This window comes from Holophaga foetida DSM 6591, from assembly GCF_000242615.2.
GTDB lineage: Bacteria > Acidobacteriota > Holophagae > Holophagales > Holophagaceae > Holophaga > Holophaga foetida.
This window is the reverse complement of sequence record NZ_KI912268.1, coordinates 1,542,100-1,584,450: the sequence shown is the minus strand read 5'-3', so window position 1 is coordinate 1,584,450 and position 42,351 is coordinate 1,542,100. Positions and strand designations below refer to the sequence as shown.

Here is a 42,351-nt window from a genome sequence, read left to right as displayed (position 1 = left end):
GGCACTTTGGCCTCTACGCCTCGGCCCAGGGTGGAGGTCTGCTGGAACAGGCCAGGGCCCTGCTGCCTGCTCCGAAACCCAGAGCCGAGGCGTGTCCAGCCGAAGGCACGGGGCAACGCTGCCCTCATTGTGGTGGTCTGATCCTCTGGCGACCGCTGATGAGTGAAGCCTCCAGGGCACCCCCGGCGGTGATGCCATGACTGTCAGCCTCTCAGCTATCCATCACCTGCACCACGACCTCCACCACGGCGGGACGGCGAAGCCCTGCTATGACGCCAACTCGGTCCAAGCCCCTGCCGGGACTGTCGGGCTCAGCAGTCAGCAATCCCTGGGCGACAGGGGACCTGGCGTCCCCAAAAGTGGATCAGCAGGCGCGATTTCCCCATAGCCCTCGCCCAACTCCCCCGCCGCTCCGGGCTTGTTCAACACCGCATTTCATCGGTGGGGGCTCCGTCTACCTGAGGCAGCCTCGCCCACGCCCCACCGACGAAATGCTCACTGCTTGAAGGGCTTGGTGATGAAGTCATAGGCCCCCCGCTTGAGGGCTTGGATGGCGGCCTCGGTGGTGGCGAAGCCGGTCATGAGGATACAGAAGGTTCGCGGGTCCAGGGTCTGGACAGCGTGCATCAGATCCAGACCGGACTGGCCGCCGGGCATGTTCAAGTCCGTGAAGATGATCGCGAAGTGCTCTTCCTTCACCTTCTCGATGGCTGCCTCGGCGCTCTCGGCCCCCTCGGCCAGATAGCCCAGGGAATCCAGGGCCTCCACCAGCAAAAGGCGGAAGTCAGATTCGTCATCCACGATGAGGACGCGATAGGGCTCCACGGAGGTCTCCAGGACTCCATCCTATCGGACAATCCCCTGCGGGACGCAAGTATGGATTGGATTTGCAGGGCGGCTATTCCAGTAAGGCCTGCATGGCCCGGGAAAACGCGGCCTGAATGTGCTCTGCTGCTATCCCTTTCGGGGGAGAGTGGGCCAGCCTGCGGCCCAACATGCCGGTGATCTCAGTCGCGAGCCAAGCGGAGGCCAGGGCTTCCTCCGGGCAGCGCTGGGCGGTGGGGACCATCGCCTGGGCGAGCGCATAGGCTCCCTTGTGCTCATTCACCATCGCCTCATGCCCCAGGAGATGGGCAAGCTCCGTATCCATGGCATGCATGAGATCCGGGCGTTTGGCGTGCGCAATGAGCAGATCTTCCAGAAGATCTGTAAGCACTCTGGAGGGCGGGAAACACTTCTGCGCCAGACGCTCCATGGCCCTTGCCACGAGACGATGGACTTCGCCCTGGTGCTCGGCAAGGAGGGCGGAGAAGACATCATCCCTTGAAGAGAAATACTGGTAGAGCGATCCGATCGATACCCCGGCTCGTCGGGCGATGGCGTTGGTGGAGGCCGCCAGGTATCCATCTTTTTCAAGGATGCAGGCCGCCGCCTCAAGAATTGCGCTGACGGTCTCCCTGGCTCGGATCTGGGTGGCCCGTTTCCTGGAACCACCCCTGGGAGGAATGTGAGCGTGCCTCTCGGGGTTCTCGACTTCCCCGGGCAGTGGTGGCCGCGCGATGGCCCTGGCTTTCAATTCTTTGGTGCGAGTTCTGGGCACGGTGATGCGAGTCCACAAGGTGAGCGATCACTCGTATTATAACTGGAGCTTTATGGAGAACCCATGGAAAAGCCTTCCCAGCTCTCAGTCCACCACCCCAGCGTCATTCCTGCATGGCTGGTTCCCTTTCTTTCACTGCCCTTCAGGAGGTTGTGGGACAGCCCCCAGCGCATCGTCCTGCCCCTGGTGCGGCCCGGGGACCGCATTCTCGAAGTGGGGCCGGGCTCCGGCTTCTTTACCGTTCCCATGGCCAGGGCCCTTGGCGCAGATGGCCGGGTCTTCTGTGTTGAGCTCCAGGAAGCGGTTCAGCGACGCCTTCGGCGCACTTTGGAGCGACGGGGGCTGCTGGACATCGTGGAGGTGAGGGCGTGCGGCGAGGCCGACCTCAAGGTGAAGGATCTGGAAGGGGCCATGGACTTGGTGGTGGCCATCCATGTCCTCCACGAGATGCCGACACCTGACCGTGCCATTGCCCAGATGGCTTCAGTCCTGCGCCCCGGCGGGAGGCTGTTGGTGCGGGAACCGAAGGGGCACTGCCCCGCCTCCCTTTTCAGGAGCGAGGTGGACTGGGCGATCCAGTCCGGCCTCAGCCTTGTCCCCCATCCTGAGGGAAATAGGACGGGGGCCTGCGTGGCGTTGTTCGAAAAGCGTTAGGGCTACTGGACCGCCTCCGCTTCGACCTGAAGCTCCCCGTTGCGGACCGCCAGTTTGGCCATCGCTCCAGGCTCCAGCTTGCCGGTGAGGATCAGGCGGGAGAGCGGGTTGACCACCACCTGCTGGATGAGGCGCTTGAGGGGCCGGGCGCCGAGTTGGGCGTCAAAGCCCTCCCTGGCCAGCCATTCCAGGGACTCCGGGGGAGCCTCCAGGCCGATACGCTTCTCGGCGAGGATTTCTTCGACCCGCCGGAGCTGGATCTGGGCTACGGCCACCATGTCCTCCTGGGCCAGGGCCCGGAAGGTGACAACTTCGTCGATGCGGTTCAGGAACTCAGGCCGGAAGTGCTTTCGGAGAGATGCCTGGATCTCCTTCTGGGCCTTGTCCACCTCGCCCCCCGCCTCGAAGATGGCACTGGAGCCCACATTGCTGGTCATGAGCACCACGGTGTTGCGGAAGTTCACGGTGCGTCCCTTGCCATCCGTCAGGCGGCCATCCTCCAGCACCTGGAGAAAGATGTCGAAGATCCGGGGGTGGGCCTTTTCCATCTCGTCCAGGAGGATCACGGCGTAGGGGCGGCGGCGCACGGCCTCGGTCAGGCGACCCCCCTCTTCGTAGCCGATGTAGCCCGGGGCTGCACCGATGAGCCGGGTGGCGTCGGCCTCGTGGGTGAATTCACTCATGTCGATGCGGACCATGGCGTTTTCGTCGTCGAAGAGGAACTCCGCCAGGGCCCGGGCCACCTCGGTCTTTCCCACGCCCGTGGGGCCCAGGAAGAGGAAGGAGCCGATGGGACGCTTGGTGTCCGAGAGCCCCGCCCGGTTGCGGCGCAGGGCATCGCTGATGGCCCGGAGGGCGGGCTCCTGTCCCACGACCCGCTGGTGCAGGCGCTCCTCCATGTGGAGGAGCTTCTGGATCTCGCCCTCCACCAGCTTGGAGACAGGGATGCCGGTCCACTTCGAGACCACGGCGGCGATGTCCTCCTCGCCCACCTCCAGGCGCAGCATGGCGCCGTCGACGTTCCCGGCCCCCGCGATCTGCTTCTCCAGGGCCGGGATCTCGCCATATTCCAGGCGGGAGGCCCGCTCGTATTCGCCCCGAGTCTTGGCCTGTTCCAGTTCGATGCGGAGGTCGTCCAGGTGCTTCTGGACGCCCCGGGTTTCTTCGATGCGCTTCTTCTCGTTCTCCCACTGGGCACGAAGGGCAGCCAGCTCCTCGTTCAGCTCTGCCAGATCTTTCTCCAGCTCCTGGAGTCTGGCCCTGGAAACGGTATCCTTCTCCTTGGCCAGGGCGTGGCGCTCGAGCTGAAGCTGCATCTCTCGGCGTTCCCGGACATCGATCTCCAGGGGGCGGCTGTCGATCTGCATCCGGACGCTGGAGGCAGCCTCATCCATGAGGTCCACGGCCTTGTCCGGCAGGAAGCGGTCGGCGATGTAGCGACGGCTGAGCTGGACGGCCTCCACCAGGGCGGCATCCCGGATCCGCACGCCGTGGTGCAGTTCGTAGCGCTCCTTCAGGCCCCGCAGGATGCTGATGCTGTCCTCGATGGAGGGCTCGTCCACGAAGACCGGCTGGAATCGCCGTTCCAGGGCGGCGTCCTTCTCGATGTGCTTCTTGTATTCGTTCAGGGTCGTGGCGCCGATGCAGCGCAGTTCGCCCCGGGCCAGGGCAGGCTTGAGCAGGTTGGCGGCGTCCATGGAGCCTTCGGCGCTGCCCGCTCCCACCAGGAGGTGCAGTTCGTCGATGAAGAGGACGATGCGGCCCTCGGAGGCCTCGATCTCCTGGATGACGCCCTTCAATCGTTCCTCGAACTGGCCCCGATACTGGGTGCCCGCCACCAGGAGACCCATGTCTAGGCCCATGAGGCGAATGCCCTTGAGGCTTTCGGGAACATCCTTCTTGACGATGCGCTGGGCCAGGCCCTCCACGATGGCGCTCTTGCCGACGCCGGGTTCGCCGATGAGGACGGGATTGTTCTTGGTGCGCCGGGAGAGCACCTGGAGAACCCGGCGGATCTCTTCGTCCCGGCCAATGACGGGGTCCAGCTTGCCCTGTTCAGCCAGGGCGGTGAAGTCCTTGGCGTATTTCTCCAGGGAGGCGAACTTGTCCTCGGCCCGCTCGTCCTCGACCCGGGCCCCCTTTCGGGATTCCCGGATGGCGGTCTCCAGCTTCTTCCGCTCCAGGTCGAAGCGCTCCAGGAGTTTCCGGATATCCGTGTGGGCATTGGCGAAGGCCAGGAGCATGGCGTCCGTGGCTACGAAGCGGTCCCCCAGGCCCCGGGCGGTGTCGCTGGCCAGTTCCAGGAAGTTGCGCAGGGCAGGGCCGACCTGGGGCTCGGAACCGCCGATGGCCTTGGGCAGGCGATCCACCAGATCCTCCGCAGCATCCAGGAGTCCCTGCTGGGATTCCGCTGCCAGCCCGGCCCGCTCCAGGACAGGGCGCAGCCCGGCCTCCGGACCCATCAGGGCGAGGAACAGGTGCTGGGGCAGCAGTTCTGCGTGGGGCCCTGCAATGGCCTTGCTTCGGGCCGCAACCAGGGCTTCGTTGGCCTTCTGTGTCAGGGAGAGCATGGACATGGCTCGCCTCCTGATTTCAGGATAGGGTGGACATGATGCTTGTCAACTAAGATTTTTTGACTGTATCCATCACTATGTTTGTATGTAATTGTTTTTTCATCCTTCCATCCTGCCTATCCTGTTAAAAAGCAGGGAACAGGGTAGGCAGGATGGGCAGGATAAAAGCAGGTGATTGGTTGCAATATATATAGATTTTATTCTAATATCCATCCCCGTCGGCGGCGGCCTTGATCTTGCCGCGATGGATCCGGAAGAGGTTTGCGAAGTAGCAGAGCACGATGACAAAGCCGATGAACCACCAGCCCAGGCCTGAACTCAGGCCGTGGGAGCTCGCGGAGCTGTTGAGGGCCGTCATGTCATAGGCTGGATCCAAGGTGGAGCGCAGCATGACTGGCCAGACGCAGGCAGCGCTGGTGGCCAGGATCCCGATGATGAACGCCCCGGAGCCAAGGAAGGCCAACAGGAAACGCTCCTTGCGGATGCCTGTGAACACCAGGGCCAATCCCGCCAGATAGACGATGAAGAAGAGCCAGGCCAGGGGGGCGTGGGGGAAGGCGCTGAAGATGCGGGGATTGACGGTCCGGGTGGCCACTGTGGAAAGCAGCCAAAGCAGGATCACCAGAGGCCAGAGGAGCCGGGCGGCCCCTTTGACCCGTTCGTGGACCGGGCCCTCGGTCTTCCAGGCCAGGAAGAGGGCGCCGTGGGCGGCGATGGTCACCAGGGCGAAGACCCCGATGAGGACCGTGAACCAGTCCAGGATGCCCACCGGGTTGGATACGCCGAAGCTGGTGAAGAGGGGGATGTTGAAATACCCCGTGCCATCCACGGGCACTCCCCTCAGCACATTGCCCAGGGCCGCCCCCAGGAGAATGGGCATCAGGATGCTGGCGAAGGCGAAGACGCCATCCCAGAACCCACGCCATAATCCGTCCTGGATGTGGCTGCGGAATTCGATGGAGATGCCGCGCAGGATCAGGGTCCATACCACCATGAACATGGCCAGGTAGAAGCCGGAGAAGCCGGAGGCCAGGACCTTGGGGAAGGCCAGGAACATGGCCCCACCCCCCGCCAGGAGCCACACCTCGTTGCCGTCCCAGAGGGGGCCGATGGCTCCCAGAACCTCCCGGCGTTCGGTATCGCTCTTCGCGACGAAGAGGTGCAGGATGCCTGCGCCGAAGTCAAAGCCGTCCATCACGACGTAGATTGCGACCATTACGGATACAAGCCAGAACCAGAGCATTTCCATGATTGCCTCCCTACTTGGCCGCAGTGTGATGGGGGCCCTGGAAGACCTCCCGCATCACCAGGAAAACGAAAAGAAGCCCCAGGACCACGTAGAGCCCGGCGAATCCCAAGGACGTGAACACGGCCTGCCCCGGGTGGACCAGATGGCTCGGTCCCTGGCTGGTGCGGAAGAGTCCATAGATGAGCCAGGGCTGACGTCCCATCTCTGCCACCATCCACCCCGCCGTGTTGGCGATGAAGGGGAAGGGGAAGGCCAGCATGAGGAGCCAGAGGACGGGCTTGGCTCCATCCAATTTCTTTTTCCAGAGGAGCAGGGCAGAGATCAGCATGAGGGCGATGAAGAGGGTGCCCAGGCCCGCCATGATGTGGAAGCTGTAGTAGAGCAGTTCGATGCTGGTGGGCCACTGATCCTCGGGGAACTCATTGAGGCCCTTGACGTTGCTGCTGAAGGTGCCGTAGGCGATGAAACTGAGGACCCCCGGCATCTGGATGGGGTTCTCCAGCTTCCGCTTTGCCACCTCCGGCTGGCCTATGAAGCTGAGCTCCGCGAAGGTGCCGCTATGGAAGCGTCCTTCCATGGCCGCCAGCGTCACTGGCTGATACTTGGCCACCACCTTGCCCTGCATGTCCCCGGTGGGGAAGGCCACGAGGATACTGGCCAGGAGGGCTGTGATGACACCAACCTTCAGGTTCAGGCGGGCGTGCTCGCTGTGGGTCTTTCTGAGGGTCCAGAAGGCCCCCACCGCCGCCACCACGAATGCGCCGGTTACCACTGCGCCCATCATGTTGTGCATGTACTGGACGATGGCCCATGGATTCAGGACGAAGCGCCAGAAAGAGGCCAGTTGGAGGGTGCCGTCTGGTCCCACGGTGTAGCCCACGGGGTGTTGCATGAAGGCGTTGGTGGCGATGATGAAATAGCCCGAGAGCCAGCTCCCGATGAAGAGGGCCCAGGCGGCGGCGTAGTGCGCCCCGGCGCTGATCTTCTTCTCGCCCCAGACCAGGAGGGCCAGGAAGGAGCTCTCCAGGAAGAAGGCGAACATGCCCTCCATGGCCAGGGTCTGGCCGATGACGCCTCCCGAATGGCGACTGAACTGGGCCCAGTTGGTGCCGAACTGGAACTCCATGGGGATTCCCGTCACGACGCCCACCGCGAAGCTGATGCCGAAGACCCGGATCCAGAAGCGCGCAAGTTCCTGGTATCGCTCGTTGTGTGTCCGCCTCGCGAGAGTCTTGAGCACGACGATGAGCAGGGCCAAGCCCATGGTGAGCTGGGGGAATAGGTAGTGGAAGGCCGCCGTAAATCCGAACTGGAGGCGATGCCAGAACAAGAGGTCACCCATGGAGCACTCCTTGTGAGGGGGGGCAGGAATCGATATGCATATGTCGAGTTGGATGCCGGATCCAGAAGATCGTCCCTGAATTTAAGTCGTTCTGGAAGCTCACGCCGAGCTTCCTAACGCTCAGGGGGGTGAAGGACGAAATACTTCAGTCCGAGGTGGGTGCGACCGATCTATTCCCCGAGTATCAAAAGGACAGTGTGAAGGCGACTTTTCCACCGGAGTGCCCCATGAAGGATCTCTCCCATCCCGTCGTCGAAATCGATTGGCAATTTCCGCTGCTTTTCCTGGTCATGGCCCTGATCGCCATCATGTATCTGGCGGCTTGAGCTTGGCTTGTGCAGCCCGGCATGGGTGCCGTGAGAGGGGTGCCGCCTTGTCGACGCTACGGGTGGGGATACCTACTTGCCCTGGAATCCTGAATTGCCCGTCCATGTTGGATTTGCTATACTTGCAGGCTCGTCGGGGCGTGGCGCAGCCTGGTAGCGCATCTGCTTTGGGAGCAGAGGGTCGAAGGTTCGAATCCTTTCGCCCCGACCAATAGAAACAATGCTTTACGTGACCTTCCCCCACCGGGAAGGTCGTTTTGTTTTGCGTTTTCTACTCCCGTTCTACTCAATGGATCCTTTGAATTGCCTCGTATCTTCTTTCTCTTCTTCTTTTTTCGGAAAAAGGGAAGGTTGCGTCCGAAACGTACGGAATGTCCGAGGACCAGTGTTGGCGCGAGCTTGCCGCCGGACATTACCCTGGCTCCCCTCCGAGTGGCCACGGACATTGCAACAGCCATTGGTGGGATTTGAGAAAACGCTGAATTCCACATTTTCGAATGTACTTTGAGGATGGCCGGGGCGTCACGAGTCTAAACTCAGAGGAACTTCCTCTTACGGACTGCGTCCCCCCCCTTCGCGTCCGCATTACTCCAAAGGCTCTTCCGATGGACCTTTGTGCCCTGACCGAATCCGATATCTGCGATCAGTTCATCACCCCTGCCATCCAGGCAGCGGGGTGGGATCCGACCACCCAGATTCGGCGGGAAGTTTCCTACACGGCGGGTCGCATTTGGGTCCGTGGGCGCATCGCTTCCCGAAGCAAGAAGCGCAAGCGGGCTGACTATGTGCTGTATTTCCGTGCGGGCATTCCCCTGGCGGTGGTGGAAGCCAAGGATGCCAACCGCGCCCTCGGGGCCGGGATGCAGCAGGCCATCGACAACGCTGCCTATAGGACCCTGGCCAGCCTGGACACTCTGAATGCCAGCGCCAAGCTGCGCCATCTCAGGGATCTGGGCCTGCTGGAACAGAAGGGCAAGGGCTCGGCGACCCACTACATCGCCGCTGGTCCCCTGGCGGGGGCCCCCCAACCTGACAAGCCCCAGGCCCTATCCGACATGTCCCAGGCCTTACCTGATATGCCCCCGCCCTTACCTGATATGTCCGACCCGGAACCTGACATCCTGGCGGAGATGCCCCGGTCACTTCGGGCCAAGGTCCAAGCCCTGCCCCAGCGGGTCAAACTGGAGGACCTGCAGCGCCTGGTCCTTGAACTCTCCGCGTGGCGGGAACTGGAGCCCCAGAAGCTGGCCAGGATCCTGGACCGGAATCTGACCTACCTCCGGGAGAACCTCTTCTACCCCCTGATCGAGGTGAAGCGCCTGGAGTTCCGCTACCCCGAGAGCCCCCGCCACCCCCGCCAAGCCTATCGCACCGCCCCAGGGGCCCTGAAGGAGGAGGAATGAACGAACTGTCCACCTACAAGGGCTTCCTCGTCGAGATCCGTGCAGAGATCCAGAAGACCCAGCTCCGGACAGCCTCAACCCTGCATCGGGAACTGATCCTTCTCTACTGGAACCTGGGTCTGCGTCTGTTGGACATCCAGCAGAGCCAGCCCTGGGGCTCGGGTGTGATCCCTCGGCTCGCCCGGGACCTCAAGAACGAGATGCCGGAGGTGAAGGGCTTTGGTGAGCGGAATCTCACCAACATGGCAGCCTTCGCATCTGAATATGGGGCCCCTCCAATTCCGCAACAGCTTGTTGCGGAATTGTTGACCACCCCAGAAACGCCTCTGGAGACCCTGGTTCTCCACCTGCCCTGGGGTCACAACCTCCTCCTCATGCAGAAGGTGAAGGACCGGGAGCAGCGGCGCTGGTATGTCATCCAGACGGTGACCCAGGGCTGGAGCCGGAATGTGCTGGGCCTCCAGATAGCCTCGCGGCTTCACGAGCGCACGGGCCAAGCCATCACCAACTTCCCCCTCACGCTGCCCCCCGTCCATAGCGATCTGGCCCAGCAGACCCTCAAGGATCCCTACCTCTTCGACTTCCTGACCCTGGACAAGGACTTCCGCGAACGGGAGTTGGAAGTTGGCCTCGTGCGGCATCTGGAGCGTTTCCTGCTGGAATTAGGGCTGGGCTTCGCCTTCGTGGGGCGCCAAGTGCCCCTCGCCATCGGCAACGATGACTTCTACGTGGATCTGCTGTTCTACCACCTGAAGCTCCGCTGCTTCGTGGTCATCGAGCTGAAGCGCGGTGCCTTCAAGCCCGAATATGCGGGGAAGCTGAACTTCTACCTCAACGCCGTGGACGACCTGATGCGCCACCCTGGGGACGCCCCCACCATCGGCCTCATCCTTTGCCAGGACCGCAACGCTGTGGTGGCCGAGTACGCCCTGCGTGGCGTGGACAAGGCCATTGGCGTCTCCGAGTACCAGCTCACCCAGGCCCTTCCCAATGACCTGGCCAGCAGTCTGCCGACCATCGAGACGCTGGAGGCCGAGCTGAGTGGCGAAGGGAGCGAGGCATGACCCCCCATGACCTCCTGGGGAATTTCGAAACCCTGGCCGAAGCCCCCAACGGCATCCAGCGCCTGCGGGAACTGGTGCTGGAATTGGCCGTGCGCGGGAAGCTGGTGGAGCAGGACCCGGGGGATGAACCGGCGAGTGAGTTGCTGAAACGGGCGAAGGATCCCAAATCCAAGCTATCCGGCTCCGGTCGACAGGGCCGTAGTGTTTCAACCCCCGCAACGACAGAGGCGTCATTCGATCTTCCTCTCGGGTGGCTGTCCACCACCTGGATATCTAGCATGGCCCACTGGCTCTATTCCGATACGGAGAAGCGAGCCTCGACTGTCACGAAGGGAGGGTAGCCCTGTCTTCACCGTCCAGGTCAGTCCGCCTCGCCTTGGTCGAGCGCGGTTCAAGGCGCAGGGGCCTCAGCAGCCTGTCTCTACGCATGACAGACCTCGGCCCCAGGAACCCGTTAGGGCGCCTGGGGCCGAGGGATTCAGCCGAAGGGTTCTGGCCTAGAAGAGGTAGAACACGGCGGCGGTGAAGTACTTCTCGCTGTCGGTGGTGGCATCCACCTTATGGGCACCGAAGGAACCGTAGGCGTGCATGTCGACGGTCTTCATGAGGCCGTAGGATGCCTTGAGGATGGTGCGGGGCAGGACGGTGACTTCACCCGCCAGTTCGAAGCCCTTGTGGTTCTCGGCGATGCCGCCGCCGGAGGGGGTGGTCCAGTTGAAGGGGGCGTTCCAGGTCATGGGATTGGCCATGCCCATGCAATCGAAGCCGGCCTCAGCCTTGCGGTACTGGACGGAGAAGCCAGCGGTGCCGGGCATGAAGGGGTTGGCACCCAGGACCTTGACCTTGCCGTAGTAGGCGATGGGGTTTTCGGCCGTCATGTTGGAGTAGTCGGTGTTCAGGAATTCGGCACCATCGGAGTTGTTCTTGGCATACTCGCCGGAAACCGTGAACCACGGCACGTTGTTGGCGACGTACTTGTACTCGGCGCCCAGGGCGTAGGTCTTGTAGTTGCATGCGTCATCTTCGCTGGTGACATCGGCGAAGTAAGAGCCGCAGATGGTCAGGCCGTCGATGGGCATGACCTTGAGGTCGCCGGACACGAAGGTCATGTGGCTGTTCATGGTGTCTTCAAGCACCTGAACGCTGTTGGCGTTGCCGAACTTGGTCACGTAGACTTGGCCGGAGACGTATTTGTTGCCGGCGGTGACGTGGATGCCGTCCATGTAGGGGGAGCCGCCCAGGGTGCCCAGGCCCACGTCGGAGAGGAAGCGGCCCACCTGGATTTCCGCAGGGCCGAACTTGGCGGCCACGTAGGCTTCCTTGACTTCGATGTTGGTCTTGGTGGTGCGACCGCTGAGGTGCTCGGCGCCGAGGATGGCGTGGAAGCGGGTGTGGCCGTCGAACTGGTTGTCCAGGAAGAGGAACATGTTCAGGCGGGTGTTGCTCTTGGCGTCGATGGAGGCGTTGCCGTAACCGGAGGGATCGGCGATGTACTCGCCGTTGGCCAGGGAATCCTCAGCGATGGCACGGGGGTTCTCGGTCCACTCGTAGCGGTACTGCAGGAAGCCGGTGACCTTCAGGCCGGGAGCTTCGGCGGGAGCAGCAGCGAAGCCGGCGGTGGCAAAGCTGAGGGCGCTCAGGAACGCAAGGGACTTTTTCATTACTACCTCACTAGGTTGGGTTGTTGGAACCCAAGGCGGGTCGCCTTGGAGGGTGGGTGGGCGGGTGGGAAGTGTCTGCTGGGACCGGGGAACCGCGGCGCGAGATTAAGGAGGAAATTTCGCGGAACCTTTGAGTGCTTGGCCTCAGTGACCTTGTAGGGCTTTCAATGAGCGGACGCGCGACCCGACGTGCGGTGTTGCTGGGGGTGGGTCTGTCCGATTGGTTGTGATTGACAGCTTCATGGTCTACAAGCGGGTTGGGCCTGTCAACTACTTGTTTTCATCGAGCGTGAAGGCTATAGAATCCCTCTGGATGGGCATCCCGAGTGGGTTGGTCGGCGAAACCGCATGGATTTTCAGAGCTTCCAGCACCCGGTGAGCCTCTTCACAGGGGATTGGAAGCGGGTTGGTTTCCCACCCTCAGGCTTCCACCAGGACTGCCTGCCCAAGGCCGCCGCCGATGCCCAGGGTGGCGATCCCCAGGCCTCCCCCGCGCTGGCGGAGGCGGTGGAGGAGGGCCACGACGATCCGGGCCCCGCTGGCGCCGATGGGGTGTCCCAGGCTGATGGCGCCCCCGGCGCTATTCAGGCGGTCCATGGGCAGATCCAGGGCCTCGGCACAGCACAGGACCTGGGCGGCGAAGGCCTCGTTGATCTCCCAGAGTGCGATGTCCCGGATTCGGAGACCGCACTCCGCGAGCAGCGTGTTGACTGCCGGGATGGGGGCGGCGCCCATTTCCATGGGATCCAGTGCCAGCTCGGTCCAGCCCAGGATCCGGCCCAAGGGCGAGGGGCCCGCCTCCCGGGAGAGGAGCAGGGCCGCCGCGCCATCGGAGAGGGCGGAGGCGTTTCCTGCACTCACCTGCCCCTCGGGGGTGAAGATGGGGGGGAGGGCCTCCAGATCCGCCAGGGTGGCGTCGGGGCGGATGCACTCGTCCCGGTCCAGGAGCGGGTGGGGCAGGTGCTCTGCTGAGAAATCGGCAGCGGCGGCGCGGCGATGGCTCTCCAGGGCGTAGCGGTCAGCCTGGGAGCGGGTGATGCCGTGGGCCTTGGCCAGGTGCTCCACGGTCTCACCCATCAGCAGGCCCGTGAGGGGACAGAGGAGACCGTCCTGGTGCATGACATCTGGAAGGGGCTGATGCCCCAGACGCCATCCCCAGCGAAGGTTCGGCATCAGGTGGGGGTTGTCGGACATGGCTTCGCTGCCCCCGGCCAGGACGGGGCCGCTTTCCCCCAGAAGGAGGTACTGGGCCGCCTGGAAGATGGCCCCCATGCCGGAGCCGCAGGCCATGTTGAGGGTGGTGCCCACGACCTGATGTCCCAGACCGGCCCGAACGGCGATGGTGCGTCCGGGGTTCATGCCCTGGGTGTGGGAGCGGGCCATGCCCCAGCATAGGCGGGTGGGTCTAGGCAGGTCGGGATCTGAAAGCAGGGCCCGGACGGCGGCCTCTCCCAGGGCCACGGCACCCTGACCCGCCAGGGCGCCCCCGAAGCGCCCCTGGGGCAGGCGACCAGCCGCCAGGATGGATAGGGGAAGGGGGAGCTTCATGGCAGGTAATCCTCCGGGGTGGGTTCCCGGGGGCCCAGCACAGGGGTAGGGGGGAACCAGCTGTCCCAGACGGCGACGTGGCGGGCGATCCATTCCCTGAACCAGAATCCCATCCTTCCGTACCAGGGGATATCCCGGGTGTTGGCGGTGACTCCCCAGGCCTCCATGCCCATGCTTCTCGCCAGGAAAAGGGCCCGGGCCATATGGAAGTCCGAGGTGACGACGATGATCCGTCGGATCCCGAAGACCCGCTGGGCCCGCTTGAGGCTGTCGTAGGTCCGCCGACCGGCGTAGTCGCTGATGACGTGGGTGGGCGGCACATCCTGCTTGAGCAGCCAGCGGCGCATGGCCTGGGGCTCATTGTAGTAGATGGAGCGGTTGTCGCCGGAGACCAGGATCCAGGGGGCCTTGCCGCTCTGGAAGAGGTAGAGGGCGGTCTTCAGGCGTTCCAGAAGCACCGGCGAGGGCTCCTTTCCAGGGAGGACCCCGGCTCCCAGCACGAGCGCCGGAGATCCTGGGCTGGGCATATCACCGGGCAGGAGCACCCGTCCCCGGGACACCCAGGGGAACCAAATGCCTATCCAAAGCAGATCCAACAGGAGGAGCAGGCCCAGCGCCAGCGCGATGCGGAGCCAGGGCCCCCTTCTGAGAGTGGATAAAGCAATGAAGCGCATCGTGAGTTAGCATAGACCCTTGCCCTCCTGGGTCCCAAACCGTCCGTTTCTCCTCGTGAGTGTTCCTAGATGACGAAGCCCCTCGCCCCACACGCCTCCCGGTCCCATCGCCCGGGCCTCTGGCTTCCCGCCCTGGCCCTCGTGCTGGCGGCTCCGGGGTGCTACCACGCCACCGGCATTCAGCGTTCCACCCCCGTGGCGGAAGAGATTCCCAGCACTGGCGGGGATCGCGTGCCGGGGCTCAAGTCCGCCGCCGGGCCTGGGGACTACTTCCTCGGCAACGATGCGGTGTCGATGGCTGTGGACGGGATTCCCTATGGCGGGAGCGGTGTGCCCATTGCCGGGGCCCTGTCCGGTGGCAGCATCGTGGACGCGGGCTATGTCGCCTTGAACACCAGCTACAAGCGCACCTCCATGCCTTCGGACCTGGTGGAAAGGCTGACGCCGGTGGTGAACCAGGACCCGAACCTCCAGATGGTCTTTGATACCTTCACCGTTTCCAATTCGGGCAGCAGTTCCAGCCTGGTGATGACCGGCGGAATCTGCAATGTGAGCACCGGGGTCCGCATGGATGGCGTGGCGGTGACCCACACGATCTCCCTGGGGGAGACGGACCGTTTCTTCCTGCTGGAGACCACCGTGACCAACAACACGGGCTCCGTTGTGGCCATCAAGAACATCGGGGACTATCTCCTGCAGAAGGGCGGGGGGTACCGCTTCAACATCCCGGCCACCGCGAAGAACGCTGATGGCACTGCCCTGAGCACCTGGGGCGTCGAGATCCCCGGGACCACCGATTTCAGCATCCTCAACAGCGTCCGGGCCCCCATGGTGGGCCTCATGGGCGTGGAGCCCGCCGCACCGACCTACGACGCCCACACCAGCCTGGGCTTCCTGCCGGTGGATGACGATGAGGACTACCTCCTGGTGTCCTGCCCGGAGGCCCAGAACTCCCTTTCGGACACCCGCCCGAAGTTCCCTTCGGCACTGGTGGTGGGCAAGCCCGCCCTTTCCACGGATAGCGGCCTCGCCAACGGGGCCTCCCTGACCTACCGCCGCAGGCTCTACGCCGAAGGCGGGAGTTCGCTGGTGGGGGCTGCGGCGACGAAGTACTACGCCTACAACTACCCCAACCAGGCCACGGGGATCTTCAACCGGATGACCAAGGATCGCGCCACGTTGCGCGGCACCGGTGCCGGATGGGTCGCCTTCCAGACCTCCGGAAGCGCCGTGCGCTACGGGGGAGCCCCCACCGAGATCCGCATCGAGGATCTGAGCGGCAACCTGGTCCGGACCGAGTGGCTGGAGCCCCAGGAGTGCCTGTCCACGACCCTGGCCACCAATCCCCGTCTGTGGTTCTTCCTGCCCGTGGGCACCTACCGGATCAAGCTCCAGAGCCAGCAGCCGAACCAGTGGAGTCCAGCCGATTACTCGATGACTTCCTTCGCCAGCACCTTCACGTCCTTCTCCAACTCCAACGACGAGGATTACCCCGAGGTGAAGGTCCCTCTCCTGGTCCAGGACGACCCCAACGATGGGGATCGGGAGGAGTCCAGCACCAGCGACTTCATCATCAGCAATGCCGTCCTGTGCTCCGAATACGATTGGATCGTGAGTTCGGGTTCGCAATCCGTGACGGACACCGCCTTCCCGAGCGTGTCCCTGTACGCCATTGAGCGGAACGCCCCCGAGGGCCACCTCCAGCCCCTGCGCTGGACGATCCAGGGCAATTCGGTGCCCGATCCGGACATGAGGCGCACCCGTTCCCTGGGGAGCATCTACGACACCTCCACCAAGGCCAAGGGCATCTCCGGAGCGAACTACGGCTGCTACGCCTTCGGCGAGGGGAACCAGGCCTTTGGCACTGGCTTCAAATCCGACGCGCCCTTCGTCGCCTCCCTCATCAAGGGCGACTACACCCTATTCGCCACCCGGGGCCCCCTGAGCCTGCTCCAGTCGCGGGATATCACGGTTTCCACCACCAGCACCAATTCCTACACCTTCATCATCTTCCCGGCGACCCTGCCCACGGGCTGGACCACCTTCGACATGCCGGGCCCCTCCATGGCCTCCACCGGTGGCCTGCTCCCTGCCGAGAAGCTTTCGGGCGCTCTGGCTGAGGGGATTCAGGTGGTGGCAAACACGGAAGAGGATCTGCTCACGGACTCCACGGACCTGCGGGACGAATTCCGCATGGAGTTCACGGATGACGATGTCAGTGATGAGCAGCGCACGGCGGTGGGGGATGATCCCTTCGTGGTGCCGGCCCGCAGCTCGGACCTGAGCGGAATGGCCGTGGGCAACTACGGGGTGGCGACGGCCCTCTTTACGCCGGATCCCACCACGGCCCGCAACCGGGGAGCCCGCTTGCCGAACAACTGGACGCTTGCGGACTTCATCAAGCAGGCGGAGGGAAGCTACCAGGTGATCAACCGCCCCAGGGGACCGAAGGGACTGTTTGCAGCCCAGAACCCCAGCAGTGCGGTCAAGATCACCGATGCTTGGCTCTCGGGGGTTGGCACCTACTCCTTCGGCACCAGGAATGGTGACTTCGATGCCATCGAGCTGATCTCGGCCCAGGCGATGAGCGATCTGGGGAGCGTCACGGCCTGGTTCACGGAATTCAAGGCTGTTCGGGCCGACTGGTTCTCCCTCCTCAACGGGCAGACTCCTGCCAGCTTCACCAAGGCCCTGGGGCTGTCTTCCTCCGCGTACACCAAGGACACCCCCGTGGGCCTGGGCAGGACTTACCTCAAGACCGCTGCCTATTCCACGTCCAACACCTCCGGCTTCACGCAGGACAACCTTGTGCCCATCCAGGACGCCCTCCAGGCCGGGGCCGCCGTGGCCTCCACGGGGCCCTTCGTGGACGTAAGCGTGGGGAGCGTGGGCTTGGGGGGGCTGGTCAGCGGCTCCGGAAGCACGGTTCAGCTGACGGTGACCGTCATGGCCGGGGACTGGGTGCCGGTGGATGAGATCCGCATCGTGGTGAACGGCACGGTGGTGACCACCCACACCTTCGGGCCAGCTCCTGCCTCATACGGATGGGCTCAGGATACTTCGGACACCCGCAAGTGGACCCATGCCTTCAACGTGACGCTTAGTGGTGACAGCTGGATTGTGTTGGAAGGGGGGGTTCCCCTGGCCACCACCGGCGCCTACGCGCCCTCTACCTACCCAGCCTGGAACAAGATCATGAAGGGGATCTATCCCGTCGCCGTCACCAACCCGATCTTCTGCGATACCGATGGTCTCGGCTATGTGGCTCCCGGGAACAACTGATGGGGACTGACTGGCTGCCGGAACGTCTCCCGGAGGACGTGGACGCCGAGCGGGCGCTGCTGGCGACCTGCTGCGCCCCGGGTGCCGAAACTGCCGCCTCGGAGATCGTCTTCCATCTCACGGAGGATGACTTCGTCCATCCGGGCCACCGGGCGGTCTTCAAGGCGCTGCGGGGGCTCATCGAAGAGCAGATCGAGGTCAATGCCCTCACCCTCAAGGACTTCCTGGACCAGAACGGGGACCTGAACCGCATCGGGGGCTATACCGGCCTGGTGGAGCTGCTGAGCTCCGAGGAGGTGGGGCGTCCCCAGGTGCTGGCGGATCTCCTCTCCCGCAAGCGCAAGCACCGCCAGCTCATCCGTCTCGGGGCCCAGCTCGTGCGGCAGGCCGCCGAGGAGGAGGCCGCCCCCGAAACCCTGGTGGAGCAGGTGGCCTCGGACCTCTTCCGCCTCTCCCAGGCCCGGGAACGCAAGGGGCTGGAGCACGTCGCCGACGTGGCCAAGGAGGCCTTCGAAAACCTCATGGATCGCCTGGAAGGGCGGGGCTCCACCGGCCTGAGGGTGGGCTTCTCCCGCCTGGACGCCATCACCCAGGGCTTCCAGCCCGGCAACCTCATCGTGCTGGCTGCCCGTCCAGGCATCGGCAAGACCGCCCTGGCCCTCAACTGGCTGCTTCGGTCCTCCCTCTACCACGGGGGCCATGCCGCCTTCTTCTCCCTGGAAATGTCCAAGGAGGAGGTCTTCAACCGCCTCCTCTCCGCCCATTCCTCCATCAACCTCCGATCCGTCCTCGCGGGCAACTTCACGGACGAGATCCAGGCCCGGCTGCTGCGGGCCCGGGATGAGCTGCTGGAACTGCCCCTCTTCATCAACGATCAGGCGGCCATCACGGTGCGGGAGATCACCGCCATGGTGGACCGTCACCTGGCCCAGGCCAACCAGCGCCTGGATCTGCTCATCATCGACTACCTCCAGCTCCTCAGCTCGCCAGCGGACAGCCGGGCCTCCAAGCAGAACGAAGCCACCCGCGTGGGCGAGCTCAGCCGAGGCCTCAAGCTCCTGGCCAAGGATCGCGGGATTCCCGTGGTGATCCTCTCCCAGCTCAACCGTGAGGTCGAACACCGCCAGGGTGGTCTTCCCCAGCTCTCGGATCTGCGAGACTCCGGCGCCATCGAGCAGGATGCTGACATGGTGATGTTCATCCACCGCAGGATGAGGCCCAAGGAGGAGGGGGAGGAGGACGACCGTTCCGCCGAGCTCATTCTGGCCAAGCACCGCAACGGCGAACTGGGCAAGATCCCCCTCTACTTCGAAGGTGAGTTCGCCCGCTACCGCGAGATGGAGCGGGAGACCCACGGGGACTTCTGATCCGTATCGCTCCGCCTGAAAGATTGAAAGAGTAAACACAGAGGGCACAGAGGTTCAAAAGAGAGGGCACAGAGGGAATCAAAGACCGGCTGGGATGCGACGGCAAATCACGAACTCAGCAGCCTTCATCGACATTTGATTCATCCGGCCATCCTGCATATCCTGTTCAAAGTTTTCCAACAGGATATGCAGGATGGCCAGGATAAAAGCAGAAGCCTGATGAACTGCCCTCAAAATAAGTCTGCAATGCTGTATTCGGAAAATGCTTGTGGTTGAATGTTCTGAGACTTGGTTGATGGCTGAGCTTGTATTACTTTGGTAATGTATTACCTTGGTAATATGACACGGAGGGCTCCATGGCCACCCATCCTTTTATGCCGGATCCACCGAAAAGACCCAACGCTCCGCGCACTCGCCTGACTTCCCAGGGGCAGACCAGCATCCCTGCTGAGGTGCGGAAGGCCCTGCACATCGAGCCGGGGACGGAACTAGTCTGGACTGTGGTGGCCGGGCATCTTGTGGTGGAGCCGGTCCGGGAGACTACGCTCAGGGATCTTCAGGACGCCCTCAAGCCCTCTGGTGCCAGGCTTTCGGTTGAGGACATGGATGAGGCGCTCCGGGCGAGATTCCGGGGGCGGAAATGAGGGCTGCCGATACGAATGTCCTGATCCGTCTGATCGAACAGGATGATCCGGCCCAGCTTGCCCTCGCCGAATCCGCCGTGGCGGAAGGTCCCCTGTGGGTATCCCTCCTGGTGATCCTGGAGATGGTCTGGGTGCTGGAGGCCGGGTACGGGCGCTCCAAGCCGGAAATCACAAGGGTGCTGGACATCCTCACCAGCAACCGGGACCTGGTGCTGGAGGCCCCGGAGCTTGTGCGGGCGGCCCTGGATCTCTGGGGGAAGGGGACGGCTGATTTCTCGGACTACCTGATCCTGGAGGCGACTCGCGCAGCAGGACACTCGCCTCTTCTCACCTTCGACAAACGGCTCGCAAAGGCGTCTGGGGCTCAGAAAGTATAGATGGCCGACACCCTTCCCATCCTCCCCCTCTCCGCCAAGGTCACTGCCCTCCGGGGGGTGGGACCGGTCTATGCCACGGCCTTCCAGGAGGCTGGGATCGAGACCCTGCGGGATCTGCTCTGGTCGCTGCCTTACCGCTATGTGGACCGGGGTTCGGTGCGGCCCATCGGGGAGCTGGACCGCTGGCACAACCACGCCACGGACCGGGACCTGACCACGGTGATCGGGACCCTCAAGGCCATCCGGCAGACCACCACCAGGATGCAGCGCATGGCGCTGGTGGAGGCCGTGGTCGAGGACGGCACCGGGAGCCTGCGCCTCGTCTGGTTCAACCAGGCTTACCTGACCCGGGTCCTGCGGGCAGGGGACCGGGTGCTGCTCTTCGGGAACCTGGCCCTGGGGCGCCACGGTCTGGAGATGCGGGGGCCTTCCGTCGAGGTCCTGGGGCGGGGGGAGGAGGGTGAGGAGGATCTCTGGGTCCGCCGCTTCCTGCCCCTCTACCGCAAGCTGGGGCCCATTCTCGGGCGGACCCGGGGCCGGATGGTCCAGGATGTCCTGCGCCGCCTCCATCCGCCCCAGGACTGGCTTCCGAGCGACCTGGCCAAGGGCCTGCCCAGCACCATGGACGCCCTGATCCGGCTCCATCAGCCCCTGGATGACAGTGACCCCGGGGATCTGGAGGCGGGCACGACCCCCGGCCACCGACGCCTCGCCTCAGAGGAACTCTTCGCCTTCGCCCTGGGGGTGGCCCTCCGCCGGGCCGGGCGCCTCAAGCGCCGGGGCCTGGTGGTGCCCACCAGCGAGGCGCTGAGGGAGAAGTTGAGGGCCTATCTTCCCTTCCATCTGACGGGGGCGCAGCGCACCGCCTTCAAGGAGATCGTGGGGGACCTCACCTCGGGGGGCGTCATGAACCGGCTCCTCCAGGGGGATGTGGGCTCCGGCAAGACCCTGGTGGCCTTCCTCTCCATGGCCATGGTGGCGGAAACCGGCGGCCAGGCGGCCCTGCTGGCCCCCACGGAGGTCCTGGCCCGCCAGCATGCCCTCACCTTCCAGCGCCTGCTGGGGGAGGAGTCCCCCCGGCTCCAGGTGCTTCTGGGGGCCATGAAGGCGGCGGAAAAGCGCCAGGCACAAGCCCGCATCGCCTCGGGGGAGGCCCACTATGTCGTGGGGACCCATGCCCTCTTCCAGGAATCCGTGAGCTTCGACCGGTTGCAGCTGGTGGTGGTGGACGAGCAGCATCGCTTCGGGGTGAAGCAGCGGGAGGCCCTCAAGGGGAAGGGGGGCGATCCTCACTGGCTGGTGATGAGCGCCACCCCCATCCCCCGCAGCCTAGCCCTGGCGGTCTTCGGGGATCTCGACCAGTCGGTGCTGGACGAACTCCCTCCCGGACGTCAGCCCATCACCACGCGGCTCTTCGATCCCGACGATGCCGAGCGGGCCTGGGACCTGGTGGAGCGCCAGCTGGACGCCGGGCACCAGGCCTTCGTGGTGAGTCCGGCCATCGACCCCCAGGACGAGACCAAGGTGCCCCTCCGGGATATCCAGGCCATGGAGGGACTGCTCCGGGGCCGCTTCCCCGGCGTATCCATCGCGGTGGTCCACGGTCGGCTCAAGACCGACGAGCTGACCCTGCGCATGCAGGCCTTCGTGAAGGGCGAGGCCCGGCTCCTCCTGGCCACCACGGTGATCGAGGTGGGGGTGGATGTCCCCAATGCCTCCGTGATGGTGGTGGACCACGCCGAGCGTTTCGGGCTTTCCCAGCTCCATCAGCTCCGGGGGCGGGTGGGGCGCGGTACCGCCAGGAGCCATTTCCTCATGATCAGCGGGAGCGAGACCGAGCGCCTCAAGGCCCTGGTGGAGACCCAGGACGGTTTCCGCATCGCCCAGCGGGATCTGGAGCTGCGGGGACCCGGCGAGTTCTTCGGCACCCGGCAGTCCGGTCTGCCTCAGTTCCAGGTGGCGGATCTGGTGCGGGATCGCGCCCTCCTCGCCAAATGCCGAGAGGCGGCGGACCGCACCCTGGCCCATGGTCTCAGCGAGGCCCAGATGGCCTGGCTTCGTCAGGAACAGGCCCGCCTGAGGCTGGCGGAGATCAGCTGATACCGATTTGCCGTCAAACGTAGCGTAATCGCACACTGGGATATAGCTGCAAATCTTGAACTTAGCAACCTTTGTCAACATGTGTGTAAATGTTTAATTAGTTTATCCTGCCCATCCGTGCGCCACGAAAGGCGCGAACTCTTCAGGAGGGATATGAGAACTGACTGAGGAGGGTGCTGAGCTGCACAGAAGATGGGGGTGGGCCCCCCGGGGTCGGGCTGCAGGGTCAGACTCCAAACCGCCGGTCGCTGCGCAGGGGTGACAGCCTGGGTGGTGAGCGGAACCGGAAAAGGCGGGTTTGAAGCCGTCAGGTGGGACCAGGGAAGGCGAACGTGAGTGAACCGCTGATGAGGCGTCGAGAAGGAATGCAAGTCATCGAAACCAGGCTCCGGATGAAGTCCTGGGATGAAGCCCGGAAGGGACCTGTTTACGGTCCGGGCGGTGACCGGCGTAAAGGCGGCGCGAGCCCTGGTCAGGCTTTTGTGCGGAACGTGGGAACCGAGCGTCCCGATGGCACCATTCGCCGTGAGGCGAATAGGACGGCATGGCCGACAAGGCCATGGCCGCCCGAAGGGCGAGGGCCAAAGGTCCGAGTCAAGGGAGGAGCCCGAGGGGAAGTCCCCCGAAGGGTGCGAGTACCGATGCGGGACGCCGGGGCGGACCGATCCGTAGTAGTGCTGAGGCCCGGCAATGCGGGCGGAGCGAAGGGATCGGCCTGTCCAGCTTCAAGCGCAGTTCAACCCATCGGGGGAAGAGGCTGTGACTGAAGCAAAGCCATACGAGATTTCCAGAGAGCAAGTCGCTCAGGCGTGGCGCGTGGTGAAGGCCAACCGGGGAGCGGGAGGGGTGGATGGTCAGACCCTGTCGGCTTTCGAGAAGGATCTGGAGGGTAACCTCTACAAGATCTGGAACCGGATGTCGTCGGGGAGCTACTTTCCGCCGCCCGTCCGCCTGGTGGAGATCCCTAAAGGGGATGGCCGGATGCGGCCGTTGGGTATCCCGACGGTGGCGGACCGGGTGGCGCAGATGGTGGCCAAGCAGGTGCTGGAGCCGTTAGTGGAACCGGTATTCCACCCGGACTCCTACGGCTACCGTCCGGGACGGTCGGCTCTGGATGCCGTGGGCAAGGCGAGAGAGAGGTGTTTCCGCTTCGACTGGGTGATTGACTTGGATATCAAGGGATTCTTTGACAATCTGAGGCATGACCTGATGCTCAAAGCGGTAAGGCACCACACGGACCCGGAACCGGGCCTGAAGTGGATCCCCCTCTACGTGGAGCGTTGGCTGAAAGCACCGCTGCAACGGGAGGATGGAACGCTGAAGGAGCGGACATCGGGGACGCCGCAGGGTGGGGTGGCAAGCCCAGTGCTGGCCAACCTGTTCATGCACTACGCCTTTGACGCGTGGATGGTGCGGGAGTTTCCCAAGGTGCCATTCGAGCGCTATGCCGATGACGCGGTGATCCACTGTGTGAGCTTGGCGCAAGCCGAGCTCGTGCTGGAAGCGGTGCGGAGGAGGCTGAAGGACAAGGGGCTGGAGCTCCATCCAGACAAGACGCGGATCGTGTATTGCAAGGACGATCGGCGGGGGGGAGACCATGAGCCATGTTCCTTCGACTTCCTCGGCTACACGTTTCGGAGGCGGTCAGCCAAAGGGCCAGCGGGAAACCTGTTCGTGGGTTTCCTCCCCGCGATGAGTGAGAAGGCGAAGCGGCGTATCCGGGAAGTGATCCGGAGCTGGCGGTTGGCCACGGCCATGAACACCAGTCATCTGGAGGAAGTAGCTGCCCGGATTAACCCCGCGATACGGGGATGGGTGGGCTACTACGGGCGTTTTTATCGCTCGGAATGCCTGGATATACTGAATTACCTTAACTTGGTCTTAGCTCGGTGGGCGAAACGGAAGTTCAAACGGTTCCATCGGAACTGGATGGCGGCCTACCGCTGGTTGGGGGGAGTATCCCACCGACAGGACACGCTGTTTCACCACTGGAGCCTGGGAATTCGTCCGAAAGGCTGGACAGGACGAGCCGGATGAGGTGAGAGTCTCACGTCCGGTTCTGTGAGGGCGCGGGGGGGCAGTTCCCCCGCGCTACTCGACTGTCTATCCTGTTGAAAAGCTTTAAACAGGATAGACAGGATGGGCAGGATAAAAGCAGAAGGGCAATAAACTGCTATGAGAATTGGGATCAGCAATATCGTTGAATTAAGTGTTTTTAATTATAAACGCTTCCGCAATGTCCCCTCACCTTCCATTTCTTTGCCGTGAGGTGCCCGGCTTCCGGGTATCGGGTCTCATGGAGATTTGCGGCCTGCGGGTCCGAAGACTCTATGGTTGACGGCAGTTTCGTATGAGGCGGTCTGATCCCGTCAGAATAGAGGGCATGGAGTCCCTCACCCTTTCCCCTTCGCATTTCACAGAACACCTCCTGGCCGCCAACACCCTGGATCCGCACCGTTTCCAGGCCTGGGCTCTGGCGCCGGGCATGGGGATGGGGCAGCGCGAGACCTGGTGGGGGAGCCTCAAGCCCCGCCCCATGCTGCACGAGGGGGTGGATCTGTGCTGCTACTTCTCGCCAGGTGGGGAACTCCACCTTCTGCCGGAGCGGGTTCAGGTTCCGGCCATCTTCGATGGGGTGGTGGTCAAGCTGCTTCCGGATTACCTGGGGAGCTCCATCTTCATCGAGCACGAGGTGGAATCCGGCGTGCTCCTCACGATCTTCGGTCATACCCTGCCTCGCCCGGATATGGCGGTGGGGTGCCGACTCCGGGCCGGGGAATGCTTCTGCGCCATGGCTCCCAGGAGGGTCTCCAGGACCGCTCCCCATGCACACCTCCATCTGACTCTGGCCTGGAGTCCTGAGCCCGTGATCTATGAGGGGCTGGACTGGTCCAACATGGGGGACGGGCGGCGGGTGCAACTCCTGGATCCGGTCCCGGTCCTGGGGGCACCTTGTGAATTATTGGAACTGGATACGTTACGCAATTTGAATTGAAACTATAAATCCGTCAGATAAGCTGTTGCTTTTGGAGTTTCCCGTGTTTGGTCAGCGTACAGCCATCTTCGTCCGAGAGCATGCTTCCCTGCTGAAGCTCCGGGATACCTATGATCTCCTGGAGCCCGAGACCCAGTCCATCCTGGGGCAGGCCAAGGACGAGCCCGCCTCCTGGGCCAAGTGGTTGCGCCTGGTGGTGCAGAAGACCATGCTCCCCACGACGGTCAATGTCTACTTCGGGGCCAACCCTGCGCCGGTTCTGAGCGTCCACAAGCGCGCGGCCCTGCTTCGCACGCGATTGGAGATCCGGGACGGTGCGGGGCGCCCCTTGGCGGCACTCCAAAGCAAGCTTTTCACCATCGGCGGCTCCTTCCGGATCATGGACCCCTCGGGGCAGGAGATCGGCGAGTTCAAGGGGAACTGGAAGGGCTGGGACTACTCGGCCACGCTCCAGGGACAGGCCATCGGCATCGTCACCAAGAAGTGGGCCGGGGTCCTCAAGGAGGTCTTCACGAATGCGGATCAATACCTGGTTCAGGCCCAGCGAGCCGAACACCTGCCCCTGATGCTGGGACTGGCCTTGGCGGTGGACCTGGTCTACAAGGAGCGGCAGAGCTAGCCGATCTCCGAAGGATTCAGCAGCCTGCGGGTGATCCGGTCCTTGAGGGGATCCGGGACAAAGCCGCTGATGTCGCCTCCCATCGAACCCACCTCCCGCACCAGGCGGCTGGAGATGATGCTGTACTCCTCCTTGGGCATGAGGAAGAGGGTCTCCAGCTCGGTGTGGAGCTTGCGGTTCATGAGGGCCATCTGGAACTCGTACTCAAAGTCGCTGAAGGCCCGGACGCCGCGGATGATGCACTGGGCGTTGGTCTGGCGGGCCAGGTCCACCAGGAGGCCGTTGAAGGTGACGACTTCCACCTTGGGGTAGGCGGAAGTCAGTTCTCTCAGGAAGCCTGCGCGTTCCGCCACGCTGAAGGTCGGCTGCTTGGAGGGGTTGTGAAGCACGGCCACCACAAGGTGATCCACCAGCTTCTCGGCGCGTTGGATGAGATCCCAGTGGCCCATGGTCACTGGGTCGAAGGAGCCTGGATAGATGGCCTTGAGCACGGGGTCTCCGATGAGGTTTGACCGCTCAGGATACCGCAGTTGAAGATGCAGTCCCCATGCGCTTTCCCACCGGGTAATCTTGAAGAGCCATTTGTGCGTGATGAAGGAACCGCCATGTCCCAGCGTCTCACTGTCGGCCTGCTGTTCGGGGGCGAAAGCCCGGAACACGAGGTCTCCATCGTTTCGGCCCGCAGCATCGCCAAGCATCTCGATCCGGCGCGCTACGACGTGAAGCCCATGGGCATCGCCCGCAATGGGGTATGGACGGTCCTGGGGGATCCCTTCGCCCGCCTATCTGCTGCAGAGACTCCCGAACGGGGCCGCTGTCCCTTCCTGCCCCTGGAGGCCGGTGCGGAGGAAACGCCGCTGCCGGATGTCTTCTTCAATGCCATCCACGGGGCCGGGGGCGAGGATGGTCAGCTCCAGGGCTACCTGGAGGCCCTGAATCGTCCCTACACCGGAGCCGGGCTGCTGGCCATGGCTGCGGGCATGGACAAGTGGATCACGAAGCGCATCTGGGAGTCCGAGGGCCTCCCGATCGGTCCCTATGTCGGGCTGACTGAAGAGGGCTGGCGCAAGGATCCGGAATCGATCCTTCGTTCCATCCGGGCTCTGGGACTGCCGGTCTTCGTAAAGCCCGCCAACACAGGGAGCAGCATCGGTATCCAGAAGATCAAGTCCCTGGAGGCTTTGGCGGACGCCATTGAGGACGCTCTGCACTTCGACCGCCGTATCCTGGTGGAGAAGGGCCTGGATATCCGGGAGATCGAGGTGGCTATCCTGGGTGGGGATGACCCATTCGTAAGCGTGCCGGGTGAGATCCTCGTAGCGGGAGAGTTCTACGACTTCCAGGACAAGTACCTGGACGGCAAGAGCAGCTGCCAGATCCCGGTGGACCTGCCTGGGAGCCTGGCCAGCCGCATCCAGGGCTACGCTCGGGCGGCCTTCCGGAGCCTGGACGCCTATGGCATGGCCCGCATGGATTTCTTCCTGGAACGGGGCACCAATCGGATCTATCTGAACGAGATCAACATGATCCCGGGTTTCACCAGCATCTCGATGTACCCCAAGCTCATGGAGGCCTCGGGGATCCCCTACGGCGAACTCCTGACCCGCCTCATCGATCTGGCCCAGGCTCGCCACCACCAGATGGCCGGGAAGCAGAAGACCTTCCAGAGCGGCAGCGACTGGTACGCCTAGTTCCTGGTAGGCGGCTTCGCTCCCCTGAGCAGCTCCGCGACCTCCTCGGCCCGGGTCCGGGTGGCCTCGTCTGAGAAACGGGCCTCCCTTGCCCTGTCTTCGGCCCGCTGAAGAGGGCTCTTCCCGGCCCCGCTGCGGTTGGGATCGGCACCTGCCGCAAGAAGGGCTTTGATGGCCGGGAGGTTCCCCCTGACCACCGCCCGGTCCAGGGGGGCGAGGCCTTCATGGTCGGCGATGCCCGGCTTCGCACCGTGAGCCAGCAGGATGCGGGTCATGCCCGCCTGGGTCTCGGGTGAGGCCCCGGTCCAGACCCACAGATGGTTGAGTGGCGTTTCGCCATCCATGCTCATTGCGTTGGGGTCCGCCCCACGGGACAAGAGAAGCTCCATCAGGGGCCCGACCTTCTCCAGGCTGAAGGGGGGGAGCTTGTGGAGGGCGGTTCTTCCGTATTTGTTGGCTCTCCGGATATCCGCGCCCTTCTCCAGAAGGAGTTGGAGATAGGCAAGCGGTGCCGGAGCTCCAGCGGCTTCCAGGAGAGGCGTGTCGCCTTCCCGGTCCACCACGTCCACGTCCTTCCCCGAAGCCTCCAGGACGAGTCTGAAAGCTTCGAGGGCCCCGGGAGAGGAGCAGTAGTAGGCAGCGGCCACAAGAGGCGGGTCGCTGGCTCCTGTGGCAGCCAGGGACGCGCCATGGCCCAGGAGCTTCCTCACCAGATCCGGGTTTCCCCCGATGATGGCGCGGAGCAGTGCTGGCTTCTGGTACTGGCTCCCGTTGCTCCTGTTGGGGTCAGCACCTGCCTCCAGTAGTTGGATCGCCCAGTCATTCTGCTGGGTTTCTAAGCACATCTGGAGGGCGGTGAGCTGGTTGGGCATCAGATGATTGATTTCCCTGGGGTGGGCTTCGAGGGCCTGCTTGAAGGCCCTTCCGTCTTCGTCTTCGATGGCGCGGAAGAGGGCCTGCCTCGGGTGGCATTGGTCCGCGTCCAAGCGGGGGACTTCCAGCTTGGACAGCAGCCGCTTCTTCATGGAGGGCGAGAACCCATGGGGCAGCTGGGAGAGGGCAAAGAGGCGATAGTATTCCCTGGCCTGTTCGCGGCAGTTCTGGCGGTCATACCGGCACCAGGGATTCCCGCCGCGTGCGAGGGTGTCGAAGACATCCGCCAGGTTCAGCAGCGCGGCCTCCCGATGAGGATCCATCCGGACCACATGCCGGAGCATCAACCCGGCATCCCAGGTGTTCTCTGCCCCCCCGACGAGTGCCATGAAATACGCAAGATCGTTCAGCTCGGGGACGAGGTTGCCCGGGATATCCTCCCAGTTGAGGTTCGCGAGTCTGGGTTCCAGGAGCTCGAGTGCGGCTTCGGCGGCCTTGGCTGCACCCTTTTTCCTCATGGCATGGAAGCGCTCCTTGGCCTCGAAGATGGCTTCTCCAAAATCCGGCCAGTTGGTGCTTGGGTCCTGGTCGAAGCTCATGCCTCCCTCGGTGAAGGGAATGGGTCTGCCCTCCCTGGACACGGGAGGGCTCTGTTCCCAGCGGGTCTTCACTTCGTTGCGGATCCGGGCATCCGGCTCGATATCGGCGTTTTTCCAGACATGAAGCGTGCCTGGGTCCGACTGGTGGAAGCTGACGAGCTGGTGCCCAGGGAGAAGGAGCCAGTGGGAGGCCGCGGGGGCCAGCGCGGAGGGGAAGCACAGCACCAACGCATCGGGACCGAAGGGGCGGAAGAACGGCCTATGCGTCCGGTCACCGAGCGGGGGGTTTCCCTTGATCTGGATTGGAAAGGAGCGCCAGACCATACGCTGTGACTCGTCGAATTCGTTCAGGAAGGCCCAACGTGTCCCGAGGAGGCTCAAGGTGATGAATCGCCTGGGGCCCGTGGGACGCCAATGGCCGTCCAGGACCACTTCCGGCGCGGGATGCTTCAGCTGACGGATGACGCTCCGCCGACTCACGTAGCCGAAATCAATGTCGAAGCTCGCCCGGCTCGGTAGGTGTCCTGCCAGGCAGAGGAGGAACCATGCTGCGACGACTGTCCACCTGATCATCGTGGTTCTCCTGTCACGCCATTGGATTCGCCGTGCCCTGGAATGTTCGGGAGGGGGCATTCCCCTGGCCAGGCTCATTCGATTCACAAAGTAGCATGAATGGATTCTGAGGTGCCGCTTTCTCATGGCGTGAGCAGCAGAAGTCCAGATACTTGCTTGGGAGCCTTCCGGACATGGATCGTCAGACACCCTTTTCCTGTCAAAAAAGGTTCGTGGCTCTATCTGCTTCCCTGGAGGGGCGGACCACGGATCCGAAGGTGCTGGGGCTGAGCCTGGAGCCCGACCGGGATCCTGTTGTCCTGGTGGTGGACGACGTACCCAGCAGTCAGCACCTTCTTGCCTCGATCCTGCGGGATCGCGGCTATCAGGTGCTGACCGCCAGCGATGGCCCGATGGCCCTGGAGCGGGCGCGGACGATGCTTCCGGATCTGGTGCTCCTGGATATCGAGATGCCGGGCATGGACGGCTACGAGGTCTGTCTCCGCCTGAAGGCCGAAGAGGCCACCCGGGAGGTTCCGGTGGTCTTCATCACGGCCAAGACCGGAACCGAGGACATTGTCCGGGGCTTCCGCTGCGGTGGCATGGATTATGTGACCAAACCCTTTCATCCTCTGGAGCTCCTGGCCCGGGTCCACACCCATGTCACCCTCAAACGCACCCGGGACAGGGAGCGGGAACTCTTCCATGCCCTCCAGGCGAGTCAGGGACAGGTAGACGCCCTCAGCGATCTCCTTCCCATCTGTGCCAAGTGCAGGCGGGTGCGGAGTGAAGATGGTGCATGGCAGAGCGTGGAGGACTTCCTTCAGGAGCGCGCCGAAGTGCGATTGGCCCATGGGCTGTGTCCGGATTGCATCGCCCAGGCCTGATGGGTCTTGCGGAATTTTAATGCGATCGCCTCGGCGGCCCCTGATATGTCTCCTCAGCGCTGGTCCTCCTGGCATCCTGGAGGGATGTCCCAGGAAACCTCCCGCCTGAAGCTGCCCTCCCTGCCCGCCGTGATGATCTTCGGTTTCGCCTCTGGCCTGCCCCTGGCCCTGACGGCATCGACGCTCCAGGCCTGGCTCCAGGGGGCCGGGGTGGATATCCGCCTCATCGGTCTCCTCTCCTTGGTAGGGCTGCCCTACAACCTGAAGTTCATCTGGAGCCCCTTGCTGGATCGCTTCTCCCTTCCGGTTGGCGGGCGGCGGCGGGGATGGATCGCCCTTTCCCAGCTGGCCCTCGGGTGTTCACTGGCGGCCATGGCCTACGCCGATCCCGCCCGGAGTCTGGTGGGCCTCTCGCTTCTGGCTCTGGCCGTGGCCTTTTTCAGCGCCAGTGCCGATATCGTCATCGATGCCTATCGAACCGAACTCCTGGAGGAGAGACAGGCGGGACTGGGGGCGAGCTTCCACGTGGGGGCTTACCGCTGCGCCATGCTGGTGGCGGGAGCCTTCGCCCTTTGGCTCTCGGACCATGCCTCCTGGAAAACGGTGTATCTGGCGATGGCTGCTCTCACCCTCCCGGGGCTCTTCCTGGCCTTTCTGGCGCCGGAGCCCCCCAGGGGCGGAGCGCCTCGGACCCTGCGGGAAGCGGTGGTGGAGCCCTTCCGGGATCTTCTGCTTCGGCGTGGAGCCTGGGAGGTGCTGCTCTTTGTCGCCATCTTCAAGCTGGGGGACATGTTCGCCACGGCGCTGACGGTGCCCTTTCTCAAGGACCTCGGGTTCACCAATACCCAGATCGGGGTGGCCACCAAGGGGGTGGGGCTCATCAGCCTCATCGTGGGGGGGGTGCTGGGGGGCTTCCTCATGCGCCGATGGACCCTGCGTCGGGCCCTGATCACCTTCGGCCTGGTCCAGGCTGTGGCCAACCTCCTGCCCCTGGCCCTTTCCCTGGCGGGTCACAGCCACCCCCTCATGCTGGCGGTCCTCGGGGGCGAGAACTTCTGCTGGGGCCTGGGCACCACGGCCTACACGGCCCTGCTGATGCGCCTTTGCGACCTGCGCAATACCGCCACCCAGTACGCCGTGCTCTCAAGCCTCATGGCCCTCTCCCGCACGGTGCTGGTGGCACCGGCGGGGTGGATCAAGGCGGCGGCCGGGTGGCCTGGCTACTTCATCTTCGCGGCCTGCCTCGCGATTCCGGGCCTCCTGCTGCTCAAGCGTTTCGATCGCTGGCAGCTGCCGGATCAGGCCTAACTACTTCAGCGGAAACACAGGGCTGCCGTTGGCGGGCCAGAACTCGTGGTTGGAGAACACCACCTTCAGCTCCCACTTCTGGGGCTTGTCGGTCTTCATCCACTGGCCGAAGGCGATGGGGCCGCGGCTGAAGTGGTCCTCATCGAACTTGACCCGGTGGCGGATGGTGGGGAGGTCGGTCTTGCCCAGGGCCGCGTTCACTTTTTCCGGCTCCAGAGAGCCTGCCCGCTGGATGGCGTCGGCCAGCACCTGGACACTGGCATAGCCGGTACCGATGGAGGGGGAGACGGGTTTGCTCTTGGCCTTGCTCCAGCGTTCGGCCAGAGACTGAGGGGTGGTGCCGTTGATCCCCGGCGCATTCTTGAGGGAGGGATCCCACCAGACCTCTGTGCCCAGCCCCAGGGGAAGCTCGCCACCCAGGGCGGCGATATCAGAGTGGAAGAGGGCAGCCCGGCTGATGGTGGCCATCTTGGGCTTCAGGCCCTGGGCCTGGGCCTGCTGCCAGGCCTTGGCGAAGAAGGGGCCGGGGCAGTTGCCCATGAGGATCTCCACGCCCGCCTCCTTCCAAGCCTGGATCACGGGGGAGAAGTCCGAGGTCCCCATGGGCAGGAGTCCCAGCTGGCGATCAAAGCCCACGACGGTGTAGCCGAGGTTCTGAAGGGCTGCACCCATGCTGCTGTAGGATTCCTTGCCATCCGGATCGTCGGATGCCAGAAGTCCCAGTTTGCGGTTCGTCTGGGTTCCGCAGATCTCCAGCATCTTGGCGAAGGTATCCATGACGGTGTATCCGGGGACAGCCCGGAAGTCTCCACGCTCGGCAGGTGTGCTCACCGCGAAGGAGCCCGTGGCCCAGGTGAACTGCCACTTGGTGGGTGATTCCAGCCTCTGGGTGACCCATGGCTCGTAGATGCCCACCGAGGTGATGTAGGGCACCTTGTGCTGGTCGGTTACCTGGGAGACGCCGCCGTGCATGACGGGAGGCTCGTCCCCGCTGACGATGAAACGGACCTTCTCGCTGGAGATCAGCTTTTCGGCCAGGGAGGCGGTCTTGGCCGGGTCGCTTTCGTCATCCACGGCCACCAGCTTGAGGAGCATCCGGGTGTTCCCGACCATGACGCCGCCCTGCTTGTTGATGTCCTCAATCGCGGCCTCGGCTCCGAAGAGGCCACCTTCGCCGAACGGGGCGTACGGGCCTGTCTGGGCCTGGATGAAGCCAACCCGGATCTCCTTGTCGGAGGACTTGTCGCAGGCCAGGTTGAGGGTCAGGAGCGCCGTCAAGGCGGTTGTGATGGCTGATGCTTTATTCATTTTTACTCCTGTTATTTAATAAATTTATTATTTAGATTCAAAATTTTCCAATCTTGTACGGCGGATTGCCTCCGTGACCATTGTGGTGATGAGCTTTTTTATGATACCAGGGTGATGTGTATTGCATCAAGTGATGGAATATCACTATTGAGCTTCGTCCACCTTTATTTCCCCTCGGCCTTCTGCCGATGACAGGGAGGATCGGAGGGAGGCCATGTTCGAATCGGCGGAACTGGGGCATCGCATCGAAAAGGCGTCCTGGGATCGGGAGGTTCCGGGTCTCCGGGCGGCCCTGCTGGATGCCCAGTACGATCTGGCGGCGGCCAAAAAATTCCCTGTGGTCATCCTCATTGCCGGGGTGGACGGGGCCGGGAAGAGTGCCGTGGTCTCCACCCTCAACGAGTGGATGGACCCCCGCCATATCCAGACCAATGGTCTAGACGAGCCCACGGACGAGGAGCTGGAGCGTCCCTACATGTGGCGCTACTGGAGGTTGCTGCCCCCCAAGGGCAAGATCGGGATCTTCGACGGGAGCTGGTACAGCTGGCCGATACTCCAGCGGGCCTACGGCAAGATTTCGGGCGAGCGTCTGGATCAGGACATGGATCTCGTCCGGCGCTTCGAGCAGATGCTGATCGATGAGGGGGCTCTGGTCCTCAAATTCTGGATGCACCTCTCCAGGGAGGCTCAGAAGAAGCGTCTCAAGAAGCTCGAGGCTGACGAGAATACCCGCTGGCGGGTCACCCCCCGGGATTGGCGCCACTTCAAGCTCTACGACACCTTCCGGGAGGTCTCGGAGCGGGCCCTCCGCGACACCAGCACGGGGCAGGCCCCATGGATCGTGGTGGAGGCCACGGATGCCCGATACCAGAAGCTGACGGTGGGCAAGGTCCTCCTTGAACAGCTGCGGGCCCGGCTGGACAACACGGCCCAGCCCCGCGCCCAGGTCCAGGCACCCCCGTCCATCGTCTCCATTGATGGCGTGAACATCCTCCAGAAGCTGGACCTCTCCAGGAAATTGGAAAAAGCGGACTACGAGAAGCAGTTGGAGGAATTCCAGGGGGAATTGAACCTCCTGACCCGTCACAAACGGTTCCGGGATCACAGTGTCATCTGTGTTTTCGAGGGGCAGGATGCCGCAGGGAAGGGAGGCAGCATCCGGCGCATCACCCAGGCGGTGGATGCCCGTTTCTGCCGCATCCAGCCTGTGGCCGCCCCGACGGAGGAAGAACGGGCCCAGCCCTACCTCTGGCGCTTCTGGCGGCATATCCCCAGGAAGGGACGCCTCCTGATTTTCGATCGCTCCTGGTACGGCCGCGTGCTGGTGGAGCGGGTGGAGGGCTTCTGCTCCGAGGCCGACTGGATGCGGGCCTACAGCGAGATCAATGATTTCGAAGCCCAGATGGCCAAGAGCGGCACCATCCTCCTCAAGTGCTGGCTCGCCATCAGCAAGGAGGAGCAGCTGCGCCGCTTCGAGGAGCGCCAGAACACCCAGTTCAAGCGCTTCAAGATCACCGAGGAGGACTGGCGCAACCGGGAGAAGTGGGATGCCTACGAGGCCGCCATCTGCGACATGTTCGACCGCACCTCCACCGAGATCGCCCCCTGGACCCTGGTGGAGAGCGAGGACAAGCTCTACGGGCGCATCAAGATCCTGAAGACCTTGTGCCGGAGGATTGAGGAGGCTCTTTGATACCCTGTATCCATGAGCCTACGCACGAAGGTCGAACTCTACTGTGATGGATCCTGTCTCGGAAACCCCGGCCCCGGTGGCTGGGGCTACATCCTGCGGGTCCAGACCCCCACGGGGCCCAAGGAAAAGGAGGGTTCGGGCTGGGAGCCCGGCACCACCAACAACCGCATGGAGCTGATGGCCGCCATCAAGGGCCTCGAATCCCTCTCCCGTCCCTGTGATGTGGAGATGTTCTGCGACAGCCAGTACGTCGTGAAGGGCATCCAGGGATGGCTGGCGGGCTGGAAACGGAACGGATGGCGCAAGGCCGACAAGCAGCCCGTCATCAATGTGGAGCTGTGGCAGGCCCTGGATGCCCAGCTGGCCAAGCACCGCGTCGAGGCCTTCTGGGTCCGGGGGCACAATGGCCACGCCGAGAATGAGCGGGTGGACCAGTTGGCCCGGAACGCCATTCCGGCTCAGGCATGATTCCTCTGCTTCTGGTGGCATGCATGACGGGGCTCATGTCCTGTGGAAGGGATGGGGCCATCCTGGCTGGGACGCGATGCCGTGACGCCTCCGATTGGCGCCCTCCCGCGACAGACCTCCTGAAGGACTCCGTTCATCACGCGCGGATGAAATTCGAGAATGAAGCGCCACCCTACCCCTGCTATTCCCCGGCTCAGAGTTGTCAGATCGCGGAGAACATCCTGCTCTGGCAGAACCCGGATGGCGGCTGGCCCAAGAACAAGGACTGGTTCCGGGTTCTTGGGGCGGCTGAGAGATTCTCCATCGCTACTGGACGGAACGCCAAGGCGAATCTGAGCACCCTCGACAACGGTGGCACCTGGACCCAGCTTGCCTACCTGGCGCAGGTGCGGCGGCACACCGGAAGTCGCGTCTACGATCCAGCCCTGCGCCGGGGAGTGGAATACCTTCTTTCAGCACAGCGTGCATCCGGCGGATGGGTGGGGAGTGATGTCGATGCCATCACCTTCAACGATGGGGTGATGGTCGGCGTGCTGGGCCTATTGAGGCAGATCTCTGACGGCTCGATGCAGGATGTGGTTGATCCACAGCTCCTGGCGCAAGTGAACCGGGCTTATGCGAAGGGCCTAGCGTGCCTCCTGCGCTGTCAGGTGCGTCTCGACGGTCGATTGACTGGGTGGGCGCAGCAGCATGCCCATGCAACATTCCTTCCCGTATGGGGGCGCCGCTTCGAGCCTCCAGCCCTGGCGACACGGGAGACGACCGAGGTCGTCGCCTTCCTGATGGAGCAGAAGCCCGCATCCCCGGAGGTGGAGCAGGCTCTCCGTGGTGCCCTGGCATGGCTGGCGTCGGTCCGGTTGGAGGGGTGCCGCCTGGTGACCCGCCCGGCTGAGCTGGTTGAATACAAACACCACATCAGCGGGACGGACTGTTTCCTGGTCAAGGAGTCGGGCGCACCCCCGCTCTGGGCGAGGTTCTACGACCCTGTCACTCGCAAGCCTGTGTTCTGCTCACGCGACGGGGTGATGCTTGAGCGCTATGAGGATCTTACGCGGGAGAGGCGAACCGGATACGAGTGGTTCGGCGATTGGCCTTCAACGGTCTTGAATGAGTCTCTCCCTCATCGCCAGGTGCGTCCATGAACCCAGTGTCACCGATCCTGCTCCGGGGGAAGTCCCTCTCCTGGCACCTTTCCTACATCCTGCCCCTTCTCTTCGTCGCCATCGTCGCGCTGATCTGCTGGAGGCTGCCCAATTTCGAGTTCAGTCCGGACGAGGGAGGCAACCTCATGAAGGCGGCTCTCCTGAATCATGGCTACCCGCTCTATGCCGAGACATGGAGCGATCAACCTCCGCTCTTCACCCACCTCCTCGCCTTCCTGTTCCGGCTTGTCGGTCCTGGGGTCCTGGCCGCCCGTCTGCTGGTCGTGTTCTTCTCCGGGTTGCTGCTCTGGGGTGCCTTCCAGTTCCTGCGTGTCACGAACGGGATTCCCGCAGCGGTGGGCGGCGTTCTGCTCATCGCCTGTCTTCCCCACTACGTCACGCTCAGCTTTTCCGTGATGATCGGCCTGCCCGCGCTCGCCCTGGCGGTCCTGTCCCTGGCGGCATTCGCCCATGGGCGCCGTCGGCGTCGACTTGGCTTCCTGGCCCTGTCTGCTGCGCTCCTGGCGCTTTCCGCCTTCATCAAGGGGTTCACGCTGACGCTGCTGCCGGTGTTCGTGGTGGGGCTGCTTCTGGATCGGGAAGTCGGCTCACTGCGTCAGCGCATGACCATGATCCTGGTCTGGGGGGCTGTCTTTGCAGGGGTAGCCCTCGCAACCGCATGGCTGCTGATGGACCTCTCAAGCCTGCGGCAGCTTCTGAATCCCCATGTGGCCGCCCGGGACGTGCCCTTGTACCAGAAAATCACCTTGGACAAGGCCCTGAAGTCTGCCCGCTATCTGCTTGTGCTCGCGGTCGCGGGGGTGGGGATGGCCTGGTCGAGGCGGCACACCGCCGCGATCTACCCCGCGCTCTGGGCGATGGTGACGACGCTGATCCTCTCCTTCCATCGTCCGGTGTGGTTCCATCAGGCCCTGCTCGTCACACTGCCTGCCGCGATGCTGGCTGCGGAGATCTTCAATGCCGGCCCGTGGTTGAGAGCCCGTCTCGCGGGCGGATGGAGCGGATGGAGGATGAAAAAGGCCGCTCTTGCCCTCGGGCTTGTTGTCCTGGTCCTCGTCGGGGCGCAGATCCAACGCACCTACAGCAGTGCGGTGCACTGGGTGAAGGATGAGAGCCAGGCCGAACGCCTGGAGGACATGCGGTTGACGGCCCTCATGGCCCAGCGTGCCAAGGCCACGCGCTGGGTGGTGACGGACCGCCCGATGTATGCCTTCCGGGCGGGTCTGCTGGTGCCTCCGGAGATGGCGGTCCTTTCGCACAAGCGCGTGTCCGTGGGCCTCTCACAAGGACAGTGGATGATGGACTGCCTCATGCGATATCAGCCGGAACAGGTGGCCCTGGTGTGCTTCCCCTGGCCAGAGGTGAAGCCTTTCCTGGAAGCGACTTATGTTCCGGTGCCCGGGCGGGATGGCAGGACGCTGTTCCTGAAACCGTGAGCGGCCAGGGGGTTCATCGATCTGCCGTGACCTGGACGCATTGCGACTCGGCGTCAGCATAAAGGGCGAAGCCTCCTGAGGGAGGCTCGGCCAGGTGCACCAGGTCGCTCCACTTTCCGGCGCCGGGCAGCAGATCTACGAGTCGGTTGGGCATGCTGAGGATGGACGCCTCGTCGATGACATTGCCCTCCTTCTCTGGGAAGAGCGCGAAATACAGCATGTCGGCTTCCACCAGTTCGTTGATGAAGTGCGTGCCGAGCGACACATCGGGCACGAGGTTCTCGTGCATGGCCACGATCTCGCAAAGGGCCGCAACATTGTTGATCTCGGCAAAGGCCACCGGGATTCCCAGCCAAGGATCACGTGTTCCCCAACGTCCGGGGCCAAGGAGCAGGAGGGTATGCCCTGAACTGGCGCGGTTGATCTCACCGATCAGGCGCGCCACGCCGAAGCGGTCGGCCTGCTTGAGGCTCCCATAGCGTGATGGAAGCACGTAGACGATCCGGTCCGGTTTGATGAGGCGGCTAGGCCCGATCACGGCACCCTGGGCTTCGACGAGGCGACGGGCCTCGCTGGAGGGCTTGATGATGGCTCCGGCCTCCGCCACGCGCACCTGCATCGGTCGACATTGAAGGATGTTGATCCGGTAGCCATCGCCGGGAGTCACATTGAGTGCGAATTCGATTTCCACCGGGTGCTGATAGGCGGTGTGCAAGGTTCCCAGCACCGTCCGCATGTCCGACACGAAGGCCGTCCCGTCGATGAGTCCATCAAAGGTGAGGAAGGCTGGGCGGTCCGGCTGCTCGCGGGACGTGAACAGGGCTTCGGGGAAGTGGGCGGATTGGCTCGCGATTTCGGCGAAGGGGCCACTGATCACGGTGTTGGTTTCGAGGTCCAGGGCGTCCATGCGGCGTTGGGCATATCTGGCGATGGCGCCGAAGTTGGTTTCAGGGCGCAACTGCGGGGCATTGAGGGCGACCAGGCGTGTGTAGTCGTCGTCTGCGCGGTCCACGGCCCGGGTGCCCAGCCCCGCAACCAGGCGGACCACGCCAGCGTGGGTGTCGATGTCCGGGTTCCAGCGGTAGGGGTTGAACGAGAGCCCCACGCCGGCGGCGTGAGGGTGGAAATACCGGCCGCCAGCGGTGCCGGAAACGCGCATGATCAGAAGCGCCATCTGCTCGTGGGATTCGAGGAGTCCGCGGCGCTGGCGATAGCGCAGGGCTTGTTCGCTGAGGGTACTGGCGTAGACCTGGCGGATGGCGTTGAGGAGATCAGCCATCCGTTCTTCGCGGGTGCCCCGGTTCGCGCAGAATATGCTGACGTACTGGCCAGCGAAGGCGTTGCCGTAGTGATCCTCAAGGCGTGAGCTGGAGCGCACGATGTAGGGCCATTCTCCGAAATAGTCGAGCATTCCGGCGAACTGGCGCAGGGTGGGCTGGGTGAAGCTTCCTCCCATGATGCGTTCGTGGGCTTCATCGAGCTGCTTCAGGAAGGTTTCCGGTTCGCGCTGCTGGCGGCGGATCCACCACAGCCCATTGGATACGAAGAACGTGTCGAAGACTTCCGTGCCGACGTAGAACGAATCGTGCGCTTCCAGGCGGGCGTGCAGCGTCGGTTGATCGCGGCGGAGGATGGCGCGCGCCAGGAGCATGCCCTGGGCCTTGCCACCAATGGAGCCTGCGCCGATCATGCGGTCTCGCACTGCGATGAGGTCATCGAGGCTGAGATAGCGGTGGAGCATGTCGTTCATTCCCGCGTCCTCGGGAAAGAGCAGGCGGAAAAGAAAGTCACAATGGCTCGCTTCAGCATCTGGGTCTGACTTGCCCATCCTCCGCTTGCCGACCAGTTCGCGAGCCGCTGAAAAATGGCGCTGCCAGTGGCTGACGCCCATTCTGTCCTCAAGGCCAAGCCAACCGGAGCCGGCCAGTATCTCCGCCAGGGTCCCGCTGTCGACGACGGGGCGGAAACGGTCGCCAGCCTCCCAGGCGTGGATCAGGTTCATCGCTGAGGCGGAGCGGTGCTGGACCTTGATCGGCTTGATGTAGTTGCGTCCCTGGCAACGGAATACATCAAGCAGATATTGGGTCGTCTCGGTGATCATCTCCATGCCCGCAGGGGCATGGCGATTCCGGTAGACCGCAAAATAGGTGACGGTGTCCAGATCGAAAAGGCGCGGGCAGGTCAGGCGGAAGAAGTTTCCCATCATGCGATCCGACTGCCACACTTCTGCCAGATCGGAGAGGCAGTCGAAAACGTACATGGTCTCCCGACCCGCCGCCTCGATCACGGTATGGATCTGATCCACGAAAGCATCGAAGCCGTTTTCCGGCGATGCGAGATGGATTTCCGCATTGCTGGTCTCGTCGAACAACGCCGGATGCCCGGCAAAGCGGAAATAGATCAGCCGCCGTCCCTGCGCCTGGGCGGCGCCTGCGTAAGGGGTGACGAGGGCCAGGTATTCGTCCAGTGACTGGATCTGCCAGACGAGGTTGTCGCCGGGCTGCACCCCATGCAGGACTTCATCAAGTCCTGGGAGGCCGGTGGTGGGATGGAAGAGGGGGGAGGTATTCATGGCATCAGGGTGTCGCCATCACGTGCAGCGGATGAGCATGGAAGTAATCTATCCGAGGTGTGGAGGATTGGATGTGGATAAAGATGCTGTGGTGGCCTGTCGCCGCTTGGCGCTAGGCTAGCACTAGCATCCCGCACACCTGATCACCAATTCGGAGGCATCTCGATGTCGAACGATACGAGTATGCAGGTGGACGGCGTTGATATGACTCATGTCGATTTTGTCCCGCCGAGGCGGGTGCCATCCTACGCCACATTAGTCCTGAACCTTCTGAGGCAGGACTCGGATTCCAAGCGGAGCATCAAGAACCGCCGACTGAAAGCAGCCCTCAACCCGACCTACCGCCTTGATGGGCTGATGGGCTTCATGAATGACACTATGGATTGATCATGCGTCCGCCGTGCCTGCTGCTATCCTCAGGCATAGGGGCTGAAAAATAGGGTCACCCATAGCAACAGCAAGGCTGGATTACCCTAGGGTAAAAGCTCACTTTTAGGGAAAACGCGGGTTTACGGCAAGGGAGAAAGCAATGAGATGGTTGCGATTATTGGGAAGGCTACGCGCTACCAGTCTGCTATGGCCCGGTTTTATTTTTACGTTACTTTTGTCCGGTTGTGGCGGCAACGAAACGGCAGGCAGGAGATGTAAATCAGATCCTCTGACTTCAATCCAGATTGTTGCTGATTACTCGACCATTGCCGCGCATACATCCACCACGCTTAAGGTAACAGGTGATTTCTCCGGTCATTACAGCCGTGACATAACCGATCAAGTGGTCTGGTCAAGCAGTTCGCCGCAAGTGGCAGGTTTTGTCACCGCGTCATCTCCCAACAGGGTGAGCGGTCTCACACCAGGAACCGCCGACCTGATCGCGACCGTTGGGAGTGTTTCGAACACCTACACATTAACGGTAAGTTCGGCCACAATCACTTCCATAACGGTCACCCCTGCAACTCCATCGGTTCCCAAAGGCTTGACAATACAACTTTTGGCAACCGGTACCTTCTCGGATGCCACGACTCAGGACATCACCTTTGATGCGGGCTGGGCTTCGTCCGACCCTGCCGCAGCTACCGTCAGTGATGCCGTCAGCAACAAGGGCCTTATCCAGGCCTTGGCGGTCGGCTCGGCCACGATTAGGGCAACCCTTGACAGTGTCCCTGGCAGTACGCTGCTGACGGTCACTGCGGTGGAACTGCAATCGATTAGTGTTACACCGGCTGATGCTACGGTATTCGGTTTTTCTGTAAACGTTAGTATGAAAGCCACCGGTACTTATTCCGATGGAACGACTGCTGATATTACGGGCATGGTTACCTGGAATTCGTCACTTCAAAGCGTCGCTACGATCACCACTACTGGAGGAACTGCAACAACCGTTGCAGCGGGAACGACCTCAATCAGTGCTGCTCTCGACGGTATTAACGGGAACACAAATCTCACCGTAAAACCTCTGTCTAGCATGCTCCGGGTATCACTGCCATCTGACTCTTAATGCCGAATCCAGGTCATTAGTCGGCTGTTGTAGGCATTGAGGTTCTTAATATGAAAGGTTTTCCAACCCGCCCGCGCTGAGGTTATCGGGTTCGTGGGTCAGGCAGAGAAGGGCCTTAGCAAAGGCTGCACATACTGGGCCCCCAATGATCAGCGGGGACATGGCCTTTACGATTGATGGCAAACGGGCCTCACACCGTGATGACCACGATCTCCGGGTCCACTTCCTTCTAGAGGATGCCCTCGATGGCCATGAGGGTGCCCGTGAGGCCCGAGGGGCAGGTCATGCAGGCGGCCCCCCTGGTGAGCGATTGGCCGAATCATGATCACTGTTTTCGTAGGTGCTGATTGGTGTTGAACGAAGCCGCTCCGCGGCGGGGGTGGCGCCGTGTGGCGGGCCCGCGCAGTAAGAAAGCTAGCAATTCCATGTAAATGAAGGCTCCTTGGTCATCGCGATGTTGACGCATCGCCAGACGACTGTCAAGCGACATGAAAATTAACCCACCCGGCGACACGAATATTGACCCCCTTGTTGTATGAGCCCGTGGGGTGTCTGGAGCGTAGGCCGTAGGCCGAAGCGGAGGACACCCCACTGGGTGCGGCTCAGGTGGTGGCCGCTGGCACCGGGGCCGGGACGATCCCGGCTCGGCGCTTCTCCCGCAGGCGGTAACTCTCGCCTTTGATGGTGATGATGTGGCTGTGGTGCAGCAGTCGGTCCAGGATGGCGGTTGCCAGGATGGTATCCCCGAACACCTCGCCCCACGCACCCACTGGCTGGTTGCTGGTGATCATGAGGCTCGCCCCGCTCATATCTCCGGTTCACGAGCTG

At 63.1% G+C, this 42,351-nt stretch carries 32 protein-coding genes, 1 tRNA gene and 3 pseudogenes; 23 read left to right on the top strand and 13 right to left on the bottom strand.

Annotation, left to right across the window (positions count from 1 at the left end):
* A pseudogene (locus tag HOLFODRAFT_RS25050) lies at window positions 1–200 on the top strand (IS91 family transposase); the annotation flags it as partial.
* A 295-nt stretch (window positions 201–495) separates the two neighbouring features.
* Here the strand turns inward: HOLFODRAFT_RS25050 and HOLFODRAFT_RS0206885 are convergent.
* Complete coding sequence (locus HOLFODRAFT_RS0206885; protein WP_005035732.1) at window positions 496–825, bottom strand: response regulator; 330 nt, start codon at window positions 823–825, stop codon at window positions 496–498.
* Between the two features lie 73 nt (window positions 826–898).
* Window positions 899–1,600 (bottom strand): TetR/AcrR family transcriptional regulator, encoded by a 702-nt coding sequence (locus tag HOLFODRAFT_RS22760; protein ID WP_211237938.1) that lies wholly within the window; start codon window positions 1,598–1,600, stop codon window positions 899–901.
* 63 nt (window positions 1,601–1,663) lie between these two features.
* Between HOLFODRAFT_RS22760 and HOLFODRAFT_RS0206875 the strand changes: the two genes are divergently transcribed.
* Window positions 1,664–2,254, top strand: a complete 591-nt coding sequence (locus HOLFODRAFT_RS0206875; protein ID WP_005035735.1) for a class I SAM-dependent methyltransferase — start codon at window positions 1,664–1,666, stop codon at window positions 2,252–2,254.
* 2 nt (window positions 2,255–2,256) lie between these two features.
* Here HOLFODRAFT_RS0206875 and HOLFODRAFT_RS0206870 read toward each other — a convergent pair whose 3' ends face one another.
* The 3 genes from HOLFODRAFT_RS0206870 to HOLFODRAFT_RS0206860 all read right to left on the bottom strand — a co-directional run bounded on the left by HOLFODRAFT_RS0206870 (window position 2,257) and on the right by HOLFODRAFT_RS0206860 (window position 7,418).
* Window positions 2,257–4,830: an ATP-dependent Clp protease ATP-binding subunit gene (locus HOLFODRAFT_RS0206870; protein ID WP_005035736.1), complete on the bottom strand. Its 2,574-nt coding sequence runs from the start codon at window positions 4,828–4,830 to the stop codon at window positions 2,257–2,259.
* Between the two features lie 199 nt (window positions 4,831–5,029).
* Window positions 5,030–6,076, bottom strand: a complete 1,047-nt coding sequence (gene cydB / locus HOLFODRAFT_RS0206865; protein WP_005035737.1) for a cytochrome d ubiquinol oxidase subunit II — start codon at window positions 6,074–6,076, stop codon at window positions 5,030–5,032.
* A gap of 10 nt (window positions 6,077–6,086) precedes the next feature.
* Window positions 6,087–7,418, bottom strand: coding sequence for a cytochrome ubiquinol oxidase subunit I (locus HOLFODRAFT_RS0206860; protein WP_005035738.1), 1,332 nt, complete (start codon window positions 7,416–7,418; stop codon window positions 6,087–6,089).
* Between the two features lie 460 nt (window positions 7,419–7,878).
* On the opposite strand from HOLFODRAFT_RS0206860, the gene HOLFODRAFT_RS0206850 reads away from it, so the two are divergent.
* The 4 genes and pseudogenes from HOLFODRAFT_RS0206850 (at window position 7,879) to HOLFODRAFT_RS0206835 (ending at window position 10,552) form a co-directional block, all read left to right on the top strand.
* Window positions 7,879–7,955, top strand: a tRNA-Pro gene (locus HOLFODRAFT_RS0206850).
* Window positions 7,956–8,349: 394 nt separating this feature from the next.
* Window positions 8,350–8,619: pseudogene (locus HOLFODRAFT_RS25775) on the top strand (type I restriction endonuclease subunit R); the annotation flags it as partial.
* A gap of 524 nt (window positions 8,620–9,143) precedes the next feature.
* Window positions 9,144–10,211 (top strand): PDDEXK nuclease domain-containing protein, encoded by a 1,068-nt coding sequence (locus HOLFODRAFT_RS0206840; protein WP_005035742.1) that lies wholly within the window; start codon window positions 9,144–9,146, stop codon window positions 10,209–10,211.
* Window positions 10,208–10,552: a hypothetical protein gene (locus HOLFODRAFT_RS0206835; RefSeq protein WP_005035743.1), complete on the top strand. Its 345-nt coding sequence runs from the start codon at window positions 10,208–10,210 to the stop codon at window positions 10,550–10,552. Before HOLFODRAFT_RS0206840 ends, HOLFODRAFT_RS0206835 begins: the two co-directional genes overlap by 4 nt.
* Before the next feature lie 156 nt (window positions 10,553–10,708).
* On the opposite strand, the gene HOLFODRAFT_RS0206830 is transcribed toward HOLFODRAFT_RS0206835, so the two are convergent.
* The 3 genes from HOLFODRAFT_RS0206830 to HOLFODRAFT_RS19835 all read right to left on the bottom strand — a co-directional run bounded on the left by HOLFODRAFT_RS0206830 (window position 10,709) and on the right by HOLFODRAFT_RS19835 (window position 13,947).
* Complete coding sequence (locus HOLFODRAFT_RS0206830; protein ID WP_005035745.1) at window positions 10,709–11,872, bottom strand: hypothetical protein; 1,164 nt, start codon at window positions 11,870–11,872, stop codon at window positions 10,709–10,711.
* A 420-nt stretch (window positions 11,873–12,292) separates the two neighbouring features.
* Window positions 12,293–13,420, bottom strand: coding sequence for a thiolase family protein (locus HOLFODRAFT_RS0206825; RefSeq protein WP_005035746.1), 1,128 nt, complete (start codon window positions 13,418–13,420; stop codon window positions 12,293–12,295).
* Complete coding sequence (locus HOLFODRAFT_RS19835) at window positions 13,417–13,947, bottom strand: SanA/YdcF family protein (protein ID WP_158412926.1); 531 nt, start codon at window positions 13,945–13,947, stop codon at window positions 13,417–13,419. Before HOLFODRAFT_RS19835 ends, HOLFODRAFT_RS0206825 begins: the two co-directional genes overlap by 4 nt.
* A gap of 216 nt (window positions 13,948–14,163) precedes the next feature.
* On the opposite strand from HOLFODRAFT_RS19835, the gene HOLFODRAFT_RS0206815 reads away from it, so the two are divergent.
* The 8 genes from HOLFODRAFT_RS0206815 (at window position 14,164) to HOLFODRAFT_RS0206775 (ending at window position 25,478) form a co-directional block, all read left to right on the top strand.
* Window positions 14,164–17,376, top strand: a complete 3,213-nt coding sequence (locus HOLFODRAFT_RS0206815; protein ID WP_005035750.1) for a CehA/McbA family metallohydrolase domain-containing protein — start codon at window positions 14,164–14,166, stop codon at window positions 17,374–17,376.
* Window positions 17,376–18,743 carry a replicative DNA helicase gene (dnaB, locus tag HOLFODRAFT_RS0206810; RefSeq protein WP_005035751.1) on the top strand — a complete coding sequence of 456 codons (1,368 nt, stop codon included), beginning with the start codon at window positions 17,376–17,378 and terminating at the stop codon, window positions 18,741–18,743. Before HOLFODRAFT_RS0206815 ends, dnaB begins: the two co-directional genes overlap by 1 nt.
* A 356-nt stretch (window positions 18,744–19,099) precedes the next feature.
* Entirely contained in the window at window positions 19,100–19,387 is a 288-nt protein-coding gene (locus HOLFODRAFT_RS19830; protein WP_005035753.1) for an AbrB/MazE/SpoVT family DNA-binding domain-containing protein, read from the top strand.
* Complete coding sequence (locus tag HOLFODRAFT_RS0206795; RefSeq protein ID WP_005035754.1) at window positions 19,384–19,764, top strand: PIN domain-containing protein; 381 nt, start codon at window positions 19,384–19,386, stop codon at window positions 19,762–19,764. The genes HOLFODRAFT_RS19830 and HOLFODRAFT_RS0206795 overlap by 4 nt, the downstream gene beginning before the upstream one ends.
* On the top strand, window positions 19,765–21,864 hold the full coding sequence (recG, locus tag HOLFODRAFT_RS0206790; protein WP_005035755.1) for an ATP-dependent DNA helicase RecG: 2,100 nt from the start codon (window positions 19,765–19,767) through the stop codon (window positions 21,862–21,864).
* A 759-nt stretch (window positions 21,865–22,623) separates the two neighbouring features.
* Window positions 22,624–23,901: a group II intron reverse transcriptase/maturase gene (ltrA, locus tag HOLFODRAFT_RS0206785; protein ID WP_026939119.1), complete on the top strand. Its 1,278-nt coding sequence runs from the start codon at window positions 22,624–22,626 to the stop codon at window positions 23,899–23,901.
* A gap of 346 nt (window positions 23,902–24,247) precedes the next feature.
* On the top strand, window positions 24,248–24,859 hold the full coding sequence (locus HOLFODRAFT_RS0206780; RefSeq protein WP_005036418.1) for a hypothetical protein: 612 nt from the start codon (window positions 24,248–24,250) through the stop codon (window positions 24,857–24,859).
* Window positions 24,860–24,902: 43 nt separating this feature from the next.
* A complete protein-coding gene (locus tag HOLFODRAFT_RS0206775) occupies window positions 24,903–25,478 on the top strand; it encodes a phospholipid scramblase-related protein (RefSeq protein WP_005036420.1) in 576 nt (191 codons plus the stop codon).
* Here the strand turns inward: HOLFODRAFT_RS0206775 and coaD are convergent.
* A complete protein-coding gene (gene coaD, locus HOLFODRAFT_RS0206770; RefSeq protein ID WP_005036422.1) occupies window positions 25,475–25,969 on the bottom strand; it encodes a pantetheine-phosphate adenylyltransferase in 495 nt (164 codons plus the stop codon). The two genes, HOLFODRAFT_RS0206775 and coaD, sit on opposite strands and share 4 nt — an antisense overlap.
* 114 nt (window positions 25,970–26,083) lie before the next feature.
* Here coaD and HOLFODRAFT_RS0206765 point away from each other — a divergent pair, with 114 nt between their 5' ends.
* Window positions 26,084–27,169, top strand: a complete 1,086-nt coding sequence (locus HOLFODRAFT_RS0206765; RefSeq protein ID WP_005036424.1) for a D-alanine--D-alanine ligase family protein — start codon at window positions 26,084–26,086, stop codon at window positions 27,167–27,169.
* Here the strand turns inward: HOLFODRAFT_RS0206765 and HOLFODRAFT_RS0206760 are convergent.
* Window positions 27,166–29,214, bottom strand: a complete 2,049-nt coding sequence (locus HOLFODRAFT_RS0206760) for an ankyrin repeat domain-containing protein (RefSeq protein WP_005036427.1) — start codon at window positions 29,212–29,214, stop codon at window positions 27,166–27,168. The genes HOLFODRAFT_RS0206765 and HOLFODRAFT_RS0206760 overlap by 4 nt on opposite strands.
* A 212-nt stretch (window positions 29,215–29,426) precedes the next feature.
* On the opposite strand from HOLFODRAFT_RS0206760, the gene HOLFODRAFT_RS0206755 reads away from it, so the two are divergent.
* Window positions 29,427–30,080 (top strand): response regulator, encoded by a 654-nt coding sequence (locus tag HOLFODRAFT_RS0206755; RefSeq protein ID WP_052572493.1) that lies wholly within the window; start codon window positions 29,427–29,429, stop codon window positions 30,078–30,080.
* An 84-nt stretch (window positions 30,081–30,164) separates the two neighbouring features.
* Entirely contained in the window at window positions 30,165–31,388 is a 1,224-nt protein-coding gene (locus tag HOLFODRAFT_RS0206750; RefSeq protein WP_005036432.1) for an AmpG family muropeptide MFS transporter, read from the top strand.
* Here the strand turns inward: HOLFODRAFT_RS0206750 and HOLFODRAFT_RS0206745 are convergent, their stop codons facing one another.
* Complete coding sequence (locus HOLFODRAFT_RS0206745; protein ID WP_005036434.1) at window positions 31,389–32,696, bottom strand: ABC transporter substrate-binding protein; 1,308 nt, start codon at window positions 32,694–32,696, stop codon at window positions 31,389–31,391.
* Between the two features lie 214 nt (window positions 32,697–32,910).
* On the opposite strand from HOLFODRAFT_RS0206745, the gene pap reads away from it, so the two are divergent.
* Genes pap through HOLFODRAFT_RS0206725 form a run of 4 tightly spaced genes read left to right on the top strand, consistent with a single transcriptional unit; the run spans window position 32,911 to window position 37,456 of the window.
* On the top strand, window positions 32,911–34,389 hold the full coding sequence (pap, locus tag HOLFODRAFT_RS0206740) for a polyphosphate:AMP phosphotransferase (protein ID WP_005036436.1): 1,479 nt from the start codon (window positions 32,911–32,913) through the stop codon (window positions 34,387–34,389).
* Between the two features lie 12 nt (window positions 34,390–34,401).
* Window positions 34,402–34,857: a ribonuclease HI gene (gene rnhA, locus HOLFODRAFT_RS0206735; RefSeq protein ID WP_005036438.1), complete on the top strand. Its 456-nt coding sequence runs from the start codon at window positions 34,402–34,404 to the stop codon at window positions 34,855–34,857.
* The gene (gene pelA / locus HOLFODRAFT_RS0206730; protein WP_005036440.1) at window positions 34,854–35,999 is read left to right on the top strand and encodes a pectate lyase; all 1,146 of its coding nucleotides are present in this window, start codon (window positions 34,854–34,856) and stop codon (window positions 35,997–35,999) included. The genes rnhA and pelA overlap by 4 nt, the downstream gene beginning before the upstream one ends.
* Complete coding sequence (locus tag HOLFODRAFT_RS0206725) at window positions 35,996–37,456, top strand: glycosyltransferase family 39 protein (protein WP_005036444.1); 1,461 nt, start codon at window positions 35,996–35,998, stop codon at window positions 37,454–37,456. Before pelA ends, HOLFODRAFT_RS0206725 begins: the two co-directional genes overlap by 4 nt.
* 13 nt (window positions 37,457–37,469) lie before the next feature.
* Here the strand turns inward: HOLFODRAFT_RS0206725 and HOLFODRAFT_RS0206720 are convergent, their stop codons facing one another.
* Window positions 37,470–40,028 carry a PEP/pyruvate-binding domain-containing protein gene (locus HOLFODRAFT_RS0206720; protein WP_005036446.1) on the bottom strand — a complete coding sequence of 853 codons (2,559 nt, stop codon included), beginning with the start codon at window positions 40,026–40,028 and terminating at the stop codon, window positions 37,470–37,472.
* A 204-nt stretch (window positions 40,029–40,232) separates the two neighbouring features.
* On the opposite strand from HOLFODRAFT_RS0206720, the gene HOLFODRAFT_RS0206715 reads away from it, so the two are divergent.
* On the top strand, window positions 40,233–40,415 hold the full coding sequence (locus HOLFODRAFT_RS0206715; protein ID WP_148300379.1) for a hypothetical protein: 183 nt from the start codon (window positions 40,233–40,235) through the stop codon (window positions 40,413–40,415).
* Window positions 40,416–40,557: 142 nt separating this feature from the next.
* On the top strand, window positions 40,558–41,523 hold the full coding sequence (locus HOLFODRAFT_RS23880; protein ID WP_005036450.1) for an Ig-like domain-containing protein: 966 nt from the start codon (window positions 40,558–40,560) through the stop codon (window positions 41,521–41,523).
* Window positions 41,524–42,125: 602 nt separating this feature from the next.
* On the opposite strand, the pseudogene HOLFODRAFT_RS0206710 reads toward HOLFODRAFT_RS23880, so the two are convergent.
* Window positions 42,126–42,351: pseudogene (locus HOLFODRAFT_RS0206710) on the bottom strand (ATP-binding protein); the annotation flags it as partial.

Excerpts from the sequence above, each read along its gene's own strand:
- HOLFODRAFT_RS0206715 (WP_148300379.1), top strand. The coding sequence starts at position 40,233 with ATGACTCATGTCGATTTTGTCCCGCCGAGGCGGGTGCCATCCTACGCC.
- HOLFODRAFT_RS23880 (WP_005036450.1), top strand. The coding sequence starts at position 40,558 with ATGAGATGGTTGCGATTATTGGGAAGGCTACGCGCTACCAGTCTGCTA.
- HOLFODRAFT_RS0206815 (WP_005035750.1), top strand. The coding sequence starts at position 14,164 with ATGACGAAGCCCCTCGCCCCACACGCCTCCCGGTCCCATCGCCCGGGC.
- HOLFODRAFT_RS0206745 (WP_005036434.1), bottom strand. The coding sequence starts at position 32,696 with ATGAATAAAGCATCAGCCATCACAACCGCCTTGACGGCGCTCCTGACC.
- rnhA (WP_005036438.1), top strand. The coding sequence starts at position 34,402 with ATGAGCCTACGCACGAAGGTCGAACTCTACTGTGATGGATCCTGTCTC.
- HOLFODRAFT_RS0206780 (WP_005036418.1), top strand. The coding sequence starts at position 24,248 with ATGGAGTCCCTCACCCTTTCCCCTTCGCATTTCACAGAACACCTCCTG.
- HOLFODRAFT_RS0206835 (WP_005035743.1), top strand. The coding sequence starts at position 10,208 with ATGACCCCCCATGACCTCCTGGGGAATTTCGAAACCCTGGCCGAAGCC.
- pap (WP_005036436.1), top strand. The coding sequence starts at position 32,911 with ATGTTCGAATCGGCGGAACTGGGGCATCGCATCGAAAAGGCGTCCTGG.
- HOLFODRAFT_RS0206825 (WP_005035746.1), bottom strand. The coding sequence starts at position 13,420 with ATGAAGCTCCCCCTTCCCCTATCCATCCTGGCGGCTGGTCGCCTGCCC.
- cydB (WP_005035737.1), bottom strand. The coding sequence starts at position 6,076 with ATGGAAATGCTCTGGTTCTGGCTTGTATCCGTAATGGTCGCAATCTAC.
- HOLFODRAFT_RS0206795 (WP_005035754.1), top strand. The coding sequence starts at position 19,384 with ATGAGGGCTGCCGATACGAATGTCCTGATCCGTCTGATCGAACAGGAT.
- HOLFODRAFT_RS0206830 (WP_005035745.1), bottom strand. The coding sequence starts at position 11,872 with ATGAAAAAGTCCCTTGCGTTCCTGAGCGCCCTCAGCTTTGCCACCGCC.
- HOLFODRAFT_RS0206720 (WP_005036446.1), bottom strand. The coding sequence starts at position 40,028 with ATGAATACCTCCCCCCTCTTCCATCCCACCACCGGCCTCCCAGGACTT.
- HOLFODRAFT_RS0206760 (WP_005036427.1), bottom strand. The coding sequence starts at position 29,214 with ATGATCAGGTGGACAGTCGTCGCAGCATGGTTCCTCCTCTGCCTGGCA.
- HOLFODRAFT_RS0206750 (WP_005036432.1), top strand. The coding sequence starts at position 30,165 with ATGTCCCAGGAAACCTCCCGCCTGAAGCTGCCCTCCCTGCCCGCCGTG.
- HOLFODRAFT_RS19835 (WP_158412926.1), bottom strand. The coding sequence starts at position 13,947 with ATGCCCAGCCCAGGATCTCCGGCGCTCGTGCTGGGAGCCGGGGTCCTC.
- pelA (WP_005036440.1), top strand. The coding sequence starts at position 34,854 with ATGATTCCTCTGCTTCTGGTGGCATGCATGACGGGGCTCATGTCCTGT.
- HOLFODRAFT_RS19830 (WP_005035753.1), top strand. The coding sequence starts at position 19,100 with ATGGCCACCCATCCTTTTATGCCGGATCCACCGAAAAGACCCAACGCT.
- HOLFODRAFT_RS0206860 (WP_005035738.1), bottom strand. The coding sequence starts at position 7,418 with ATGGGTGACCTCTTGTTCTGGCATCGCCTCCAGTTCGGATTTACGGCG.
- HOLFODRAFT_RS0206870 (WP_005035736.1), bottom strand. The coding sequence starts at position 4,830 with ATGTCCATGCTCTCCCTGACACAGAAGGCCAACGAAGCCCTGGTTGCG.
- recG (WP_005035755.1), top strand. The coding sequence starts at position 19,765 with ATGGCCGACACCCTTCCCATCCTCCCCCTCTCCGCCAAGGTCACTGCC.
- dnaB (WP_005035751.1), top strand. The coding sequence starts at position 17,376 with ATGGGGACTGACTGGCTGCCGGAACGTCTCCCGGAGGACGTGGACGCC.
- HOLFODRAFT_RS0206725 (WP_005036444.1), top strand. The coding sequence starts at position 35,996 with ATGAACCCAGTGTCACCGATCCTGCTCCGGGGGAAGTCCCTCTCCTGG.
- HOLFODRAFT_RS0206840 (WP_005035742.1), top strand. The coding sequence starts at position 9,144 with ATGAACGAACTGTCCACCTACAAGGGCTTCCTCGTCGAGATCCGTGCA.
- HOLFODRAFT_RS0206875 (WP_005035735.1), top strand. The coding sequence starts at position 1,664 with ATGGAAAAGCCTTCCCAGCTCTCAGTCCACCACCCCAGCGTCATTCCT.
- HOLFODRAFT_RS0206765 (WP_005036424.1), top strand. The coding sequence starts at position 26,084 with ATGTCCCAGCGTCTCACTGTCGGCCTGCTGTTCGGGGGCGAAAGCCCG.